Origin of the sequence: Paenibacillus stellifer, from assembly GCF_000758685.1 — a bacterium.
Lineage (GTDB): Bacteria > Bacillota > Bacilli > Paenibacillales > Paenibacillaceae > Paenibacillus_AQ > Paenibacillus_AQ stellifer.
In genome coordinates this window covers 2,561,156-2,618,826 of record NZ_CP009286.1, presented here as the reverse complement: position 1 = coordinate 2,618,826, position 57,671 = coordinate 2,561,156, and the positions used below count along the sequence as shown (strand labels likewise).

52 protein-coding genes and 1 other annotated feature (2 of these 53 running past the window's edge) are annotated in these 57,671 nt (G+C 55.7%); of the genes, 8 read left to right on the top strand and 44 right to left on the bottom strand.

Annotation, left to right across the window (positions count from 1 at the left end; genetic code table 11):
• From PSTEL_RS11875 to PSTEL_RS11820, 12 genes are all read right to left on the bottom strand, one after another.
• Window positions 1-230: the 5' end (the start) of a Stp1/IreP family PP2C-type Ser/Thr phosphatase gene (locus tag PSTEL_RS11875; RefSeq protein ID WP_038695549.1), read on the bottom strand. Its footprint begins 547 nt before the window's first position; 230 of the gene's 777 nt are visible here — the first part of the coding sequence; it begins with the start codon at window positions 228-230; the stop codon falls past the left edge of the window.
• A gap of 6 nt (window positions 231-236) precedes the next feature.
• Complete coding sequence (gene rlmN, locus PSTEL_RS11870; protein WP_038695547.1) at window positions 237-1,277, bottom strand: dual-specificity RNA methyltransferase RlmN; 1,041 nt, start codon at window positions 1,275-1,277, stop codon at window positions 237-239.
• A gap of 224 nt (window positions 1,278-1,501) precedes the next feature.
• A complete protein-coding gene (gene rsmB, locus PSTEL_RS11865; RefSeq protein ID WP_245625190.1) occupies window positions 1,502-2,878 on the bottom strand; it encodes a 16S rRNA (cytosine(967)-C(5))-methyltransferase RsmB in 1,377 nt (458 codons plus the stop codon).
• Window positions 2,879-3,381: 503 nt separating this feature from the next.
• Window positions 3,382-4,353, bottom strand: coding sequence for a methionyl-tRNA formyltransferase (gene fmt / locus PSTEL_RS11860; protein WP_038695545.1), 972 nt, complete (start codon window positions 4,351-4,353; stop codon window positions 3,382-3,384).
• Window positions 4,354-4,360: 7 nt separating this feature from the next.
• Window positions 4,361-4,846 carry a peptide deformylase gene (def, locus tag PSTEL_RS11855; protein WP_038695543.1) on the bottom strand — a complete coding sequence of 162 codons (486 nt, stop codon included), beginning with the start codon at window positions 4,844-4,846 and terminating at the stop codon, window positions 4,361-4,363.
• A 110-nt stretch (window positions 4,847-4,956) separates the two neighbouring features.
• Complete coding sequence (gene priA, locus PSTEL_RS11850; protein WP_038695541.1) at window positions 4,957-7,503, bottom strand: primosomal protein N'; 2,547 nt, start codon at window positions 7,501-7,503, stop codon at window positions 4,957-4,959.
• Entirely contained in the window at window positions 7,503-8,720 is a 1,218-nt protein-coding gene (coaBC, locus tag PSTEL_RS11845; RefSeq protein WP_038695539.1) for a bifunctional phosphopantothenoylcysteine decarboxylase/phosphopantothenate--cysteine ligase CoaBC, read from the bottom strand. The genes priA and coaBC overlap by 1 nt, the downstream gene beginning before the upstream one ends.
• 322 nt (window positions 8,721-9,042) lie before the next feature.
• Window positions 9,043-9,255, bottom strand: a complete 213-nt coding sequence (rpoZ, locus tag PSTEL_RS11840; RefSeq protein WP_038695537.1) for a DNA-directed RNA polymerase subunit omega — start codon at window positions 9,253-9,255, stop codon at window positions 9,043-9,045.
• A gap of 50 nt (window positions 9,256-9,305) precedes the next feature.
• Window positions 9,306-9,875: a guanylate kinase gene (gene gmk / locus PSTEL_RS11835; RefSeq protein WP_038695535.1), complete on the bottom strand. Its 570-nt coding sequence runs from the start codon at window positions 9,873-9,875 to the stop codon at window positions 9,306-9,308.
• Between the two features lie 18 nt (window positions 9,876-9,893).
• A complete protein-coding gene (remA, locus tag PSTEL_RS11830) occupies window positions 9,894-10,154 on the bottom strand; it encodes an extracellular matrix/biofilm regulator RemA (RefSeq protein ID WP_006209218.1) in 261 nt (86 codons plus the stop codon).
• A 45-nt stretch (window positions 10,155-10,199) separates the two neighbouring features.
• A complete protein-coding gene (locus PSTEL_RS11825) occupies window positions 10,200-11,090 on the bottom strand; it encodes a YicC/YloC family endoribonuclease (protein WP_038695532.1) in 891 nt (296 codons plus the stop codon).
• Between the two features lie 38 nt (window positions 11,091-11,128).
• Entirely contained in the window at window positions 11,129-13,003 is a 1,875-nt protein-coding gene (locus PSTEL_RS11820) for a bifunctional homocysteine S-methyltransferase/methylenetetrahydrofolate reductase (RefSeq protein WP_038695530.1), read from the bottom strand.
• Window positions 13,004-13,185: 182 nt separating this feature from the next.
• Here PSTEL_RS11820 and PSTEL_RS11815 point away from each other — a divergent pair, with 182 nt between their 5' ends.
• Window positions 13,186-13,449: a hypothetical protein gene (locus PSTEL_RS11815; protein WP_038695527.1), complete on the top strand. Its 264-nt coding sequence runs from the start codon at window positions 13,186-13,188 to the stop codon at window positions 13,447-13,449.
• A gap of 358 nt (window positions 13,450-13,807) precedes the next feature.
• Here PSTEL_RS11815 and PSTEL_RS11810 read toward each other — a convergent pair whose 3' ends face one another.
• From PSTEL_RS11810 to PSTEL_RS11800, 3 genes are all read right to left on the bottom strand, one after another.
• Entirely contained in the window at window positions 13,808-14,173 is a 366-nt protein-coding gene (locus PSTEL_RS11810) for a hypothetical protein (RefSeq protein WP_038695525.1), read from the bottom strand.
• A 165-nt stretch (window positions 14,174-14,338) separates the two neighbouring features.
• Entirely contained in the window at window positions 14,339-15,175 is an 837-nt protein-coding gene (gene dapF, locus PSTEL_RS11805; RefSeq protein ID WP_038695523.1) for a diaminopimelate epimerase, read from the bottom strand.
• A gap of 68 nt (window positions 15,176-15,243) precedes the next feature.
• Entirely contained in the window at window positions 15,244-18,087 is a 2,844-nt protein-coding gene (locus PSTEL_RS11800; protein ID WP_038695521.1) for a calcium-translocating P-type ATPase, SERCA-type, read from the bottom strand.
• 187 nt (window positions 18,088-18,274) lie between these two features.
• On the opposite strand from PSTEL_RS11800, the gene PSTEL_RS11795 reads away from it, so the two are divergent.
• Window positions 18,275-20,137, top strand: a complete 1,863-nt coding sequence (locus PSTEL_RS11795; RefSeq protein ID WP_038695519.1) for an Rqc2 family fibronectin-binding protein — start codon at window positions 18,275-18,277, stop codon at window positions 20,135-20,137.
• 240 nt (window positions 20,138-20,377) lie between these two features.
• Here the strand turns inward: PSTEL_RS11795 and PSTEL_RS11790 are convergent, their stop codons facing one another.
• The 10 genes from PSTEL_RS11790 to PSTEL_RS11745 form a co-directional block, all read right to left on the bottom strand.
• Entirely contained in the window at window positions 20,378-21,250 is an 873-nt protein-coding gene (locus PSTEL_RS11790) for a PHP domain-containing protein (RefSeq protein ID WP_052098391.1), read from the bottom strand.
• Complete coding sequence (locus tag PSTEL_RS11785; RefSeq protein ID WP_038695518.1) at window positions 21,247-21,837, bottom strand: GNAT family N-acetyltransferase; 591 nt, start codon at window positions 21,835-21,837, stop codon at window positions 21,247-21,249. Before PSTEL_RS11785 ends, PSTEL_RS11790 begins: the two co-directional genes overlap by 4 nt.
• 24 nt (window positions 21,838-21,861) lie before the next feature.
• The gene (locus PSTEL_RS11780; protein ID WP_038695516.1) at window positions 21,862-22,758 is read right to left on the bottom strand and encodes a selenium metabolism-associated LysR family transcriptional regulator; all 897 of its coding nucleotides are present in this window, start codon (window positions 22,756-22,758) and stop codon (window positions 21,862-21,864) included.
• A gap of 89 nt (window positions 22,759-22,847) precedes the next feature.
• Entirely contained in the window at window positions 22,848-23,285 is a 438-nt protein-coding gene (locus tag PSTEL_RS11775; protein ID WP_038695515.1) for a hypothetical protein, read from the bottom strand.
• Window positions 23,286-23,536: 251 nt separating this feature from the next.
• Window positions 23,537-23,800: a YlbG family protein gene (locus PSTEL_RS11770; protein WP_038695514.1), complete on the bottom strand. Its 264-nt coding sequence runs from the start codon at window positions 23,798-23,800 to the stop codon at window positions 23,537-23,539.
• 44 nt (window positions 23,801-23,844) lie between these two features.
• Window positions 23,845-24,282 (bottom strand): YlbF/YmcA family competence regulator, encoded by a 438-nt coding sequence (locus PSTEL_RS11765; protein ID WP_038700734.1) that lies wholly within the window; start codon window positions 24,280-24,282, stop codon window positions 23,845-23,847.
• A 48-nt stretch (window positions 24,283-24,330) separates the two neighbouring features.
• Window positions 24,331-26,430: a helicase-associated domain-containing protein gene (locus PSTEL_RS11760; RefSeq protein ID WP_038695512.1), complete on the bottom strand. Its 2,100-nt coding sequence runs from the start codon at window positions 26,428-26,430 to the stop codon at window positions 24,331-24,333.
• Window positions 26,431-26,507: 77 nt separating this feature from the next.
• Window positions 26,508-28,232 (bottom strand): DNA repair helicase XPB, encoded by a 1,725-nt coding sequence (locus tag PSTEL_RS11755; RefSeq protein ID WP_084064988.1) that lies wholly within the window; start codon window positions 28,230-28,232, stop codon window positions 26,508-26,510.
• A 94-nt stretch (window positions 28,233-28,326) separates the two neighbouring features.
• Window positions 28,327-28,740 carry a CBS domain-containing protein gene (locus tag PSTEL_RS11750; protein ID WP_084065422.1) on the bottom strand — a complete coding sequence of 138 codons (414 nt, stop codon included), beginning with the start codon at window positions 28,738-28,740 and terminating at the stop codon, window positions 28,327-28,329.
• A 121-nt stretch (window positions 28,741-28,861) separates the two neighbouring features.
• The gene (locus PSTEL_RS11745; RefSeq protein WP_038695509.1) at window positions 28,862-30,043 is read right to left on the bottom strand and encodes an amidohydrolase; all 1,182 of its coding nucleotides are present in this window, start codon (window positions 30,041-30,043) and stop codon (window positions 28,862-28,864) included.
• A 337-nt stretch (window positions 30,044-30,380) separates the two neighbouring features.
• Between PSTEL_RS11745 and ftsW the strand changes: the two genes are divergently transcribed.
• On the top strand, window positions 30,381-31,610 hold the full coding sequence (ftsW, locus tag PSTEL_RS11740; RefSeq protein ID WP_052099214.1) for a putative lipid II flippase FtsW: 1,230 nt from the start codon (window positions 30,381-30,383) through the stop codon (window positions 31,608-31,610).
• 117 nt (window positions 31,611-31,727) lie between these two features.
• On the opposite strand, the gene PSTEL_RS11735 is transcribed toward ftsW, so the two are convergent.
• A complete protein-coding gene (locus PSTEL_RS11735) occupies window positions 31,728-32,093 on the bottom strand; it encodes an Asp23/Gls24 family envelope stress response protein (protein ID WP_038695507.1) in 366 nt (121 codons plus the stop codon).
• 152 nt (window positions 32,094-32,245) lie between these two features.
• Between PSTEL_RS11735 and cax the strand changes: the two genes are divergently transcribed.
• Window positions 32,246-33,316 (top strand): calcium/proton exchanger, encoded by a 1,071-nt coding sequence (cax, locus tag PSTEL_RS11730; RefSeq protein WP_038695505.1) that lies wholly within the window; start codon window positions 32,246-32,248, stop codon window positions 33,314-33,316.
• Window positions 33,317-33,477: 161 nt separating this feature from the next.
• Here the strand turns inward: cax and PSTEL_RS11725 are convergent, their stop codons facing one another.
• The 5 genes from PSTEL_RS11725 to PSTEL_RS11705 form a co-directional block, all read right to left on the bottom strand.
• Complete coding sequence (locus tag PSTEL_RS11725) at window positions 33,478-33,771, bottom strand: Fpa/YlaN family protein (RefSeq protein ID WP_038695503.1); 294 nt, start codon at window positions 33,769-33,771, stop codon at window positions 33,478-33,480.
• A gap of 176 nt (window positions 33,772-33,947) precedes the next feature.
• Window positions 33,948-34,199 (bottom strand): HPr family phosphocarrier protein, encoded by a 252-nt coding sequence (locus tag PSTEL_RS11720; RefSeq protein ID WP_038695501.1) that lies wholly within the window; start codon window positions 34,197-34,199, stop codon window positions 33,948-33,950.
• Window positions 34,200-34,306: 107 nt separating this feature from the next.
• Complete coding sequence (locus tag PSTEL_RS11715; protein ID WP_038695499.1) at window positions 34,307-35,422, bottom strand: aminopeptidase; 1,116 nt, start codon at window positions 35,420-35,422, stop codon at window positions 34,307-34,309.
• 111 nt (window positions 35,423-35,533) lie between these two features.
• Window positions 35,534-36,376: a hypothetical protein gene (locus tag PSTEL_RS11710; RefSeq protein WP_038695497.1), complete on the bottom strand. Its 843-nt coding sequence runs from the start codon at window positions 36,374-36,376 to the stop codon at window positions 35,534-35,536.
• A 214-nt stretch (window positions 36,377-36,590) separates the two neighbouring features.
• Window positions 36,591-38,588 (bottom strand): sensor domain-containing diguanylate cyclase, encoded by a 1,998-nt coding sequence (locus tag PSTEL_RS11705; RefSeq protein WP_038695495.1) that lies wholly within the window; start codon window positions 38,586-38,588, stop codon window positions 36,591-36,593.
• A 388-nt stretch (window positions 38,589-38,976) separates the two neighbouring features.
• On the opposite strand from PSTEL_RS11705, the gene rpsD reads away from it, so the two are divergent.
• Window positions 38,977-39,576 carry a 30S ribosomal protein S4 gene (rpsD, locus tag PSTEL_RS11700; RefSeq protein ID WP_038695493.1) on the top strand — a complete coding sequence of 200 codons (600 nt, stop codon included), beginning with the start codon at window positions 38,977-38,979 and terminating at the stop codon, window positions 39,574-39,576.
• A 186-nt stretch (window positions 39,577-39,762) separates the two neighbouring features.
• Here rpsD and tyrS read toward each other — a convergent pair whose 3' ends face one another.
• Window positions 39,763-41,016, bottom strand: a complete 1,254-nt coding sequence (gene tyrS, locus PSTEL_RS11695; RefSeq protein ID WP_038695491.1) for a tyrosine--tRNA ligase — start codon at window positions 41,014-41,016, stop codon at window positions 39,763-39,765.
• 86 nt (window positions 41,017-41,102) lie between these two features.
• Window positions 41,103-41,372: a binding site (T-box leader), on the bottom strand.
• Window positions 41,373-41,508: 136 nt separating this feature from the next.
• On the opposite strand from tyrS, the gene PSTEL_RS11690 reads away from it, so the two are divergent.
• Window positions 41,509-44,469: a transglycosylase domain-containing protein gene (locus PSTEL_RS11690; RefSeq protein ID WP_084064985.1), complete on the top strand. Its 2,961-nt coding sequence runs from the start codon at window positions 41,509-41,511 to the stop codon at window positions 44,467-44,469.
• Window positions 44,470-44,605: 136 nt separating this feature from the next.
• Here PSTEL_RS11690 and PSTEL_RS11685 read toward each other — a convergent pair whose 3' ends face one another.
• The 4 genes from PSTEL_RS11685 to PSTEL_RS11670 all read right to left on the bottom strand — a co-directional run bounded on the left by PSTEL_RS11685 (window position 44,606) and on the right by PSTEL_RS11670 (window position 47,430).
• Window positions 44,606-45,307 (bottom strand): 5'-methylthioadenosine/adenosylhomocysteine nucleosidase, encoded by a 702-nt coding sequence (locus PSTEL_RS11685; RefSeq protein WP_038695489.1) that lies wholly within the window; start codon window positions 45,305-45,307, stop codon window positions 44,606-44,608.
• 165 nt (window positions 45,308-45,472) lie between these two features.
• Window positions 45,473-46,483: a catabolite control protein A gene (gene ccpA, locus PSTEL_RS11680; protein ID WP_038695487.1), complete on the bottom strand. Its 1,011-nt coding sequence runs from the start codon at window positions 46,481-46,483 to the stop codon at window positions 45,473-45,475.
• Between the two features lie 89 nt (window positions 46,484-46,572).
• Window positions 46,573-46,920: a bacillithiol system redox-active protein YtxJ gene (ytxJ, locus tag PSTEL_RS11675; RefSeq protein ID WP_038695485.1), complete on the bottom strand. Its 348-nt coding sequence runs from the start codon at window positions 46,918-46,920 to the stop codon at window positions 46,573-46,575.
• Between the two features lie 111 nt (window positions 46,921-47,031).
• Entirely contained in the window at window positions 47,032-47,430 is a 399-nt protein-coding gene (locus PSTEL_RS11670) for a hypothetical protein (protein WP_156995857.1), read from the bottom strand.
• A 238-nt stretch (window positions 47,431-47,668) separates the two neighbouring features.
• Between PSTEL_RS11670 and PSTEL_RS11665 the strand changes: the two genes are divergently transcribed.
• Window positions 47,669-48,196 carry a type 1 glutamine amidotransferase domain-containing protein gene (locus PSTEL_RS11665; RefSeq protein ID WP_038695481.1) on the top strand — a complete coding sequence of 176 codons (528 nt, stop codon included), beginning with the start codon at window positions 47,669-47,671 and terminating at the stop codon, window positions 48,194-48,196.
• A gap of 98 nt (window positions 48,197-48,294) precedes the next feature.
• On the opposite strand, the gene PSTEL_RS11660 is transcribed toward PSTEL_RS11665, so the two are convergent.
• The 6 genes from PSTEL_RS11660 to aroA form a co-directional block, all read right to left on the bottom strand.
• Window positions 48,295-49,716: a DUF4179 domain-containing protein gene (locus tag PSTEL_RS11660; protein WP_038695480.1), complete on the bottom strand. Its 1,422-nt coding sequence runs from the start codon at window positions 49,714-49,716 to the stop codon at window positions 48,295-48,297.
• Complete coding sequence (locus PSTEL_RS11655) at window positions 49,713-50,240, bottom strand: sigma-70 family RNA polymerase sigma factor (protein WP_038700724.1); 528 nt, start codon at window positions 50,238-50,240, stop codon at window positions 49,713-49,715. Before PSTEL_RS11655 ends, PSTEL_RS11660 begins: the two co-directional genes overlap by 4 nt.
• 243 nt (window positions 50,241-50,483) lie before the next feature.
• Window positions 50,484-52,247 (bottom strand): phosphoenolpyruvate--protein phosphotransferase, encoded by a 1,764-nt coding sequence (ptsP, locus tag PSTEL_RS11650; protein WP_038695479.1) that lies wholly within the window; start codon window positions 52,245-52,247, stop codon window positions 50,484-50,486.
• Window positions 52,244-54,127, bottom strand: a complete 1,884-nt coding sequence (locus PSTEL_RS11645) for a glucose PTS transporter subunit IIA (RefSeq protein WP_038695477.1) — start codon at window positions 54,125-54,127, stop codon at window positions 52,244-52,246. Before PSTEL_RS11645 ends, ptsP begins: the two co-directional genes overlap by 4 nt.
• A gap of 266 nt (window positions 54,128-54,393) precedes the next feature.
• Window positions 54,394-54,834 (bottom strand): CoA-binding protein, encoded by a 441-nt coding sequence (locus tag PSTEL_RS11640; protein ID WP_038695475.1) that lies wholly within the window; start codon window positions 54,832-54,834, stop codon window positions 54,394-54,396.
• A gap of 51 nt (window positions 54,835-54,885) precedes the next feature.
• Window positions 54,886-56,178: a 3-phosphoshikimate 1-carboxyvinyltransferase gene (aroA, locus tag PSTEL_RS11635; protein WP_038695473.1), complete on the bottom strand. Its 1,293-nt coding sequence runs from the start codon at window positions 56,176-56,178 to the stop codon at window positions 54,886-54,888.
• Between the two features lie 121 nt (window positions 56,179-56,299).
• Between aroA and PSTEL_RS11630 the strand changes: the two genes are divergently transcribed.
• Entirely contained in the window at window positions 56,300-56,611 is a 312-nt protein-coding gene (locus PSTEL_RS11630) for a rhodanese-like domain-containing protein (RefSeq protein WP_038695471.1), read from the top strand.
• Window positions 56,612-56,622: 11 nt separating this feature from the next.
• Here the strand turns inward: PSTEL_RS11630 and PSTEL_RS11625 are convergent, their stop codons facing one another.
• Together PSTEL_RS11625 and gndA are read right to left on the bottom strand one after the other, a co-directional pair.
• Window positions 56,623-57,183 (bottom strand): shikimate kinase, encoded by a 561-nt coding sequence (locus tag PSTEL_RS11625; RefSeq protein WP_052098389.1) that lies wholly within the window; start codon window positions 57,181-57,183, stop codon window positions 56,623-56,625.
• A 190-nt stretch (window positions 57,184-57,373) separates the two neighbouring features.
• Window positions 57,374-57,671 carry the end of an NADP-dependent phosphogluconate dehydrogenase gene (gene gndA, locus PSTEL_RS11620; protein WP_038695469.1) on the bottom strand. Its footprint extends 1,127 nt past the window's final position, so 298 of the gene's 1,425 nt are visible here — the last part of the coding sequence; its start codon lies beyond the right edge, outside the window — the gene reads right to left on this strand; it ends in the stop codon at window positions 57,374-57,376.

Sequence of the window (57,671 nt, the reverse complement as noted above, 5' to 3'; positions counted from 1 at the left end):
AGGAGCGCATCTTTGAGCTCGTCGCCAGTGAGACCCGGCGCCAATTCCTCCAGTTCCCCGCGTATCGTCTCCAGCGCAAGCCGGCTGGCGGTATCACCCGCCAGATGGCCTCCCATGCCGTCGGCGATGATGGCCAGCGTATACCCGTGTCGGGTTAAGCCGGTCCACACCGAATCTTCATTGACGGAGCGCACCCGTCCGATATCGCTGACATGAACCGTATTGATCAAAAGACCTCACCTCAACTCCATATGTTTGGCGCGCAGCTGGCCGCATGCGGCGGCGATATCATGCCCCTGCTCCCGTCTGATAGTCACATTCACGCCATTATCCGCCAAAATCCGCTGAAATTGAAAAATATCATTTCGGGATGTGCGGACATACTTGCGCTCCGGCACATGATTGACAGGAATCAGATTGACGTGGCACAGCATGCTCTTCAGAACGTCGGCCAGCTCCTGGGCGTGCTCGGGCTGATCGTTGACGCCCCCGATGAGGGCGTACTCGAAGCTGATGCGGCGTCCGGTCTTCGCCTGATAATAGCGGAGAGCCTCCATCACATCATTAAACGGATAGCGCCGGTTAACCGGCATAAGCTTGGAGCGAAGGGTGTCATTGGGAGCATGGATGGATATCGCCAGATTGATCTGGGTATCTTCTTCCGCGAATTTATAAATGCTCGGCACGATACCGCTAGTGGATACCGTAATATGCCGCTGCCCGATGTTCAGGCCTTTTTCGTGAATCATTAGACGAAGGAATTTCATGGTCGCATCATAGTTCTCGAACGGTTCGCCCGTTCCCATGATAACGATGCTGCTTACCCGTTCGCCGCGGGCGTCCAGAATTTGCTGGGAGCGCACAACCTGGGCCACAATTTCACCCGGAGTAAGATCGCGTTTCAGACCGCCCAGTGTGGATGCGCAGAACGTGCAGCCGATTCGGCAGCCAACCTGTGTAGTGACACAGACGCTGTTGCCGTAGTTGTGCTTCATAATAACAGTCTCGATCGCGTGATCGTCGTGAAGACCGAACAGGAACTTGACCGTACCGTCCTTCGACTCCAGCTTGGTGATTTCCTTCAGCCCGTCGATAGTGAACTGCTCGTCCAGCTTGGACCGCAGGCCCTTCGGGAGATTGCTCATTTCTTCAAAAGTGCTCACCCGCTTGACATACAGCCAGTCGAAAATCTGCCCGCCCCGGAAGGCCGGCTCGCTATTCTCTTTAGCCCACTGGGACAGCTCTTCCAATGTTAAATCATATATTAAAGGTTTCATTAATATGCTCGCACCTGATCTTTCTATTGTTGTCTGAACTTATCATCCTGCCTATTTTAACATAAATCAAAGGACCGGTAAAAGAAAGACCATAATCCCTATAAGGAGCGGGCGTTGGCGCCCGGCTTGCCGCCTCGGGCTGAGTCTGTAAACCGCAAGATGACCTCCCTCATGGCGCACACAAAAACCCGCTCGGCGGTTTCCCACCTCGCGGGAACATTCAGCTAGCTTAAACGCCTGAGTACGGCGATATAGAAGCCGTCGCTTCCGAATTGCTGGGGCAGAATTTGCATGCCCGGCTGATCGGCTGACAAGAGTGAGCCAAGCCGCTCAGCCAGCGGGGAATCTTGATCCGAACTTACGAATTCGGGATGGCTGGACAGAAAGTCCTTCACGTTCTCCTCGTTCTCGGCGCTCCCGATTGTACAGGTGCTGTATACGAGAATTCCGCCCGGCTTCAGTAGTTCCGCAGCGCCGTTCAGCAGTCTCCGCTGGAGACGGCTGATTTCGATTCTGTCTCCCGGTGTCTTGCTCCATTTCAGATCGGGTTTTCGCCGAATCACACCAAGCCCCGTGCATGGAGCGTCCAGCAGAATCCGGTCAAAGCTCATGGCCGGATACCGCTGTGGAAGCTCCAAGGCATCTATAGCAATGGTCTCGATCGACCCGAGTCCAAGCCGCTCTGCCTGCTGCGCCACAAGCTCCGCCTTGTGCGGATACAGGTCGCAGGCAACTATGCTGCCCTGGTCTTCCATCAGCTCCGCAATATGAGATGTCTTGCCGCCCGGCGCCGAGCAGCAGTCCAGCACCTTCATGCCCGGCTCCGGCGACAGCGCCTCCGCCACCAGCATAGAGCTTTCGTCCTGAATCGAGAGGACGCCGTCCCGGTACCAGTCGCTAAGCGCCAGATTGCCGCCACCCCGGACGACAATACCGAAGGGGCTCAGCTGCGAAGGAAATGCGTCAAGCCCCTGCTCCCGCATCTCCAGGAGCAGCTTGTCCCGTGCCGTCATCGTCGTGTTGACGCGCACGCTGACCGCCGGCGGCTCGTTGTCCGCCCTGCAGATTGCTTCGGCGGTCTCCGCGCCGAAGCGCCCGATCCATTCCTTCACCAGCCACAAGGGGTGGGAATGCTCAAGTGAAATCCGTTCCGCTTCGTCCAGCCCGGATGGAAGCGCCGGCAGCTCGCCGGTGCGCAGTGCGCTGCGGAGCACACCGTTCACCATGCCGGAGATGCCCTGGTGACCGCGCTTCTTCGCCAAGTTAACAGCCTCGTTGACGGCGGCATGAGAAGGAATCCGGTCCAGATAGACGATCTGGTACAGACTCATGCGAAGCAGACAGCGTACCCAGGGCTGAAGCTTGGCGACGCCTTTGCTGACGAACTGGTCCAGCATGAAATCCAGTGTATTCAGCCGGGACAGGGTGCCGTAGACAAGCTCTGTCGCAAGCCCCGCATCCTCGCGGCTTAATCCCGCCTTCTGCAGGCTGCTGTTCAGCTGCAAATTGCTGTACGCGCCTTCCTGCTCCACCCGGAGCAGCACGTCCAGCGCTGTCTCCCTGGCCGTTGCGCGGGGTCTGCCCGCTCCGGCCGGCTTGATGCCTGCGGACGGATTGCCTCCACTGCGGGCTGCAGTCCGAGCGCCGGCGCTGGCTCCGCCGCCGGATCTCGCGGACGCTGCGCCGGATGCCGCAGCCGGCCGTACCTGACCGCCCTTGCGGCTGCCACTCCGGCCCCCGCCTTGACCGCCGCCTGCCTTGCCCTGGCTGCTCGCCTGGCTCTGGCTGATTGCCTGACTCTTGCCGCTTGCCTGGCTCTTGCCGCCAGCCTGGCTTTTACCGCTTGCATGGTTCTTGCCGCTTGCCTGGCTCTTGCCGCTTGCCTGACTCTTGCCGCCAGCCTGGCTTTTACCGCTTGCATGGGTCTTGCCGCTTGCATGGGTCTTGCCGTTTGCCTGACTCTTGCCGCTAGCCTGGCTCCGGCCGCCATGCGGGTGACCAGCCTTTCGGCCGGACCGGTCCTGAGAACGGTCTCCGCCGGAATCGTGTGCTAGCCTCCGCACTGTGACGCGGCACGCACCCGGCCGGTCTTCCCTGAGCCCGGTCATTCCAGCACCGTGCCGGACTTCATCAGACCGCCGCGGGCGAAGTCGCCGGCGCTCATCGCTTTCTTGCCCGCAGGCTGAACCTGAAGCAGCAGCAGACTTCCGTCGCCGGTCTTCACTTCAATGCCCTTCGGTCCAGCCGACAGTACCGTGCCCGGCACCGTCTCCGCTTCGCCCGAACCTTCTTCGACGAGAATGCTGCCAGACAACGCCTGATCATCGGGATTAGCGGCCTGCCACACTTTGAAGGTCTCTCCGTTCCACAGGGTGAAGCCGCCGGAGTAGGGAACCAGCCCGCGAATGCGGTTATAGATTTCCCGCGATCCCGCGTTCCAGTCGATCTTCTCATCGTCGCGGGACAAATTCGGCGCATAGATGGCAAGGCTGTCATCCTGCTTCTCGGCCGCTACCGGACCTTTCACGAGACGCGGCATCCATTCCTTCAGCAGATCCCTTCCCGCGAGGCTCAGCTTCTCGAACATCGTTCCAGATGTATCATCGTCTTCGATAGGCACCTCAATCTTGGCGATCATGTCGCCGGTATCGATTCCTTCCGCCATGTACATCAGCGTTATGCCCGTTACCTTCTCGCCATCGATAATGCTACGCTGGATCGGGGCACCGCCCCGGTATTTCGGCAGCAGCGAGCCATGAACGTTCACACAGCCCCTGGCCGGCAGGTCCAGCACGGCCTTCGGCAGTATTTGGCCGTAGGCAGCGGTAACGATCAGCTCCGGCTCATAGGCCGCCAGTTCCGCCACCGCCTCCGGTCTGCGCATGCGTTCAGGCTGAAGTACAGGCAGTCCCAGCTCCAGAGCCGCCGCCTTGACCGGCGAAGGCGTCAAAACTTTCTTTCTCCCCTGCGGCCGGTCCGGCTGGGTGACGACCGCCGCCACCTCGAAGCCTTCCTCCACCAGCATGCGCAGGCAGGGCACCGCGAACTGCGGCGTGCCCATGAATACGATTTTCATGACTAGCTCACTCCTCGGTTCCGCTCCGTTCAGCGGTGATATCGTAGACCTTCTCCGCGACATCCGTGAACAGCACGCCGTTCAGATGATCGATCTCATGCTGGAACGCCCGCGCCAGCAAGCCGCTGCCCGTGATCTCAACCTCGTTGCCTTCGCGGTCAAGTCCGCGCACGGTAACTGTCTCCGCGCGGCGCACGTCGCCGTTAAGGCCGGGAATGCTGAGGCAGCCTTCCGGTCCGAGCTGTTCACCTTCGGAGTGGATGATCTCGGGATTGATTAACTTGATCAGTCCATGCTCCTCGTCGGCGTCCACCACGATCAGCCGTTTCAGGATTCCGACCTGCGGAGCGGCCAGTCCGACGCCCTCTGCGTCATACATCGTATCCGCCATATCATCCAGCAGCTTCTGGACGTTGGGGGTAATTTTCGTCACCGGCTTCGCCGTTTTATGAAGGACTTCATCAGGCTCTTTAACGATTAATCGAATTGCCATGGTCCACACCTTCCTGTTCTCTGTTATCTGACCGCATTTTGCGCCATCTCTTGCCATACCCGTTCTGTCGTTCGCAAAATGCCGCAATATGCGTGCGGGCCATCTTTGCGTTACATCAGCATTTGGGGGTCTACATCTATACTAATCTGAAGCACGGGATCACGCAGCGAATCCTCCAGCTCCTCCGCCACTTCCCGGACTAGGCCGATCGCATCGATTTCGCCGCGCCATTTGACCATGCACTGGAACCGATACCTTCCCTTGAGCCGAGGAAGCGGAGAAGCGACCGGCCCGAGCAGATCCAGTCCGTCGGCCGTCAGCTTGTCCATGCTGCCGAACCATCTCCGCTGGCGCGCCTTTCCCTCGATCGTCTTGGCGAAGTTCTCCGCCATGCGCAGCGCGATCGGCATTTGCTCATGAGAGAGCGTCACCAGAATCAAACGGCAGTACGGCGGATAATGAAGTGCTTTACGGTGCTTCAGTTCTTCCCTGACAAATGAATGATAATCATGCTTGCCGGCATGAATGATGGAATAATGATCCGGCGTATACGACTGGATCAGCACCTCGCCTGGCAGCGTATGTCTTCCTGCGCGTCCGGCAACCTGCGTCAGCAGCTGGAATGTCTTCTCCGCCGCCCGGAAATCGGGCAGGTTGAGCGCCGAATCAGCGGTGATAACGCCAACCAGCGTCACATCGGGGAAATCCAGTCCCTTCGCGACCATCTGCGTGCCGAGCAGCACATCGGCTTTTTTATCCCGGAACTGGCCCAGCAGCTTCTCGTGAGAGCCCTTCTCCGTCGTCGTATCGACGTCCATCCGGATCACCCGCATACCGGGAAACAGCTTGCCGAGTTCTTCCTCCACCCGCTGTGTCCCGGTTCCGAAGAACCGGATATGCTCGCTTCCGCACTCCGGACAAGTATCCGGCGAAGGCTCCGCATGCCCGCAGTAATGGCAGCGCAGGTTGCTGCTGCGCGCATGATAGGTCAGTGAAATATCGCATTCGGGACACCCGGCGACATAACCGCAGCTGCGGCACATGACAAAGGTCGAGAAGCCCCGGCGGTTCAGCAGAAGCACCGTCTGTTCTCCGCGGTCCAGCCGTTCCTGAAGCGCGGCATGCAGCTTCCGGCTGAACATGGAACGATTGCCCTCCTTCAGCTCTTCGCGCATGTCCACGATTTCAACAGCCGGCAGCTCATTGCCCAATGCGCGGCTCGGCATTTCCAGCAGGCCCGGCGCGAAGCTCTCATCGCTCTGCGAACGCGCCGCATAGTAGCTCTCAAGCGACGGTGTAGCGGAGCCAAGGATGACAACGGCGTCACACCGGGAAGCCCTCCGTACCGCTACGTCCCGTGCATGATATCGCGGATTCTCTTCCTGCTTGTACGACGTCTCATGTTCCTCGTCCATTATAATCAGGCCGAGGTTGGTGAACGGCGCGAATATCGCCGAACGCGCGCCGACTGCGACCATTGCCTTGCCTTCCCGGATTTTGCGCCACTCGTCATAACGCTCGCCGGATGACAGACGGCTGTGCATCACCGCCACTCCGCTGCCGAAGCGGCCTTTGAACCGCTCCACCATCTGAGGGGTCAGTGAAATTTCCGGGACCAGCACAACAGCTTGCCTGCCCTGGTCGATGCAGCGGCGGATCGTCTGCAGATAAATCTCCGTCTTTCCGCTGCCAGTAACTCCATGCAGCAGAAAAACCTCATGCCGCTGTTCATCTACAGCCCGCGAGACGGCGCCGTAGACCGCCGACTGCTCAGCGGTCAGCGGAAGCGGCTCGCTTGGCTTGAAATCGCGGCCCCGGTAAGGGTCCCGGTATACCTCGACCTCCGTAATCTCGATAAGCCCTTTGTCCTCCAGCCCCTTGACGGTGCCGGCCGCAACCTGCAAGGCAGCCAGCACATCCTTCAGCGGCATGGGAAGCACAGCTTCCATATCGATCAGGAAAGAGAGCACTTCCTTCTGCCTTGCCGACCGGGCAGACATGCTGTTCAAGGCTTCGCGAGCGGTCTCCGGCTCCATGGCGAGGTCCACCGCCTTCAGCTTCTTTTTGCCCATCTTATCCTTGATGAACTGGACCTCCTGCAGATTGCCGCGACGAAGCATGAACTTGATCGTCTCCGCTTCATCCGGGAACGCCCGGGTCAGCTGTTTCATCGTCACCTCGCCGCCTCGCCGGACGAACTCGATAATTGCCCGTTCCACCCGGTCCATTCCCGGGAACACCGGAAAGAACTCCTCATCGGGGAACAGCGTGTCCCCTTGAGGCGCTGAGTCCGGCTCCTCGCCAAGCGAAATAAGCCGTTCGGCTTTGCCCTTCAGCGCCGTCGGCAGCATCGCCTGCAGCGCTGAAATCCGCCTGCAGGCATATCGCTCGCTCATCCAGTCCGCCAGCTCCACAAGCTCCGGAGACAGCGGCGGGACGAGATCCAGTACTTCCTGAATGGGCTTAATCCCTTTAACCGCCTGGACATCGCCATATTCAAGGGAGACAACGAAGCCTTGAACTGTGCGATGTCCGAAAGGAACCGCTACCCTGCTGCCGACCTCGGTCCAGACTCTGAGGTCCTCGGGGATGGAATAATCAAAAGGCCGGTCGGTGCTGCGGACAGGAACATCAACAATCACCTTGGCGATATCCATTACCGTCCTTCTTCTTTCAGACGATCTCCGGCTGCGCTCAGAATTCGCCGCGCAACTTCATCCTTGGAGAGCAGCGGAAGCTCTTCCACCAGTCCGCTCCGGTCATAAATCGAAACGATGTTGGTATCGACGCCAAAGCCTGCTCCGGGCTGACCGACGTCGTTCGCAACGATCAAATCGAGATTTTTGCGTACCAGCTTGTCTCTGGCATACATCTCGGCGTTGCCTGTCTCCGCAGCGAAGCCAACAAGCAGCTGGGACGTTTTGCGCTGTCCGAACGATTCCAGAATATCCACCGTCTTGACCAGCTCCAGCGTCATCGTATCGCCCGCTTTCTTGATCTTGGTCTCGGCTCTTTCTCTCGGACGGTAGTCGGCGACGGCCGCCGCTTTGATCAGTATGTCACAGTCATCCCATTCGGCGGATACGGCTTGATACATGTCGTCGGCCGATTGAACGCGGACCACTCGAATGTCCCCTGGAGGCGCTTCGTCGGTCCGGGCTGCGATCAGCGTAACCTCCGCTCCCATTTCTTTGGCCGCACGCGCCAGGGCGAAGCCCATTTTGCCCGAAGAATCGTTGGAGATATAGCGTACCGGATCGATCCGTTCCACCGTGCCTCCGGCGGTAATTACGACTTTTTTGCCTCCAAGCTTGCGGTTCGCTTCCGATTTCCGCTCGAAAAATGCTTCGACGACGCTAACGATCGTCTCCGGCTCTTCCATCCGGCCCTTTCCGACATAGCCGCAGGCCAGCAGCCCTTCTCCCGGCTCGATGAATTGTACGCCCCGTTCCGCCAGGATGTTCAAATTGTGAAGCACGGCGGGATGCTGGTACATATGCACGTTCATCGCCGGAGCGACCATAATGGGCGCAGTAGCCGCCAGCAGAACAGTTGAGAGCATGTCATCGGCGATTCCGTGTGCCATTTTGGCGATGATATTAGCGGTTGCGGGTGCAATCAGCACCAGATCCGCTGCGTCAGCGAGGTCAATATGCGATATGGAGGACGGATCGCGTTCCTGAAACGTATCGCTGTATACCCGCTGCTTCGACAGCGATTGTAATGTCAGCTCGGTAATAAACTGCTTCGCCGACGCCGTCATGATTACATGAACCTCGGCGCCTTTCTGGGTAAGCTTGCTGCACAGGGCAGCCGCCTTATACGCCGCAATTCCTCCGGTAATGCCTAGAATAATAGTTTTTCCCTTTAACATATGCTTCCCTCCGTTCCCGGTATCCCCTTCATAGGAGCGCCGTAAAGCGCAAATGCGAGGACAAGGTTTGTTCTTTCTATATTTATAGAGAGAGCCATTCCAGGAGTCTTCGATTAAGCTAAACGGGCCTCTATAAAATCGGAACTCAAGGATTAACGTCTGACGGTGATCTTGTCACGCCCGGCGTTGACCGAGTGATATATGAACAAATCATACGCAAAGAACTTATATTTTGAAAAAAATGACAACCTTCCGGTTGTCACATGCAGCCCTTCCGGGCCAGACATAATAGAATGTAGCTTGAAAAATGTAAGGTAACCCGTTATTCCGCTGGTTTGTCTTCTACCGGAGATACGCTGATATAATCCTTGTACACTTCTTCAAGAGCGACGCCCACATACTTGTGGGAATGCGGCGATTTGAGCTCGGACTTGCTGCCCTCGCGAAGCTGTCTCGCCCGGCGTGCAGCCGCGACGACCAGGGAGTATTTGCTGTCAACCTTGTTCATCATTTCGTCAATGGATGGATATAGCACAGGTACACCTCTTCAATATTTAATGACGCCGCAAATCGCGGCATGGTAATCTATCTGATTTTACAATGTTCGGCAATAATAATGCTTTCTATTCGCTTGCAGGCCAGATCGATTTCATCGTTGACCACGCCATAATCATAATGGCGCATCAGGTTGATTTCATCCTCCGCGACCGTCATCCGGTGGTTGATGATATCGTCATGCTCAGTTCCGCGCCCGCGGATCCGGTCCTTCAGCTCATCCATCGAAGGAGGCAGAAGGAACACAAAAATGCCTTCCGGGAACTTCTCCTTCACCTTCAGCGCGCCCTGAACCTCGATCTCAAGGATGATATCCCTGCCGCTGGCCAAGGTCTTCTCCACAAAATCACGCGGCGTTCCGTAGTAGTTGCCTACGTACTCCGCATACTCCAGCAGCTCGTCGCGTTCAATCATATCGCGGAACTGCTCCTGACTCTTGAAAAAATAGTTGACTCCATCCTGTTCGCCCGCGCGGGGACTCCGCGTCGTCGCCGAAACGGAGTAGATCAGCTCGGGTATTCTGGGCCGCAGTGCGGTGCATACCGTTCCTTTACCGACTCCGGAAGGGCCGGACAATACGATCAGCAATCCTTTTGACATAGTACACTCCATTACTTGTTATTCGTCATTATCGTCGTCTTTGCTGGAAAGTCTGTGTGCTACGGTCTCCGGCTGGACAGCCGATAGAATGACATGGTCACTGTCCGTGATAATGACGGCGCGGGTTCTTCTCCCGTAAGTCGCATCGATCAGCATATGCCGGTCTCTCGCTTCCTGGATAATCCGCTTGATCGGTGCCGACTCCGGGCTGACAATGGAAATAATCCGATTGGCCGAGACGATATTTCCAAAGCCTATATTGATGAGTTTAATTGCCATGATCCGGTTGTTCCCCCCATAAGTTACATCTTCGGTTGCCCCGTCCTATTCAAGATTCGCAGCCTGCTCGCGAATTTTCTCGAGCAGCGCCTTCATCTCCAGCACACGGGTCCCAATTGCCAAATGACTGCATTTGGAGCCGATTGTGTTCGTCTCCCGGTTCATCTCCTGAATGAGAAAATCCAGTTTCCGTCCCATCGGCTCGTCGCTCAGCAAAAGGGCCCGGCACTGCTCAAAATGGCTCTGCAGACGGGTCAATTCTTCATCAATATTGGAGCGTTCCGCAAAAATGGCCACTTCCATTCCGAATTTGTAATCGTCGAAAGGGAACGAGCCGTCACGAAGATGTTCCAGACGCTGACGGAGCTTGTCCAGGTACTCGGTCACCAAGGCAGGAGCGAGGCCTTTCATCTCCTGCTGCAGCTTCTCGAGCGCCTCCACTTTGCCGGTAATATCACCAGCGAGGTAGATTCCCTCCCGGGCGCGCATTTCGCTAAGAGCCCGCAGACTCTCTTCAAGCCCTCCTGTCAGCAGCTTCTCCAGCTCTTCGCTGCTCATCGGCTCAACCGGCGGCTCACCCTGATGATCCATCACGCCGGGAAGAGACAGGATGCCGTGCAAATCCAGCTCGCCGCTGATGTCAAATTCCTTCGCGAGGATCTCCGCCGCATCCAGATACGCCCTGACGGTGCGCCGGTTGAGCACCGGTCCCCCCGATTCTTCGGGCAGCTCCCTGATAATGGCGACGTCCACCCGTCCGCGTCTTACATATTCCTGAACTTTCTTGCGCAGCGAGTCTTCGAAATACGTCCATTCCCGCGGCACCCGGAGGGAGATTTCAGTATACCGGTGATTCACTGTCTTCACCTCAAACCTGATCTCGCCGCCGCCGTATGGCCTGGACGATTGGCCGTATCCGGTCATGCTAAATGACATCGGCATCACATCCGTTACACTATTGTAAATGATTCTCTCTAGCGAAACAAGGGGGATAATTGGCGTCCGGTCTTGGCCCACACATGTTCAAGCAGCTGCACGCTCATTCCGTAGAACATGAACGGCGTCATCAGATAAATCCCGTTGAATCGTTCCATCGCCGCATCAAGCAGCTCTTTGGCAATCGCTACACCCTCGGCTCTGCCGGCTTCGCCTTCAAGCCCGCTCATCCGCAGACGCACCTCGTCGGACAATTGAATACCCGGCACTTCGTTATGCAGGTATTCGGCGTTCCGGCCGCTTGCAAGCGGCATGATTCCGAGGAAGATCGGAACGTTAAGATGCGCTGTCGCGTCGGCTATCGTATGGATAAGCGCCTTGTCGTAGACCGGCTGGGTCATAATATAATCGGCGCCGAAGGCCAGCTTCTTCTCGAGACGCTCCACCGCCTTGCCCAAATGCTTCACGTTGGGGTTGAACGCAGTGCCGATTACGAATTTGGCCTTATGCTTCAACGGCTTGCCTGAAAAAGCGACCCCGTCGTTCAACTGCTTGATCATCCGGATGATTTCAAAGGAGGTCAGATCGTACACGGAGCTTGAGCCCGGCAAATCCCCGAACCTCGCCGGGTCACCTGTCACCGCCAGGACATGGTCGATGCCCAGCGCATCAAAGCCCATCAGATGGGACTGGGTGCCGATCAGATTGCGGTCGCGGCAGGCGATGTGGACCAGCGGCCGAAGGCCCGTCTTCTGCTGCACGAGCGAACCGAGCGCCATATTGCTCATGCGCGTTACGGCCAGCGAGTTGTCCGCCAGCGTCAGCGCATCGGCACCAGCGCGGCGCAGCGCATCGGCGCCCGCCATAAACTTCGTGATATCGAGATCCCGCGGCGGATCAAGCTCGACAATGACCGTATGGCGTTCCTTGACGAGATCGACAAGCGTTGGCTCCTGTCCTCCGTCCCCGTCATGCTCGGCCAGGCTCTCCTGAATACGGACATTGACCGTGCTCCGCTCTTTGCGCTCCGGCAGCGGCTTCGGTGAATATTCCTTCAGCGCTTCCGATATTTCGGCGATATGCTGGGGAGTCGTACCGCAGCAGCCTCCGATGATCCGGCAGCCCATATCGGCGAAGCTCTCGGCCATCTGACCGAAATATTCGGGAGACGCTCCATATTTATAATGGCCGTCCACATAGTCCGCCAAACCTGCATTTGGAAATACGGAGACCGGAAGCGACAGACTGTCCTGCAGCGTGCGAAGCGCCCGCTTGATGCCGAATGGGCCTGTCCGGCAGTTGAAGCCGATAACGTCAGCGCCGTCCTCCTCCAGAATCCGGAACGCTTCAGGCAGCGTCAAGCCGTCCATCGTCATTGCCGTTTCGTCAACAGCGAACTGGCAGATTACCGGGATATCCGTGCTCAGCTTGCGTACGGTCCGCAGCGCCAGATGCATTTCCTCCAGATCGTAGAAAGTCTCCAGCATGATGCCGTCTGCCTGCTCTTCAAGCAAAGCGCCGATCTGCTGGCTAAAATAGCGTTTTAGTTCCGAGGCGGACAGACTGGCCCGCTTGCCAGCCCGGATCGAGCCGACGGCACCGACGACATAGCCGTTCGCCCCCGCCGCCTGACGGGCAATCCGGATTCCTGCCCGGTTAATCTCTTCTACCTTAGATTCCAGACCGAACTTGGACAGTTTATCGTAGTTCGCCGAGTAAGTGTTGCTCTCCAGCAGCTGCGCACCCGCTTCGATATAGCTGCGGTGCACCTCTTCAATAACCTCCGGCGAGGTTAAATTCAACTCTTCATATGATATTCCGACCGGAAATCCCTTCTGATATAAAAAGGTCCCCATCGCTCCATCGCCGACCAGCACTTTGGCGCCCCAGGCGGTCCGTAAATCCGGCTTCACGAAAGCAGCTCCTCCCATGACGTTAGTTTCATACTAATGTAACATAAATCGGCAGGAAAGATAAGCGATGATCCAAGGGGATTTGAAGCAAATCGGCAGCTCCGCGAATGCTCCGGCGTCAGGAGCGTCATACTAGATGAATTACCGGTCTTTGATTTCGTTTGCGAAAAGGGGCAGCGTGGATGAACAGCAATCATAAAGTACGGAAACAACTGCTGCGTAAATACGTGACGATTGTGGTCCTGGGATGCCTCAGCCTTGCGTATCTCTATTTTGAGGATTGGCTGTTCGGTTACGGCCTTGGCAACATTTCATATATCCTGAACTATTTATTGTCTACCTTAGAAGAAAAATTGGCCACATTGCTTTTGCTGCTGTTCCTGTTAATTCCGGATCTGTATGCCTGGATTGGAGGCAATCAGCCCTCGCGCGACGCGGAACGATGATTTCTGATGAGGCTTGACGCGATCAAAAGCATGGGTATTCCAATTGTGAAGACTGGATACACCGTATACAGAAGCCTTTCCCCCTGATCCAAGTGCTCGATGAAGCTGCGTGCGTCAAGCATTGAGCTGAATAAAATAATCAGAGCGGACGGATATACCATTTTACGGTACGGCAGGCCGAACAGCTCGGAAATGCCTACAAGCGCAGCCGCGTAAAATACGGATATTTTGAAGAAAATCCTTCAATCGCCCGGCCTTCCGAGGACCGGGTATCGCATATGATCGACGAGGCGCATCCGTTCAGCAACACAGCCGTATCCCCCGACAGCAAACCAAGGATCATATCGTTCCAATCGTCCTAGACTGTGGCTTCACCCGACTTAAGCATCCGTTCGAGCATCATGTTCTGAAGCCCTTCGGGCTTCTCCCCATATTCTTCCGGGATTATACGGTCGAATTTCAGAAGAGAGCCAATCACGAAATCATTGATAGTCACGCTGTCCGCAAGAGTGCTCAGACGAACGACCGCCACGGCAACAGCGGGACGGATACCGACCGATAACCGCCGGATTTTCACATCTTCGCTGTTTCCCAATTCACTCATTATGGCGATGAGCGTCTGTTCCAAATCCGCAGAGATCATGCGAACCGGATGCGATCTTTCCAGCGAACCGCCGGCTCCGCTGCTTGTCCTTCCGAACCCGGAATAACCCCATTTCTTCATATTCATGCTCCTTCAAACAATGGCTCTTTCCATTATTTGCGGATCTTCCTTCCATTATGCGGACAGACAACAAGAAACGGGTGCCCTTCCTCGTTCCGAGGGGACACCCGTTTCCTTGGTTAATAACAGTCCAATCATGCTGTTATTTCCATCGCAGCTGTTCTATTAAACTTCGACCGTTCCGGTGTATACCGCCTCTGCCGGTCCGGTCATATACACATGATTGTCATCCTCATTCCATTCAATGAAGAGGTCGCCGCCTTTCAGACTCACCCATGCGGCCCGGTCGGTCGCTCCGTTCAGCACGGAGGAGACGAGCGTTGCGCAGGCGCCGGTTCCGCAGGCCAGCGTCGGTCCCGCTCCCCGCTCCCATACCCGCATATCGATCCGGCCGCGATCCTTGACCGTGGCGAATTCTACGTTCACCTTGCGGGGAAACAGCGAATGAACTTCAAGCTTCGGCCCCCATGTCAACAGGTCGAAGGACACGGCGTCATCCACATAAATGACGCAGTGCGGATTGCCCATCGACACGGCCGTATAAGTGAATTCGCGGCCGTCAGTTTCGATCTGCTGGCCTACGACAGGCTCGGCATCGACATTAACGGGAATTTGAGGTCCGTTCAGCACGGGCTCGCCCATGTCCACGGTGACCGTCTCAACGGCTCCGTCCTTGACCTTCAGCTTCACTTTCTGCTCTCCGGCTCCGATCGTGACAATGACGATCTCCTCCGAATTTACATGTCCGTGATCATAGACGTATTTAGCTACGCAGCGGATGGCGTTGCCGCACTGCTCTGCTTCGGAGCCATCCGAGTTGATGATCCGCATCATGAAATCGCCGCGGTCCGACGGGAGAATATAGACAAGTCCGTCGGCTCCAATGCCGAAGAACCGGTTGCAGAGTTTAATGGCAAGCTCGGCCGCATTGTCCGGCAGCTTCTGCTCGCCGAAGACGACGATAAAATCGTTGCCGAGTCCGTGCATCTTGGTAAATTCCATTGCTGAGTCCACTCCTCAAAATAATATGCCACAAGCATAACCCAAGGAGCGGGACAAAGCTATTGATTCTATGCCGAAATTTTTGTACTTTTCAGCATGGACGATCCGCCGCCGCTTCCTCCGCTTCGGGTGCGCTTGCGGCTCCGCTTGCCTCCCCAGACGCTGCCGGCCCCCATTACGAAGGTCGGGATGCCGGCCGCGACAATTGTCAGCGCCCAGTCCCGGAACCCAAGCGGTACTGTTTTGAAGACAGGCTGCAAGGCCGGAATATACATGACGGCTAGCATCAGGAGGACCGATGACAGGACGGCAAGCACCAGGGCGCGGTTCTGGAACGGATTCCGGTGGAAGACGGAGCGGGAGCTCCGGCAGTCGAACACATGGATCAGCTGGGCCATAACCAGCGTGGCGAAGGCAACCGACTGCGCCTGGACGAGTTGGGCCGGATCGTTCGGCGCGCTGCGCAGCGTCAGCCAGAAGGCTGCCAATGTGCACAGGCCGATCAATAGACCGCGGCTGACGATCTTCCAGCCGAGCCGGCGGGCGAAGATGTTCTCTTTCGCGCCGCGGGGTTTGTGCTCCATAAGATCCTTCTCGGGCTGATCCACCCCGAGCGCCATGGCGGGAAGGCCGTCTGTTACAAGGTTGACCCATAGAATCTGGATCGGCACCAGCGGCAGCGGAAGGCCGATCAACATGGCGAAGAACATGGTCAGGATCTCCCCGACATTCGAAGCGAGCAGGTACCGGATGAATTTGCGGATATTCTCGTAAATACTCCGCCCTTCCTCGATCGCCGCGACGATCGTGGAGAAATTGTCATCGCCCAGAATGAGCGCCGACGCCTCCTTGGTCACGTCAGTGCCCGTGATGCCCATTGCGATTCCTATGTCGGCTGCCTTGATGGCCGGCGCGTCGTTGACTCCGTCGCCGGTCATCGCGACGACATGGCCCTTGCGCTGCAGCGACTTCACGATGCGCAGCTTGTGCTCGGGCGAGACGCGGGCATAGACGGAGACGTCATCCGAGACCTTGTCGAGCGCGTCGTCGTCCATCCGCGTCAGCTGGCTGCCCGTCAGCACCTTGCCTCCGCGCTGAAGAATGCCCAGCTGATGGGCGATGGCTTCGGCGGTGGTGCCGTGGTCGCCGGTAATCATCACCGTCTTGATCCCCGCCCGGCGGGTAACGCTGATGGCATCCCGGACTTCCCGCCGCGGCGGGTCGATCATCCCGGCCAGACCCGCGAAGATCAGCTGGCTCTCGGCCTCCTTGTCCGAATCCGGCTGTTCTCCCGTTCTCAGTTCCCGGTATGCCAGGCCGAGCACGCGCAGCGCATCCGAAGCCATCGCTTCGTTGGCGTCGAGCGCCTTCTGCCGCAGCGTAGGCGTGCAGGGGACGACCTGTCCCTCCCACAGCATATAGGAGCAGCGGCTCAGCAGCACATCCGGCGCTCCCTTCGTGCAGATGGTGCGCCCGCCCGCGTGGCTGACGATGACGGACATCAGCTTGCGCTCGGAATCGAACGGAAATTCCTTATCCCGGGTGTAGGAGGCGGCCAAAGTTGAAGTTGTCAGTCCCATTTTAGCAGCCAAGGTGACAAGCGCGCCTTCTGTCGGATCGCCCTTCAGCTCCCAGACCCGGATTCCGGATGAACCCGTCTCCGGATGCTCCTCCTTGCCCTTGGCTTTCCCTTTCTTCTTGGCCGGCCCCTGTGTTGCAGCCGTCTCGTAGATCTCGGCGTTATTGCATAAGGCGCCGATCTGCAGCAGCCGGCGGAGACTGGGGTCATGCTTCATATCCGCAGGCTTGCCCCTGTCCAGCACCGCTCCGGTCGGAGCGTATCCCTCGCCTGTAACCTCAAGCGCGCGTCCGCCGTTCCAGACGCGGGTTACGGTCATCTTGTTCTGGGTCAGCGTGCCCGTCTTGTCGGAACAGATAACTGATGCGCAGCCCAGTGTCTCGACCGAAGGCAGCTTCCGGACGATCGCGTTCCGCTTGATCATCCGCTGGACGCCTAAGGCTAAAGCGATCGTGACGATGGCGGGCAGCCCTTCCGGGATCGCTGCCACAGCCAGGCTGACGCCCGCCAGGAACATGGAGACCGCTGGCTGGCCGTGCAGAATGCCCGCAAGCACAACGACGACGGTGAGTGCCAGCGATAAATAAATCAGGATTTTACCGAGTTGTTCCAGGCGGCGCTGAAGCGGTGTCTCCTGGCTGTCGGTGCTCTGGATGAGATCGGCGATTGTGCCCATCTCCGTGTTCATGCCGGTGCGGACGACAATGGCCCGCCCGGTCCCGCGCGTTACCATCGTGCCCATGAAGCCGATATTCTTCTGATCGCCGACCGGCACCTCTTCGGCAGGAATCGGGTCAGCGTGCTTCGAGACCGGCAGCGACTCTCCGGTCAGCGCCGATTCCTCGCATGTCAGCGCGCTGCATTCCAGCCAGCGGATGTCGGCAGGCACCCGGTCTCCGCTCTCAAGCAGGACGATGTCGCCCGGCACAAGCTGGCTGGCCGGGATGTGCTCCACACTTCCGCTACGCAACGCTTTGGCCGAGGGCGCCGACAATTGCTTGAGCGCCCTCAGCGACCGCTCCGCCCGAAATTCCTGAACGAAGCCCAGTATGCCGTTCAGCACGATGATGGCGACGATCGTAATGGCATCCAGGTATTCACCGAGAAGCCCGGACACCAGCGTCGCCCCCATGAGCACAAGGACCATGAAATCCTTGAACTGATTGAGCAGAATCGTAAGCGGAGAAATTCGTTCACCTTCCGACAATTCATTGGGACCGTGCTCCTTAAGTCTGGCTTCAGCCTCCTCCGGCCCAAGCCCCTGCTGCGGCGACACCGCGAATGTTTTCAGCAGCTCCTCGCTGCTGAGCCTGTGCCAACTTTTTTGTTCCATGACTCTCCATTCCCCTCCCGGTCGTTTATGGCTTCCGGCGGCAACTAGTGCTTTTCCAACCGTTCATGACCAAGTGTATTCGGGGTCGTCCCGAATTATCACCGCTGATGGTTTTGGACGGAAAGCCGAAAGTATGGCATCATAGAGGGGATAGAACTAAACCTTATCTGACAGGAGAATCGCAATCATGGCACTTGACGGCATCGTGACCCGGGCGATCGTATCCGAGCTTCAGGCCACCGTTGGCCAGCGGATCAGCAAAATATATCAGCCCGGCGATCATGATCTTGTTTTTACACTTAGAGGCGCGGGCGGAGGCGGCAAGCTGATTTTGTCGGCGAATCCGACCTATCCCCGCGTTCATTTCACGGACCGGAGCACGCCGAATCCGCCGGAAGCTCCGATGTTCTGCATGCTGATGCGCAAGCACTGCGAAGGGGGCGTCATTGAAGCCGTAACTCAGGTCGGGATGGAACGTATCATTTATATCGACATCCGGCAGCGCGACGAGCTTGGAGATCTTTCGTCCAAAAAAATCATCATCGAACTCATGGGCCGCCACAGCAACATTATCTTGACGGACAGCGCAGCAGGCACGATCATCGACGGCATTCATCATGTGACCCCGGCCATCAGCAGCTACCGGATCGTCATGCCCGGCTTCGCCTATACACAGCCGCCTGAGCAGCACAAGCGCAGTCCGCTTGAGATAACAACCAGTGAATTCATAGAGCTCGTACTTGATGCGGAAAATAAGCCGGCCGAACCGGTCGATTTAATTTTAAATGAAACGGAATCCCCAAAACCGGCGCCCAAGCTCCCATCAAAGGACCCGGTCGGCTGGATCGTCGAAACCTTCAGCGGCGTCAGCCCGCTAATCGCCCAGGAAATCGTCCATCGCGCGCGAACGGACCGGAAAGGCGAAGCTGCAGAAGGCGGGCTGAGCGGCACTCCGGCTGAATCCGGGTTTGGCAGTACCCGCGCCCAGGAGCTCGCCGATGCCTTCGAATCGGTCATGGAGCCGGTCCGTTCCGGCCGCTTCGCTCCGGTGACCGGTACGAACGCGAAGGGGAAGTTAATCTTCTCCGCGATTCCGCTGACGCTGCTGGAGGGCACAGTGAAGCAGTACGAGTCGATCAGCGCCTGCATGGAGGATTATTTCGGCGACAAAGCAGAAAGGGATACCGTCAAGCAGAAGGTGAGCGATCTCATCCGCTTCCTGACCAATGAGCGGAGCAAAAACATCAAGAAGCTGGACAATCTGCAGAGCGATCTGGACGAAGCGGCGGACGCCGAGGATTACCGGATCAAGGGCGAGCTGTTGTTCGCTTCGCTGCACATGCTGTCCAAGGGAGACAAGGAAGCAAGATTGACCAACTACTATGACGAGAACCAGGGCGAAATTGCCATATCGCTTGATCCGCTCCTGTCTCCATCCGATAACGCACAGCGCTATTTCAAGAAATACAACAAATACAAGAACAGCCTGTCGGTGATCGAGGAGCAGCTTGAGAAGACCCAGGAGGAAATCGCGTACATGGAAGGCCTCCTTCAGCAGCTGGATCACGCTTCCCTGAATGATATTGAGGAAATCCGGGAAGAACTCGTTGCCGGAGGCTACCTGCGCGAGCGTGGCAAGAAGGGCAAGAAAAAAAAGAAGCCGACCCGTCCAACGCTCCAGGTCTTCACTTCTTCCGAAGGCGTAGAGATCTATGTCGGCAAGAACAACCTGCAGAACGAATATTTGACGAACCGGCTGTCCGGGCCCAATGACACCTGGCTGCATACGAAGGATATTCCCGGCTCTCACGTTGTAATCCGCAGCGAGAAGTTCAGCGAAGCGACGCTGAGCGAAGCCGCTCAACTGGCCGCCTATTTCAGCCAGGCCAAGCATTCCAGCAGAGTTCCGGTCGATACGACTCTAATCCGGCATGTCCGCAAGCCGAGCGGTTCGAAACCCGGCTTCGTCATTTACGACCATCAGCGGACGTTGTTCATCACCCCTGACGAGTCGGTGGTCAAGGGTCTGTCCAGTACGCTCAAGAACTGAGCATTATTGACGGCTGACCTGCGAGGCTGTCCATCAGCTATCGGCTATCGGCGGCTGCTTAACCGTATAATCATGCAATCGGCAGGCTTCACCGTAATTTTGCCTTTCGGCGTAGCAAAAGAACCTCCGGCTCCCATTCCGAGCCGGAGGTTCTTGATTAATCTACTGATTTCTGTCCAATACGCTAGGCGATAGGCCGCTTGCTGCTGCCAGACAAACTGGCCCAAGTAAGGCTTCGCTTCAAGGCTTCAGCTTGTCCAGCACCCCGGCGTCCACTGTCACGCTGCCGAGATCGCCATGAAAGATGACGCCACTGCGCGCACCGTGAAAATCCGAACCGCCTGTAACCAGCAGGCCAAACTCTTCAGCCAGCTTCAGATACCGCTCTACATCGGCTGGGCCGTGATCCGAATGATAGGCTTCAATGCCGGCGAATCCGCCGGACGACAGAATTTCCCGGACAAGCTCATCGTCTCCGTAGAGTCCCGGATGCGCCAGCACCGCCCGTCCTTTCGCTTCGCCGATCCATCGGCACGCCTCCTCTGGAGTAATGCGAGGCGGCGACACGAAGGCAGGCGCCCCCTCGGCCAAATACTTGTCGAACGCGTCCCGCATGTCAGATGCCGCGCCGAGGCGGACAAGCTCGTCGGCGATATGCGGTCTGCCGACGCTCTCGCCCTGCTTCATCTCCCGGCCGATTCCTTTCACGACCGATTCCACGGTGATGTCGATGCCGAAGCTTCGCAATTTGGCGATGATGGCTTCATTGCGCGCTGTGCGGGTATCGCGGAGCGAAGCAAGCCGTTCCAGCAGCACTCCGTTCTCATAGTCGATGTAATAGCCGAGCACATGAATATCTTTTCCGCCAGCACGGGTGCTGATTTCGACGCCAGGGACGACCGTAATTCCGTACTGCTTACCGGCTTCTAGCGCTTCGTTCAGCCCGGAGACCGTATCATGGTCCGTGATGGCAACTGCGCTCAAGTTACGCTCCGCAGCGATCCGCACATTTTCCGCCGACGGCTGCATGCCGTCTGAAGCGAATGTATGACTGTGCAGATCGCAGCGTCCCGGAGCTTGCGGCTGTAAGCTGTTCCCCGCTTGTTCCGTCATGCTTGTCCAACTCCATTTCTCGCAAATGGCATGGATTCCCATTCCTCACGGAGAATACCCATCTTGATTGCATCGTAATATTCTCCCCGTACGATCCGCGCCTTGCGCACGCGGGCCTCTTCCTTCATGCCGCATTTGGCGGCCAGGCGCATCATGCGCTCGTTGCCCGACCAGGTTCCGATGCCGAGCCGCACGGTGTCCAATTCCGTGAACAAATAATTCATCCACATCCGGAACGCTTCCGTTCCGTAACCTCCAGACCAATAGTTCGAGTCATAAATCACGATGCCGATCTCGAACCAGTTCGTAACCTCTGACACCCAGTATCGGCCGACCGTCCCTCTGACCTTGCCGTCGATTTCAATAATCAGCCTGCTTCGGGGTTGATGCGTACGGGCAGTAAGCAGCAGATCTTCATAATCCTTGGCAAAATCCATTAGGCTGACCCAGTCCAGCTCCTGATAAGGGCCGTTCCATTTGAGGTGTTCCCTGTCCGGAGATTCATGGTAGTGGTAATACAGATCCGGAATATCACCTGCCGTTATATCCCGCAGAATGACCCTCTCTCCCTGCAAACGAACTGCCATTTCCCGATCATCTCGCTTTCTACATTATTCTCCGGCATGCTGCCGAAGAAAGTTCAGAAACGTGACCGCATGGATCGGCAGCAGGGTGGATTTCAGCCGGATAGCATAGAACTGTCTTTTGAATGACGCGTCGGAGATATTGATAATTTTCAGCAGACCGAGCGCCGCCTCATGCCGCACTGTGGACGGAGACAGCATCGTAATGCCGAGACCCGCCTCCACAGCGGATTTAACCGCGCCCGTGCTGCCCAGCTCCATCTCGACCTGAAGACCTCCGAGATCAATCCCCCGGTCAAGCACCTGTTCCTCCATCACACGCCGCGTCCCCGAGCCCTGCTCTCTGAGTACAAAGGGATATTCAAGCGCCTCCGAGAGCGTGACCTCGCTTCTGTCTGCAAGCTGGTGATCATGCGGCACGATCAGCTTCAGCTCATCCTCCATAACGGGCTCGATTTCCATATCGGGATGGCGGACCTCCGCCTCAATCAAGCCGAAATTGAGCTGATGCTTCGTAATTTCTTCCATAATCTGCGTCGTGTTCATGATCTTCAGCATAACCGAAATATTCGGATAAGCTTTACCGAATGGGGCAAGCAGCCTTGGCAGCACATATTCGCCGATCGTAAGGCTTGAACCGAGCAGCAGGCGGCCCTCCAGCATATGGGTGTAGGCTGCCATCGCCTGGTCGGTCTGACGCATCAACTCAATGCTCCGCACCGCAAAAGGCAGCAAGGTGCGGCCCGCGTCGGACAATATGATTTTCTTGGTGGACCGGTTAAACAGCTTGGCGCCGAAGTAGTCCTCCAGCGCCTGCACCTGCATGGTCACGGCGGGCTGGGTCATATGCAGCGCCTGCGCCGCGGCGGAGAAGCTGCCCTTCTCGGATACCTTATAGAAAATATGCAGTTGATGAAAATTCAATGTGTACACTCCCGTTATACTTGACGGATTTGGTAAAGACATGCAGCCAGGGCCGCATGTCTTCTTCGTTCGTCCAAACCGGACACAAGCTATCTCCGCTTCCTGCCGGTCTGCATGAGGGTAACCCGTCTAGTGCTGCGCTGCCTTGCATAGTAGCTCTTCAAGTCGCGCAGCTCGATATTTTCCGACATTCTGCCCAGAAACGAGACAACAATAAGCCGGTACAGCGGATTTCCGTACAGATCGGCCTCCCCATGCAGCGCCGTGATCCGGGCCGCCATGACGAGGTCGTTATCCACCAGATACAGATCCGGCTCTTCCGGCGAATAGAGGCGGACCCGTTTCTGCTTAAGACACTGCCACAGCCAGAACGCGATGTCCTTGCCGGACTGTCCTGTTCCTGCACCGCGGTCTTCGTACCTTCCACTTGCGTGGGACGTAATCACCACATCGGCGATGCGGTACCCGTCCAGCATCACATAGAAGGGCTCTTGCAGATCCCACTTATGGGTCTCCTTATCGCGCATAGTCATCACACTCCACCGTAAAAGGGTCTTGGCGCGCATGTATTGATGCAATTTTACCACCAGCCGCGTCCTATATACAAGCCTCCAGGCCCGGCGCCCATGGCTTTCCGGTCCTTCGGCTCCCTTGGTCGTTCAAGCCATCCCCCTTGCAGAACCTGCGTTTCCTGGAGGACACCAGGCACAAAAAAAGGAAGGGATTCCTCAAACGAATCCCTTCCCGCCATGTCTAGACAGCCGCGCTCCGAACGGAGCTATAATCCGTAATACCGGGTCTTGTCCGGTCCATTGCTTGAATATTCCGTTTTGAGCTCGTTCCGGAAGGAACGCTCGATCTTGCGGACGTAAGACAGTCTGCGAACATTCTTCATAACTTCCTCGGCGCGGTCTGCGTTGACGTACATCACCGCATAATGCATTTTACGTGAGATGTAATGCAGCGTGCCGTACTTCTCCAAATTGCGCGCAGCTTTTACATCGCTGACCCAGATGATATATCCGGTGCGTTCAGCAAACATGTCCTTTTCCGCCTTTCTCTCTCGTGAACTTCCTTATTGGCGCATCAGCCGCAGGAGCATTTCCCTCCGCCGCCGCAGCCGCTCTTCGGCAGGGGATCATTGCCTGGAACCTTGATGGTGTCGGATACCGCATATGCGATCGTCTCCGACATGGAATGAAGCATATCGTCCAGCGCCTTCTCCGCCTGTTTGAATCTCTTAACCTCATCATAGGCGTCGATTTCCGCCTCAACTGACTTGACCTCATCCTTGGCTGCATGATAATTCGGGTGGAAATGCCCGAAACGCTGCGTCTCCTCGAACAGTTCCTTCTTCAGCTGAAGCTTGGCGACGAGTCTTTGAATCTCGGAATGAGCTGCGACCCGCTCCTTCCAGTATAGATAATCCGCGACTTCGGCGGACTGGTTAATCATATCGCCCAATTCATAGGCGTATGTCAGCACTTCGGCCATATCGACCGTATTATATTCCGCTACGCTCATGAATGTCATCTCAACTTTCGTCCGAAATTTCCGCTTTTTTGAAGTGGACTATTCTATCATACCACAAGCCCCGCCCGGAGAAGAAGAGGGCATTCCGGGAAAAGGCGGAACAATCAGCGCAATCTCTTCCCATTCCTCGCCTGTCAGTACCCTTTCACTTGGCGGGCCGCCGGGAACATCGAGCCAATAACCGGCTACACCCCACGCGCCCTTCTGCAGGCGCTCGGGGATAAATTCCCCTTGATGCCCCTTAACGGTCAGACTGACTTTGGTTCCCCATTTCAGCGCCTGCTCCATTACTTTGCGGGAAGTGGATATATGGTATTTATGTCCCTTGTGGAACCACGAGGACGGTACATGCTCATAATCGGGCCACAGCTCCGTAGGCGCCGCCGGAGCAGGCGGCGGAACAGGCTGGAGCCGGAACAGATCATCCTCGCTGTACCACAGGCCTGCACCGGACGGAGATCGAAACGTCTCTCCTCCAGATGTCAGTTCCTCTCCATAGACTGGGGCCGGTTCCGGCAGATTTAATGTAATGGCGCAATCTGCGCCATCTTCCGGCAGCACGGCAGCCGCTTCCCCGAACTCATGCAGCCCGAACTCGTACAAATTATGCAAACTTCCCTCCGTACCGGAGGAATCGCCGGTCTCTCCACCATCCAGGCCCTCAATCGGCGTCGGCGTCATTCCCGCCGCGGACAGCTCCTTGCGGACCTTCGCCGCCCAGTCGGTCCGCACCGCGAAATGGCGCGGGCCCAGCCGCTCGAGGCCCTCCTTCAGCCGGGGATGCCCGGCAACCGTCTCGGCATCCTGCTCGGTCCGGCAGGTGAGAAGAAGCACCTCGCCCAAAGAGGTCCGTCCGATGCCGAGACTCCACTGCTTAAGCGAAGCGCTCACCGATGAAGGCAATCTGCCTCCGGACAGGCGCTCCAGCCACTCGGCTATTGCCCCGGGCTTCATTCCTCTCTTCACCGCCTGTTCCAGCCGTTCCCGGGTGAGCCGGAAGCTCCACATGCCTTCCGGCAGAACGAGCTCGGCGAAGCAGGCGAGGCTCCACCGGATGCGGAAGGACGCTTCCTCCCGAACAAGAACTTCAAGATCCGGCTGGACAATCAGACAGGGACTGTGAAGAAGCCCTACTGCCTCCCCGATCTCGTTCTCGCTGGAGAGGATATCATGGGATGCCGCAGGCCCAGGCTCCGTGCTCTCCGAACTGAGTATTGGCGGCTTCGCGCTTGTCCAGCGAAAGACTGCCTCCCCTGCCTCATCTCCGAACTCGCACCAGCCAAACGCGGCAAGAGTGTCCAGCCATGCCAGGGCGGACATTTCAAGAGAGATTAGATCATCCGGCTTTGCAAGGCCAGCCTCCGTCATTCCGGCGATTATTCCCTGCACACTGTACCAGATCCCGGGAAGGAGGTCAGGCGACGGAATCCGGCGCCGAAAATGCCGGCTGACAGGCGACAAATCGCCGTATCTCCGGGATATCGCGCGGTAGAGCACGGCGGACATGGCCACCTCATCCAGTCCGAGCCATTCATCCACCCTTGATGGATTAAGGATCAGGGCATCTTCACCGCGAACCAGAAGCTCAAGATGAAGCAGAAGATCCACCATAAAGACGGCCTTTAAAGGATAATCAGCCGGGTATGGAGAGACGATCCCGAGCTTACGCAGCGGCTCACCGCTCCATTTCATCCCATCCGCAAGGCGGAGCGCCGCTCTTCTATGTATCAGCCCTTTGGCAGTAAGCGGCAGCGTCTCATCTGCCGCGAACCGCAGAGCGCGGAAGACTTCTGCCACAGCTCCCGCGCCGCCTGCCTGAACCTCAATCTTCGGTTCCATTAGCTCAATAAGCTCAACAGGCTCAATAGACGCCGCTGCGCCGCTGTCTGTTCCTCCCGGGAACAAGTGCGCCAGCAGGCTCTCATAGATTTCAGGCGGCAGCCGGAATTTCCGCGCACCGCCGATTTGGCTCGACGCGGTCACATACCCGGCTCGCCACAGTTCCTCAAATGCCAGCCGGAACTCGGCTGCGGTCATCGTTCCAGGGCGCAGCTTGTCCAGGGCGCCTTCCTGAAACGGTCTGTCCGCATATAGTAGGCAAATATGCCGCAGTACATTGCAGGCCGGACTGGATACCATTAGCAGTCCACCTGGTGACGCCTCGCACCCTGCCGTCCCCTTTTCGCCAGACGAGGAAGTTGAAAGGTTAAAGTGACTCATTTGGCTTCACAAGCCTCCTCTTGATCGAAATTGCCATCTTCAGCCGGCAACAGATTCAACAGCCCAGCCGATCCGTACCGAATCTCCGAATACGTATAGCCTTGTTCCAGCAGAAATAGTCTGCGGCGAAGCGCAAATTCCTTCTCCCGGCTGTCATCCGTCACAACCGTGTAGAAGAAAGCCTTGTTGTCTCCTGCTTTGGGACGCAGAATGCGGCCCAGACGCTGCGCTTCCTCCTGCCTGGAGCCGAAAGCGCCTGACACCTCGATCAGCACAGACGCATCGGGAAGATTGACCGCGAAATTGGCGACCTTCGAAAGAACGAGCACCCGCACCCTTCCGTCGTTAAATTCCCGGTACAGATTCATGCGCTCCTTCTGCGGCGTCCGGCCGGTAAGAAGCGGCGCCGAGACGGCATTCGCCAGCGCCTCCAATTGATCCAGATATTGGCCAATAATCAGTATCGGCGCATCAGAATGGCGTTTCAGAATAGCGGCTACGGCTTCCGTCTTGACGGAATTAATTGAAGCAAGCCTGAACTTCTCCTTGGCTCCCGCGTACAGGTAAGTCTCCCTTAGTTCCCGCCGCATGGGTACGGCAACCTCATGGCACTGCACCTTGGCAATCCAGCCTTCCTCCTCCAGCACCCGCCAGGCACAGTCGTACCGCTTCGGTCCGATCAGCGAGAACACATCCTCTTCCCGCCCATCCTCCCTGACCAGCGTCGCGGTCAGCCCCACCCTCCGGGTAGCCTGAATCCCGGCGGTCGCCCGGAAGACCGGCGCCGGAAGCAAATGCACCTCATCATACAGTATCAGCCCCCAATTCCGCTCCTTGAACAGCTTCATATGCTGAAAGCCGCCCGCTTTATTGGAGCGGTGAGTAAGCATTTGATAGGTGGCCACGGTTACCGGTCTTACACTCCGCAGCTCCCCCGTATATTCTCCGATCTCTTCAGGCTGCAGGGTCGTTCGATTGCGCAGCTCCTCCTTCCACTGCATAACCGAAGTGGTATTGGAGGTCAGGATCAGCGTCTCGCATTTCAGTCCCTCCATTACCGCAAGGCCGACAATTGTCTTTCCTGAGCCGCAGGGAAGCACGACGACACCGCTCTCGCCGGAAGCGCTGAGCGCTTCCGCGGCTTCCCGCTGATAATCGCGCAGACGGAAGGACGAATCCTCGCCTCTCCAGCGGACATCGAGCGGTTGTCCCTCCTGGCAGCCGGCCTGATCACGAACAGGATAGCCTGCGGCCGCGAGTGCCTGCTTCAGGTGTCCCCGCTCTTCTGCCGGTCCCGTCAACTCCAAGGGGCCAGAACGCGTAAAACCGCAGTTGACGGCGGTTCCTTCATCTTCCAGCTCTTCCAGTAGCGCGGCGGTTCCCGCTGTGAGCACCAGCTTCCCGGAATCCCCGGAAGGCCGCAGGGTCAGTCTGCCGAATTTTGACATCGTTTCCTTCATCCACTGGGACATTCCGGCCGGCATCGTACCGCACAATTGTTCCAGCCGGAACCCGGCTGTCCCGGCATCCATCCCGAGTGAAGCCGCGTTCCACAATGTCAGCGGCGTGATCCGATATGTATGATACATCGGCGGGGTTTTGATCAGCTCCGCAATCTGGTGCAGCAGTTCCCGGGCCGCCCCGGCATTTGGGTGACCGCATTCCAGCAGAACTGTCCGATCGGAGCGGACAAGGCAGGGCCCTTGCGGCATTTCTCTCATTCCTCCCGGCTATCGAATTTTGTGAACATGGACATGCACATATGGAAAAAGCCCACCCCGCAAGCGGGAATGAGCTAATGGGGATGATGGCAGCTTAATGCACCCGGTGCTGCTCGGAAATATCGCTCAGCGCGTCTCCGGCATTATCGGCAAAAATATTGCGTACTGCCAGGTCGCCCAGCGAAACAACGCCGATGAGCTTGTCTCCGTCCGTTACAGGCAGGCGGCGGATTTGCTGTTCGGCCATGAGCTCAGCCGCTTCATCGACCTCCATGTACTGGGTAGCGCAGCGGATGCCGGTCGTCATCACATTCTCGATCGAAGTCGAGCCCGAATGCTTCTCGGCATACCCCCGGACCACCAAGTCGCGGTCAGTTACAACGCCGATCAGCGTATGTCCGTCGGAGAAGTCTACAACCGGAATAAAGCCGGTATCATGATCCCGCATTTTCACGGCTGCTTCATAAATATTATCCTGCAGCGTTACGGTTGCCGGCTGGGTAGTCATCACTTCCTGAACTGTCTTCTTCACGAGAAAAAAACCCTCCTTTTCGCATTAAGGAACGGCCTGCGCAGAGGCAGACGACGCTCGTTCGTACGATAAGTAGGGTTCTCCTGTTGAAGCTTAATTATTCGCCCAGCTCTTCCTTTAACCGCGAATCCGTCATCGTAATCAACAGCTTAAGACCATGCAGCATGGCGTCCTCGTCAAAATCAAATTTGGCGTGATGATGCGGATAGACCGCATTCTTCTCCGGATTGCCCGCTCCCACGAACATGAAGCAGCCGGGAATTTCCCGGACATAATAAGCGAAATCCTCGGCCGGCATCAGCTTCTCCATCACTTCGACCTTGACCGTGCCGCCAAGTGCAGCCGGAGCTTCCCGGAAAAATCGGGCGGTCTCGCCCTCATGGTTCTCCAGCGGAGGGTATCCCATCATATATTCGATTTTGTGCTCCGCCCCGTATGCCGCCGTAACCGAGGCCGTCATCTCCTCGATCCGGCTTCTGAGCATCTGGCGCGTACCATCTTCAAAAGCGCGCACCGTGCCGGTAATCCGGCACTTCTCGGCGACGACATTCTGGGCATATCCGCCCTGTATGGTGCCAACGTTAAGGACTGCAGGCTGCAGCGGGTCCACCGACCGGCTGACGATGCTGTGAAGCTGCGTCACGAGAGCCGCTCCGGCCGCGATGCTGTCGACTGTCCGGTGAGGCGTTCCGGCATGCCCGCCGCGCCCGATAATATCGATGAAGAATTCATCAGCCGAAGCCATCAGCGGCCCCGGAGCGCTCGCCACCGTTCCAAATGGGAGAGGCGTCCACAGATGCAATCCGTACACCGCATCCGCTCCGTCCAGAACCCCTTCACCAATCAGGCCGAGCGCTCCGCCCGGGCAGACCTCCTCAGCCGGCTGGAACAAAAAGCGGATCTCGCCCGCCAGCTCTTCCCTTCGGCTGCTGTAGTACTTCGCGGCTGCAAGCAGGATCGACGTGTGCCCGTCATGACCGCAGGCATGCATCACGCCGCTCCGCGTAGAGCGGTATTCACAGTCCTTCTCGTCCTGGATCGGCAGCGCGTCCATATCGGCGCGAAGAACGACTGTGGCGCCTGGCCGGTTCCCTTTCAAAATTCCGGTTAGTCCAAAGCCCCCTTCGCTTCGCTTGATTTCGATCCCGAAGCTCTCCAGCTTGCCGGCCACAAAATCAGCCGTCTCCCGTTCCTGAAAGGACAGCTCCGGATTCCGGTGCAGATAGCGGCGCCACTCCACCATGTCGGTCTGCAGCGTTTCGATCGATTTCCCTTCCATACATATCCATTCCCTTCGCTGTTGTAGCCGCTGCTTGCCTCTTCACCTTTAGCGGCAGTTAATTCTTTTTATTGTAGCAGAAATGAGGAAAAAGAGGTATGATGGCCTTCCCTAAGCCTTGCACAGCCTTTCCAAACATACTATCATGAGGAAGAAAAGGTATGAGGAAGAAAGAGAGGCCAGGCACCGTGCTTGCGGCTTAAACTGTGTATCTGGCAGACTATCTCCGTCATGACCCGAACTATGAATCTTCCGTGCCGGCCAACGTACATAGTGAGCCAGTGTGAACGGATTTTTAAGCTGAATTGCTTACTGGAGGCGTGAGAACCTGCAAATGATGAAGACCAATAATGAAAGCCCGCCTTCCAAAGGCGCGCCCGATTTTCAACTGTTAATTCTGACCCTGCTGCTCGTCGGTTTTGGACTGATTATGGTGTTCAGCTCCAGTTCGAGTCTGTTCTTCAAGAACGATGCCTTATATTTTCTAAAAAGACAGATCATATGGGTAGGCCTCGGCTGCTTCGTTATGTTCACGGTGATGAACATCCCATACAGCAGGTTCAAGAAGTGGTACGGCCCGCTGTTTCTGATCACGCTCGTTCTGCTGCTGTTTGTCGCTTCGGCCGACCGTATTAACGGTGCGAGCAGCTGGCTGAACATCGGCGGTCTTGGCATACAGCCCACGGAGCTTGCGAAACTGTCGATCATCCTGTACTTGTCGGCCCTGATCAGCAAGAAGGGCGAACGTCTTCGCGATCTGCGGTCCGGTTATATTCCCGTCATGGTGATCGTTGGCGTCGTCGCCGGTCTGATCATGCTGCAGCCTGACCTGGGCTCCTGCCTCATTCTGGTCGCGACAAGCGGACTGGTCATTTTCGCCGGAGGAGCCAGCCTCAAGCATATTCTGGCATCAATCGGCCTGGTGATTCTCGGGTTCGGACTTGTATACGGCGGCAAAATGGCGATTGATTCCATTTCCTCTCATCCGCAGCAGGTTCAGGCGGAACAGGACTATCGGAAGGGACGCATCCAGGCATTTATTGATCCCTTTACAGTTGCGGATGGAGCGGGTTACAACATCATTCAATCCCTGACTGCGCTTGGCGAAGGCGGGGTAGGCGGAGCCGGCATCGGCAAAGGGGTGCAGAAGCTCTATTACCTGCCCTACCCGTATACGGACTTTATTTTCGCTGTCATCGGCGAGGAGCTTGGTTTTGTCGGAACGCTGTTATTCCTTCTGGTGTATTTATACTTTATATGGCGGGGAGTTCTTGTGGCCCTTAGGTGCAAGGACTCGTTCGGAACGCTCGTCGGCATCGGCATTATGGGTATGATCGCCATCCAGGCGTTCGTCAACATCGGCGGTGTGACCAACACAATCCCGCTGACAGGTGTTACCCTGCCATTCATCAGCTACGGCGGCTCATCCCTGCTTGTGACCATGCTGTCGATGGGCATCCTGCTGAATATCTCCCGTGGAAGCTCGCGGCCCGTCAAGGAAGAGCATGTGAAGTCGGTACGGATCACGGGCCCGGAAGAACGAAGAACGGGTTTCCTGAGAGGATAGCCTGAATCGATCGTCCAGCTTAAACATTACAAGATGTCGTAAAAAAGGATGCCCTTCCGTCGGAAGGACATCCTTTTTTTGGGTAACCAGCGTCACGCCGTTCCCGGCGGTAATAGCTTATGAAATTTCGTCGTTCTTGAAGGCCACGCCTTCGACCTTGACGTTCACTTCAACGACACGAAGCCCCGTCATGCTCTCAACCGCTTCGCGTACATTCTGCTGCAGCATCCGGCATACCTCGTGTATCGGAGTCTCGTACAGGACGATAATCCGCAGGTCGATAGCCGCTTCAAGCTGTCCGACTTCGACGGTGACGCCTTTTTGCACGTTTTTGCCGCTGAGACGCTTCGCCCAGCCTTCCGACAGGCCTCCCGACATGGCTGCGATTCCAGGAGTCTCCAAGGTAGCCATTCCGGCAATTTTCGAGACTACATCGTTTGAGATTCGTATATTGCCCATTTCCAGTTGAAGTTGTTCCGCCATGCCCTTTCCCCCTTACACTCATTATCAATTATTGTAATTCCTAAACAGGCCAAAAAGCAAATGAGTTCCGCACTTTCGTTTACACTCAGGAACAATTTGGGTATATTGAGAAAGGAGTTACTATACATATACAAGATTGGGGTGTGTTTGATTTGAAGAAGTGGATTTCTCCTTCGCTGCTCATTATTTTCTTCGCACTTAGCGCTATCGGACATTACGCCAACTGGGACCACACCCTCCAATTTGTGATCTCGGCAATTGCGGTAGTCTTTGTCGCCGGCTTCCTAGGCAGAGCGACCGAGAGCGTGGCGCATTACGCCGGCCAGCGGCTCGGCGGCTTCCTGAATGCGACATTCGGCAATGCAGCGGAGCTTATCATCGCCTTCTTCCTGGTGAAGGAAGGACTCTATGATATGGTCAAAGCGAGCTTGACCGGTTCCATCATCGGCAACCTGCTGCTCGTACTCGGCCTAAGTATTTTTGCCGGAGGCATGAAGTTCAAGGTGCAGAATTTCAACATCACGCTTGCGGGCCTGAACGGCTCTCTAATGATTGTTGGCGTCATCGCCCTGTTCGTGCCAGCCATGTTCCTGAATACCCACTCCATCACGAAGGGCGAGACCGCGACGCTCAGTCTCGTCGTGGCAGGCGTCCTGATCGTATCGTACATAGCGTGGCTGGCCTTCTCCATGATCACGCATAAAAAATATCTGGACGACGTCACTGCAGACGGTGAGGAGGAGCTTCCGAACGAGCATGCGCCTTCCTGGACCAAAGGCCAGTCGATCCTGTATCTGGTGCTCGCCACCGTAATGGTGGCGTTCGTCAGTGAATGGCTGGTAGGAACGCTCGAAAGCCTGACCGAACGCTTCGGTCTCAGCGAGCTGTTTGTCGGTGCCTTCCTTGTCGCCATTATCGGCAATGCCGCAGAGCACAGCGCCGCCATTATGCTGGCGATGAAGAACAAAATCGGCGCAGCCGTGGAAATCGCAATCGGCAGCAGTCTGCAGATCGCTCTCTTTGTAGCTCCCGTGCTGATCTTCGCCAGCTATTTTATGGGGAACACGATGGATATCGTCTTCACCACGATCGAGCTTGTGGCAATCGGTGTCGCCGTCTTTATCGCCAAATCGATCACCCAGGACGGTGCTACCAACTGGTACGAGGGGCTGCTGCTGCTCGCCGTCTATATTATTCTGGGCGTCTCGTTCTTCCTGGTGTGACCCATTACTGCCCAGACACAAATTACAGTAACACACAAAACCCCGCGCAGCCGGTCTGCGCGGGGTTATTGTTTCGGTATGAAGTATGGTCTCTATAGTCATCAAGTCGTGCAGGACACGATCCGGGCGATTGGCTTAGTCTGACTTCATACAGGCATACTCTATTGCTTCGCCTTCTCGTTCAGTGCTTCATATAGAATAGCCAGCTCGCGCTCAAGCTTGCTTACAATCTCCTTGCCTGTTAACTCGGACAACAGCCCTGCCCGGACGGCAAAATCGACCTCTCTGGAGAAGCCGTACATTTGTGTATCCAGCACTTCCTCATAGAGAGGACAGTAGCGTGTCGCCAGATTCTCCATCTGCACTTCGATGAGCTTCTGAATTTTATCTGCATCTTCCTGCAGAAGATTGACGGCCAAGGTATTCATCCGGTCCTGCAATTCAGACGAAGTCATGCATCTTCCCCCCCATGTCCAAAATATCATTCCAAAAACGCTGTTAGTTTTATATTAGTCGAAATTTCCCGCCAATACAAGAATACAGTTCACGGAAGGCATATTGGCGTGCAGCTTGATCTCACCCCATGAAGAAACGCTCTGCCTACAGGCAGAGCGTCCGGTGTGTAAGTAGGTTACTTAGGAACCACGGTGAACTTAAGGTTGTGCTTGGCAAATACTTCGCTCATCGCTTTCTTGGCTTCTTCAGCGTCGCTGCCATGAACATGCAATTCATAGGTTTGGCTCGATACGAGCGTTGTGAACAGGCCGAGGATGCTCTTGACATCAATGTACTTATTGTCTGCCTGAAGAACGATCGAAGAAGCGAATTTGCTGGCTGTTTGAGCGATTTCCACAATTGCTGCATTGTTACTGTTGGTGGACATAGGGATCCCTCCGCAACTGATTTTAGGTTCAAGTATATGTTGTATGATCATTTCCATGATAATTGAATCCGCTTACCGGTGCAAGGATTTATCTGACAACATTCCAACTATTTCAAGTTCTCGGGATTGAGAGCTTCCAGCTCCGGAATGACAAAAATCCCGTCCTTGCGGATCAGTCTGTCGTCGAAATAAATTTCGCCGCCGCCATACTCCGGCCGCTGGATCAGCACAAGGTCCCAATGGATGGAGGAACGGTTGCCGTTATCCGTAACATCATACGCCTGACCCGGCGTGAAATGAAGGCTTCCCGCGATCTTCTCGTCGAACAGAATATCCTTCATCGGATGCAGAATATAAGGATTGAAGCCGATGGCGAATTCTCCGATATAGCGTGCGCCTTCGTCGGAGTCGAGAATTTCATTGAGGCGGGCGGTGTCATTGCTCGTCGCTTCAACAATTTTGCCGTTCTCGAAGCGGAATTTGATATTCTCAAATGTAATCCCATTATATAGGGTAGCCGCGTTGTAGCTGATCGTGCCGTTAACGGAATCGCGAACAGGCGCGCTGTATACCTCGCCGTCCGGAATATTCGCCTGACCGGAGCATTTCTCGGCGCCGATTCCCTTGATCGAGAATTCAAGCTCCGTACCCGGTCCCGTGATCCGCACTTTGTCGGTCTTCTTCATGAGCTCCGCAAGCGGGTCCTGGGCTTTATCCATTTTCGCATAATCCAGATTGCAGACCTCGAAGTAGAAATCCTCAAAGGCCTCCGTGCTGGTATTGGCCAACTGGGCCATGCTGGGGTTCGGGTAGCGCAGAACGACCCATTTCGTATGCTTGACGCGCTGTTCGCTATGTACGGGATGGGAATACAGCGAGTTGTACAGCCGCATTTTCTCTTCCGGCACGTCAGACAAATCGTTAACATTATCGCTAGAGCGAATGCCGATATAGCCCTGCATCTGCTTCATCCGGTTCAAATCGATCTCGGCCCAGGTTCTCAGGCTCTCCTCCGTAGCGCTCAGCAGCATGCTTCGCAGCACTGTACGATCAGTCAGCTGAACGAAGGCATTTCCTCCTGCCTTGCCGATTTCCTCCACAACAGCCTTCAGCAAATCCCGCTCGCTGCCGATCATTTCAACCAGCACATTCTCGCCGGGCTGAACATCGACGGAGTAGCCCACAAGATTTTGAGCCAGTTTTTGAATTCGGGGATCTCTCATACCAATAACTTCCTTCCTTCTGTGCCTAAGCATTATACTGCACGTAAAAATTTCCACATGCCTATATATTGTAGCATTCCGGCGGGGAAGCGCAAGGCGCATTCCCATTCTCTACCGATATCCGTAAAAATCGACACGCAAGACCGTCATCTCCTGCCGTGACTTCCCCTCCGGCGTCAAATACCGGATCGTCCGCTGACGGGTAAGCGTTTTGGGGAGATTGCGTCTCGTATCCACCTTCACATGATAGACGGTCTTCACCTCCGCTTGTTTCAGCCTGCGCTGAAGCTCGCCGTTCTCGTGGCTCCATAGCTCCGCCAGACGGGCGTATGCGGACTCGGCATGGTAAGCCGGTCTGTCAGCAGCCCCAACTGAGGCCGCCCGAAGCGGCGTCATATTCTCATCCAGCTCCCGGGTGAGCTGGCGAAGCCCCGCGTCACGGGATAGCTCTACCCGCAGCAGGAGCATCCCCCGCCCCGCGCCTTGCTCCCGGGTCACAGTCTTGTCCAGACTGCTGAGATCATCCAGCTGGGAGAGGGGATTCATGCCGGGGAGCGGGAGCGGCTCCTGAGCCCCCGTGCTCTCCGCTGCCACCCAGTTACCCTTCTCTTTAACCATCCTGCTGTAAAAGGTCGATGCAGCTTCGCCGGTACTTAAGGACTCCGGTTTTGGCGTTTGGGCCGCGTCGGAAGACAGCTTATACAGCGAGAGCGAATTATGGTCTTTCAGCGCTCCGCCATAATAAAGCGTCGCGTCCTTCTTCTGAGCTCCGTTTACGAATAAGGCGGCTTCGCCTTCAAACGTAACTCCGTCGGTCCCGGTTATTCCGGACAGAGCCAGTCCTAACTGCTCTGCGGCCGGTCTGTCACTAGCTGCAGAGCAGCCCGCTGTTATGACGCAGACCAGGGCTATCAGTCCTGTCAGCCCTTTTGTTGCGAGTGAATATCCCATCATCACCAGCGCCTCTTTCCCGCATATCATAGTTGATATCGTGTCCCTGTTCCGCAGGCTTATACCATAAGCGCTTTGGAAGCCTTATACGGCGTAATAATTCCTGCTCAAAAAAGCCCTTCGCCGCAATCCCGGCGAAGGGCTTGATCATCGTTATATCCCGAATTTCGGGCTAGTCGATCGTGTCCAGTATAAATCTGAAGAAGCATTAACGGATTTATCCCTGCTGCCCGGCTTTCTCCTCGGTTCCCTTGTCGACAACGACCTGGTTGCGGCCGTTGTTCTTGGCTTCATACAGCGCCATATCCGCTCTGTAGAACAGGGAATCCACGCTAGTGAGGTGCTGATCGGTCCAGTTCCATTCCGCGATTCCGCAGGAGACGGTTACTACGGGATCCGTTTCCTTCTGTACCCGTATGCGTATCCGTTCCGCCACATGAAAGGCCTGTTCCGCCGAAAGCTGCGGCAGATAGATCGCCAGCTCTTCTCCGCCCCATCTCGCCGCCAGATCGCCCTGCCGGATGGAGAGCCGGACGATGTCGCTGACCTGCCGCAGAATGAGATCACCCTTCTGATGCCCGTATGTATCGTTGACCTGTTTGAAGTAATCGATGTCCACAACGACAAGCGTCCCGCAGTAATCGCCGCTCTGCTTCTCCTTGATCGACTGATCCAGGAAATGTCTGGCGTACAGCCCCGTAAGGGAGTCCCGGTTGGCCAGTCTGTGCACTTCGGCGTGAAGAAGAGCATTGCCAACGGCAAGACCGATATGCCCGGCCAATGACTGCAGCAGCTTGAAATGATCATACGAGAAAAAGCGCGGCTCCCGATGGGTAAGCATAATAACGCCTCTCGCCTCACCGCCCACGCTAATCGGCGTTGCGATAAGGGATTGGGACTCGGTGAAATCCATCAGCTTCGACCGGGTTCCGCTCTGATCCGGATATCCGGATACAATGACGGGCTCACCGGTGGAGTAGACTCTTCCACCTACTCCGCGTCCCACATCGATAATCTCGCCGATCAGTGCCGGATGGTTGCAAGCCACTGCTTCAAGTCCCTGCTTCTCCTCGTTGTAGTGGAGAATACAGCAGTAATCCGCTTCGAACATTTCCAGAAGCTCTTCAAAGGCGACCTCGAACGTTTCGCCGAGTTGCAGGCTCTGATTAAGACGCTGGGTCAGCTCATTGCTCATTCTCAGCTCCCGGATCAGCTGGTTCGATCTTTCGTACAGCTTCGCGTTCTCGAACGCCGTGCCCGCCGTCCCGGCCACCATGGACAGAAAGGACAGGTCCGTGTCCGGATCTTCCGGGTTATGCATCACAAGATGAAACACTCCGTATACACCCTGCTTGCCGCCGAGCGGCAAGCCGATCTCGACGATAGGCTGGCCATCATCATGAGCCTTCATCGCTACACGACCGTCCTTGAACGCCTTCTCGCGGACATCTTCCGTATCCCACTTCAGCGGCACAGGCATCACCTGGGGAAGGGGAGTATGGTAATCCTGCGACATATACAGTGTAAGCTTGGCGCCGGGATACATGGCCGCGATGCTCTCGATGACCTCCGTAAGAACAGCGTCCACATCGATATTGTCATGCATCCGCTGCACAATCTGGAAGAGCAGCGAGCGCCTTCCGCTCTCCCGCTCGGCATGATTATGGACCGCGGTCAAATCCTCAACGAAGAGGTGTTCGAGCTGCCTGTAGAAGCAGGTAATGTAATGGAGGGACATGGCTTCGGCCGCGTAGCGCCCTCCCTTGAGCATATCTCCCGCCGGCATTTTGCAGCCTAACAGCGCGTAAATCTCTCCACTTGAACGGGTCTTCAGCGGCATAGCCAAATAAGCCGTCTCACTGCCGTTCTCTTCGATTTGCAGCATGCAATCCCTCGCCGAAGTAAGACTGACGTTGACGACCTGCTCCCACAGCGGATGATTCGGACCGTCAGCTTCTTCCTCTCCAGCGAGCCACTTGCCTTCGAAGCTAAACACACACCAGTCCCAAGCTCCTGCAAAAGCAAGACCCGCGCCTTTCTCCGTCCATTCGTAAAAGCTGTCCGTAATCATGACGGAGATATAAGGAAAGTCATGACTGTTGATATCCAGTTGTTTGAGCCATGCCGCAGGATCCTTGGAGTTCCTGCCCGGCATCTTGATATTGCGTATCAGCGCATGGCTATCTTTAGTGCCGTAAGCTTTCTGCTCTGACATAAAGACGGGTCTCCTTTTCATCCTGAATGAAATCCGCTGCTCTAGCAATTAACACTATTTTACTCTCTTTCCGTTTCTATTGCATCATTTTTTCGGCTGTAAAAGAAGATTTTTTAGGCCAAAAGAACTAAAAGTTATATAAATCATAAAGTTCTGAAAGCAGGCTTGACTTGGATAGGCTTTTTCATATAATATTTATTGTTGAACAAGACTGTAACAAGTCTTCCAATTGGGCGTAACGTTGTGTCACCCTCACGCTTTTCGTCTGCATGGGGCAGCGGCTGAACTTTCCCTTGCAGTGCGGAGCCATTCGGCGAACCGCTTCTAACGAACAGCGGCGCAAATAGAGCCCTGCTGAAATTACAATTAAAAAGGAGTCTACTATAACATGGCACGTTACACCGGACCTAAATTCAAACTCAGCCGCCGTCTGGGCATTTCCCTGAGCGGAACTGGCAAAGACCTGAAGCGCCCTTTCCCTCCTGGACAACACGGCGCTAACCAACGCAGAAAGGTCAGCAACTATGGCATGCAGCTGCTCGAGAAGCAGAAGCTTCGTCATATGTACGGCTTGGGCGAGAAACAGTTCCGCACTCTGTTCCACAAAGCGCACAGCATGCAAGGTATCGCGGGCGAGAACTTCATGTTCCTGCTCGAAAGCCGTCTGGACAACCTCGTATACCGTCTGGGATTCGCTAATTCCCGCGCCGGCGCACGTCAGCTGGTTTCCCACGGACACGTTACGGTTAACGGCAAGAAAGTCGACATCGCTTCTTACCGTGTAAGCACGGGCGACGTGATCGGCCTTCGTGAAAGAAGCCGTGCCCTGACTTCCATCAAGGAAGCTCTGGCTAACCGCACGCATCTGCCGGCATACCTGGAATACTCCGATTCCGCAGTGGAAGGCAAGTTCATCCGTCTGCCGGAACGCGCCGAGCTCTCCCAGGATATCGACGAGAAGCAGATCGTCGAATTCTACAACCGTTAATCTTTAACTTACCGAGTGTATACAGAAGCCTCCGGATTATTCCGGAGGCTTCTTGTTGATTAGATGAGTAAATAGGCGTCGTCCCTCTCGCCTTCTTCGGCTCTATGGGATAAATAAACGGCAGGCCCTTCATCAGAGGGCCCGCCGTATTTTTATATATCTCTTCCGCTTACCGGGCCGACGTTCTTAGCTCAGCGTCAGCTTCGCGAATTTCCGCTTGCCGACCTGGATAATATCCCCGTCCTGCAGTTTAACATCCGCGTTAGGATCGGCCAGCTTCTCTTCGTTCAGCTTAACCGCTCCCTGCTGAACACTGCGCTTGGCTTCGCCGCCTGAAGCAGCGAACCCGATAACCTGCAGCAGCTTCGTCAGACGGATGGCTCCGTCCGTCAGTTCCTCTGCCGGAATCGCAATTGTTTCGATATCCTCCGGCAGCGCCCGCTGCTGGAATACCGTAATGAAATGCTGCTGAGCGGCATCCGCAGCCTCCTGGCCATGATACATTCTGACGAATGTATGCGCCAGCCGCATTTTGGCGTCACGCGGGTGAACCGCGCCGGAAGCCAGTCCTTCTTCAAGCTCCTTCAAGCCATCGTTGGTAATATCGGTAGCCAGCGAGTAGTATTTCAGCATCAGCTCGTCGGGAACCGACATCGCCTTGCCGTAGATTTCATTAGGCTCCTCATCGATTCCGATGTAGTTGCCAAGGCTCTTGCTCATCTTCTGAACGCCGTCCAGACCTTCAAGCAGCGGGGTCATGATGGCTGCCTGTGTATCAACACCGTATTCCTTCTGAAGCGTCCGTCCCATCAGCAAATTGAACTTCTGGTCCGTGCCGCCGAGCTCCACGTCAGTCTTCAGCGCCACGGAGTCCATGCCCTGCATCAGCGGATAGAAGAATTCATGAATGCTGATCGGCAGGCCGTTCTGGTAGCGCTTGGTGAAGTCGTCCCGCTCCAGCATGCGGGCAACCGTCACCTTGGCCGACAGACCCACTACATCGGCGAAGGTCATCGGACCGAGCCATTCGGAATTGTAGAAGACTTTCGTCTTCTCCGGGTCCAGAATTTTATGAAGCTGCTTCTTGTATGTCTCGGCATTGCGCATCACGTCTTCCTCGGTCAGCTGCTTGCGCGTCTCCGATTTGCCCGTCGGGTCGCCGATCCGGCCTGTGAAGTCTCCGATAATAAGCTGAACCTGATGGCCCAGCTCCTGGAATTGCCGCAGCTTATGCATGACAACCGTATGTCCCACATGAATGTCGGGAGCGGACGGATCGAGGCCAAGCTTCACGTTAAGCGGCGTTCCCGTCACAACCGATTTCATAATTTTACTTTTCAATTCCTCTTCCGGCACAATCTCCACGACACCGCGCGCGATAATCTCCAGTTGGCGCTCGACTTCACACTGCTGCTCCGGCGACAATTCTTCCCATTTCATCTTCGGCAACCCCTTCTCGTCTGTTTCTTGAATCTCTGGATTTACACCATTCATGCAAATTCACGCAAAAAAGCCTCTTTCGCATCCCAAGGGACGAGAAAGAGACTCGCGGTACCACCCTAATTAAAACCGTCGACCCTACTACGCTTAGCCGGCCTGCACAGCTTTCACTTCATTGCCATAACGGGAATGTTAATCCCGGTGCCGAACTACTAATTGAAGAAGCCACGCTCCCCAATGTTCCCCCGGACGGCTCCGGACCGTAATTCGCTAGAGCTCCGCCGCCGGTTCGCACCTACCACCAGCTCTCTGAGGTAACGGGATTCTCTGCTACTTCTGTCCTTCTACGCCTTTGTGAAATATCCAATTGACTTCATTTATAGCATAAGCTCCTTCAATATGTCAAATTTCGTTCCCCTCCCCCTTCATCCTACATGCGCATTCAAAATCGCCATTTTGTGCTATAATAATTCCGGTAAAAGGAGGATGTCGATGGCTCAAGATAATATGAAGAAAGTGGCGGAGGACATTCGGCCGCGCAGATCCTGGCTTCGCCGAATCGGCTCCGTCATCAAATGGATGTTCATCCTGGGCGTTATGGCCGCGCTCTTCGCCGGCGGCGCCGTGGGCGGCTTTATTGCGTCCATCGTGAAGGATGAGCCCGTCCGGTCCGAGCTGACGATTCAGGAAGAAATCAGCCAGAATGATGTAACCGGCTTCGCCTACTTCCGGGACGGCACGCCGATCGGCCAGCTCCGAACTGATGAGGACCGAAGGCTCGTCGCCTTCAAGGATATCCCCCAATCGATCATAGACGCCGTTCTCGCCATTGAAGATAACCGGTTCTATGAACATCATGGTGTAGACGTCAGCGGCACGTTGCGCGCCGTTAAGCAGAAACTGCTGAACGAATCCGTTCAGACCGGCGGCAGCACCCTGACCCAGCAGCTTGCCAGACGCGTCTTCCTGAGTCTGGACAAGACGGACGACCGCAAGGTGAAAGAAATTTTGCTGTCGCTGCGACTGGAACGATTTTTAAGCAAGAACGAAATATTAACAGCCTATCTCAACAAGGTTCCTTTCGGCAACGGTTCGAACGGATACAATGTATATGGGATCAAGGCCGCCGCCAAAGGCATCTTTGGTGTCAGCGACCTCAACAAGCTGAATATTGCGCAGGCGGCTTATCTGGCGGGTCTCCCCCAGCTTCCGTCCAGCTACTCCGCATTCAACGGATACGGGGAATTTAATGAGGCCGCATTCGGCCGCGCGATCGACCGGCAGCATCTCGTACTACGCCGCATGCTGGAGGAGAGCAAAATCAGCGCGTCCGAGTATCAGCAGGCATTGGCCTTTGACATCAAGAAATCGCTTGCCCCGCATACGAAGAAAGCCTATGTCACTTATCCTTATCTTATGATGGAGACGGAGCGGCAAGCGGCTGGAATCCTGCTTAAGCTGAACAAGGGACAGGAGGGCGAAACCAGCTCAGCCCAGCTTGAAAATGCGCGTCAGCAGCTGCTGACAGGCGGGTACCGCGTGTATACCACGATTGACAAAAAAGTATACAGCGCCATGCACAGCATCTCTGACGACAGCAGCAATTTCACGAAGGAGAGCAAGAAGAAAGGTCTGGAGCAGACCGCCGGCATCATGATCGAGAACAAGACCGGCGCAATTCTGGGGATGATTGAAGGCCGTGACTACAACATCGAGAGCATGAACTATGCCACCCAGATGGTGCGCCAGCCTGGCTCCACGATGAAGCCCATTGCTGCATATTTGCCGGCTCTGGAGTCTGGAATTATCCAGCCCGCCAGCATACTGGACGACGCTCCGATTATTTTGAAGGACGGCTCCAAAGGCTTCCATATTCCGAAGAACTCGAATAACCGGTATCAGGGACTGGTAACGGCAAGATATGCGCTCAACAATTCGCTGAATCTTCCCGCGCTCAAGCTGTTCGACGAGAAGGTAGGAATCAAGGATGCGTGGGCCTTTGCCAAGAAACTTGGCATCTCGACGATCCAGGACGAGGACTACAGCGCGCAGACAGGCGTTCTCGGCGGCCTGAAATACGGCGTAACCGTTGAGGATCTTACCAATGCGTACTCAGCCATCGGAAACAAGGGCGAATTCAATGATGCGTATATGATCGAGAAGATTGTGGACGCCCAGGGCAAAATCGTCTATCAGCACAAGGCCAGCCCGCAGCGGGTGTTCTCCGTGCAGACCGCTTATTTGATGACCGACATGCTGCGAACTGTCATATCCGATGGAACGGGAAGCACGGTCAAGAGCAACTATAAGCACTTTAAAGATGCTCCCATCGTTGGCAAGACCGGAACGACCCAGAACTACGCCGATGTGTGGTTTATGGGCTATTCTCCGGATGTCACGCTTGGCATGTGGGTCGGATATAAGGAGCAGATCAACACGCTCGAGGGCAAGACTCAGCGCAAGCAGGCCCAGACGTTATGGGCAAAGGTAATGAACGCTGTGGTTGATAAGAATCCCGAGTTGTTCACAACCAAGAAATTCGATCAGCCGGAGGGCATTGTCAAGGATACGGTATCGGCGTACAGCGGCAAGCAGCCGACCTCGCTGACCGACAAGTTCACGACCGATATTTTCAATGCCAAGTATGTGCCGAAAGACAGTGACGACGGAATCACACGGGCCAAATACATCACGTACGGAGGGGTTAACTACATCCCTCGCGAGGGAACGCCCGAAGATTTCCTCAGCTCCAAAATCGTCGTCGCCAGAGAGAAGCCGATTGATCAGCTGATCAAAGAGCTGCAAGCGGCCTTCCCGTCAATGAAGGATCATGAGTCACTGGAATACTATTTGCCTGAGGACGCCAAATCCGATGTTCCGACCGAAGTTGATCCGCGCCAGGACGACGGCGCCGCCCCTGCTTCGCCGCAAAATGTAGCATTGATCTACAAGAACGGCAAAGCGGTAATCTCCTTCGGCAAAAGCCCGTCAGCCGACGTCGTGGGCTACCGGTTATACCGGTCGCTTCGCGGCGGAGCATTCCAAAAGGTTGGTGTACTGACATCCGGTGAAGGCACATCATTCACACCCGGAACGCCGGAGAGTGAATCGCCAGTGTTCTACGTTACAGCGGTCGATGTTGCCGGGAAAGAGACGCCTTCCGCCTCTGTGGGCGGCGGCTATTCGACTCCCGAGCCTTCCCCTTCTGCGGAGCCTATGCAGACCCCGTCTCCCGGCGAGACCGGCGAGCAGCCTGGTGTCTTTCCTGGTCTTCCGGTCGATCCGCAGAGCACGGAGAGCCCAGGAACGATCATTGTGACGCCTAGCCCTGCGCCCCCCGGAACAGGCGGTACCGACGGGACCGGAACCAACGCTGGAGCCGGAACTGATGCCGGGACGGGAACCGGAAGCCCCGCCACCCAGGAGGGTACGCAGACAGGGACCGGCAATTAAAACGTGAACCGGCTGCACCAACTGTAGAACGGAGATGATGAAGTCTAGAACTCACATCATCCATAAGCAAAGACGGCTGACCGTCGCCCAACCGGGCGATGAGTCAGCCGTCTTTTTTTGAAGATGCCCCGAATCTCTACTTCTCCAGTTCCCCCAGTATGCCGATGACAATCTCGTGGGACAGCCTTGAAGCCGTTTCGGTGAATTCAGTATAACTAACATCCGCCGATCCGTCCGCTTTGTCGGACATTGCCCGGATAACCACGTACGGAACACCGTTCATATAACAGGCCTGGGCCAGAGCCGCTCCCTCCATCTCCGCACAAGCTCCGTTCATCTCTTCTCTGAGCCAAGCGACAAGCTCGTGATTCGCAACAAACCGGTCGCCCGACAGGACTCGGCCTGTCACATACCGGACCTCCCGTTCCAAGCATACCTTGCCGGCGATTCGGACAAGCTCCGGATCGGCTGGAAACACGGAAGTGTCCTGATAGGGAATGACGCCCGGAGCGTAGCCCAGCGCTGTCACATCCATATCATGCTGCATGCATTCCGACGATATGACAATATCGCCTACGTCAAGCTCCGGGTGCAGCGCGCCTGCCACGCCGGTAAATACGACCTTCGCGGCTCCGCATTGCTGAATCAAAATCTGCGTGGCGACCGCTGCATTGACTTTGCCGACGCCGCATTTGGTAACGACGACTGAATGTCCTCCAATCGTCCCTTTATAGAACGTGATCCCCGCGTGAATCTCCGCTTCGCTATGCTCCATATCTTTCAGCAGCCGCTTGATTTCTTCATCCATCGCTCCGATAATGCCGATAACCGGTTTCATAAGCCGCCTCCTTCTCCTAGAGTTTCATATGTATAGCAGACATAGTTAGATGTACAAACGCAAAAAGCCCCAAGACGGGGCTCTTTACGTCGGCTTCAAACATTCCGTCCGGCAGATCGCCGGCCGTTCCCATAGGGATGAGGTCCGAATTATACAATCGTCCAATTATTCGTTCACATGACTGACAGAGAGACGCAGAATCGTCTCATGCGGAAGAATGACACGCGGATTCTCTACGGTCTCCTTCTTCATCAGCTTCGTCAAAAGCCGCATGGCGACAGCGCCAAGGTCATACATCGGCTGGGCAACCGTGGTCAGCAGCGGCCGTACCATGGAAGCCATACGGATATTGTCGACACTGATGATCGAGAAATCGTCCGGAACCTTCAGGCCTTCGTCCTGAATGCTGTGGATCGCGCCGATCGCCATTTCATCGGTCGCTGCGAAGATAGCCGTCGGCTTCTTCTTAAGACCGAGGAAGTACTTCATGGCTTCCACGCCGGATTCATAACGGTAATTGCCGATACGGACCAGATCCTCCTGATACTCGATGCCAGCGGTCTCCAGCGCCCGCTTGTAGCCCTGGAACCGGGAGAAGCCATTAGCCGGGTCCTGCAGCGTGCCGCTGATCATAGCGATGTCGCGGTGGCCGTGACGGATCAGCGTGTTGACGGCATCAAACGCCGCAGCTTCGTGATCGATGTCAACCGAAGGATAGGTTCCCTTCTCATCGCTCGTCGCGCAGAGCACGATCGGAACGGCCGACGTCTGGAAGGCCAGAATATGCTCTTCCGTAACGGTTCCGCCCATGAAGAGGAGCCCGTCCACCTGCTTCTCGAGCAGAGTGTTGATAACGCGGATTTCCTTCTCCTTGCGCTTGTCGGCGTTACACAAAATAATATTATAATGATACATATTCGCGATATCTTCGATACCGCGGGCGATTTCGGCGAAGATCGAATTCGATATGTCGGGAATAACCACGCCGACAGTCGTCGTCTTCTTGCTGGCAAGACCTCTTGCCACCGCGTTGGGACGATAGCCCAAACGCTCAATCGCCTCATAAACCTTCTTTCGAGTCTGCGGCTTCACGTTGGGGTTATTGTTAACCACCCGTGATACCGTTGCCATGGATACGCCTGCTTCACGCGCTACATCGTAAATGGTTACAGTCAAATTACTCTCTCCATTGCGATAAATTTTATCGTTTCGATCGAATTAAAATCATGATACGATAATTTGTACTTTTGTGCAATGATAACGCTTCAATTTCCATTCAGAACTTCTTTCAAAGCCGTTTCCGTTATCCGGGAATGGGACGTGTTCCATACCGCTTTACCGTTTTTGACAAGGATCGCTTGGGGCGACTGGTGCTCAATCCCCAATTTCGCCGCTACTTCGCCTGATACGTCCCGAGACTCAATGACGTCGATTAAAGCATACGTTACGGGTTCTTCAGGTTCGCCGCGAAGGTAAGACTGCATCTGTTCATAAGCTCCGGCGCTGATCGGACAGCGTGTACTGTGCTTGAAGATCAGCAGGGGCTGATCTTCCGAAAGGGCAAGAGCCTCCGCCAGTTCCGGGGTGGAGCCGAGTTTGATCAGTTGTGCCATAAGTTTCCATCCCCTTGTGCGAGAAATGTAACCTCTTTCTTTATGGTATCAAAAAACGACGAAAAAATCCAACATTTCTGAAAGTTTTTCATTGAGTTACAGAAAAAAATTTCAATACACTCCGGTTTTATAGTGTGGAACAAGCCCGAGCAGCCTGCTCTCGATCTCCTCCATCCATTTCTTATCCGATAATTCCGATGCAACGCGGAGTAAATCAAGAAGAAGATCAATCCGCTCCGCAACCGCCTGGCGTACCGCAGGCTCCAAATCACGCTCCTCACCGGTATAGCCTTGGAAGGTAGAGTTCAGCACGTACGCCCACTCATTTCTTTCCGCAAAGGAAATACGTCTTCTTCCGGGAAATTCGCCCAGCTCTGCCAGAAGTGCGGCAAGATCGGCTTTGACCGCCGGATGCGGTTCGTAGGAGAAGCAGGATTGACACATAAAGACTGGGACTTTCTCGATTTTGACACGGGCTTTGTAGATCAGGGTATGCATATGTATAATCATCTCACCGCCGCAGCGGCAGGTTTGTTGTAGTGGAACAATTCGAGTCATGGCAAGCACCTCAATACGGATTTTTCGCAATCATTCTTTTATATTCGCCGCGGCCTGGATAAATCCTTTCGATTTGCATCTTGTGTTTTAATTACCAAATATGTATTTCTTTTTCACACGTTAAGTGACAATAAATTTTAAATTTGATAAAATAGCCGGGATAACGCCTACGAAGGGAGCTGCTAGTGATTTGAGACTCGCGGGTAAAAAAGTAATTGCATTGGTAGACGATGAATTTGAGGATCTGGAGCTCTGGTATCCTGTCTACCGGGTGAGAGAAGAAGGGGCCGAGGTCCACTTGGCCGGACTTGAGAAGAATAAAACCTATGTCGGTAAATACGGCGTACCCGCCGTTTCGGAATACTCCTGGAATGAACTGAATGCGTCCGATTATGACGGCATCCTTGTTCCGGGAGGCTGGGCTCCGGACAAGATCCGCCGATACCCCAAGGTGCTGGAGCTGATCCGGGAATTTAACGAGGCCAAGAAGCCGATCGGGCAAATCTGCCACGCCGGCTGGGTTCTGATTTCCGCCAAAATTCTGGATGGCGTCACTGTGACCTCCACGCCGGGTATACGCGACGATATGGAGAATGCGGGAGCGATCTGGAAGGACGAGCCGGTCGTCACGGACGGCCATATCATCTCGGCCCGGCGTCCGCCCGACCTTCCTCCTTACGGCAAAGCGTTCTGTGACACACTCGCCGGAGAATCTTAAATGACGAAACCTCCGCTATGAAGCGTCATATCGACGCGGACATGCGGAGGTTTTCTTTTTGCAGCTATAGAGACAGAAATATTTAGTGGGAAAGAAATCTAGCGGATGCGCAGCGACTTATGCTCCAGAACCGGACTCGGATAACTGTCAAGCGTAAAGGTCAGAGGCTGTGGAAGATCTTCGGACGGCGCTCCCAAATTGATATAGTAATCGGCTGTTCGGCCATCTGCATCTTCCCGGTGCGTCACTTCCGAATGCGAGCTATCCAGTTTGTGCTTCTCTCCTTTACCGTCCATATAGTCACCGTCGAGACTTAAGCTGTACCAGGGGTTATTACCGCCGGAAGTGCCCGGCTCCGAATAGCTCAGAACCATTTGTCCCTTCGCGGCAGGGACCTCCGAGAACTTGAGTTTGCTATCGGGCGCCTTCAGGATTTCCTTCTTCTCCGTATCAACCACGAGCGACAGACGTCCTTTGTCCAGTGCTTGAATGCCATCTACGGTCAGCGTAAGCGGGCCGCGCTCATTTCCGTTGTCGTTGCTGAACACCATCGTTCCGGTTACGATATCCCCACCGTAAGACAACCAGGAGGCAAGCTCGGTAGCCTCCCCATCCTTCTCAGAAAGAATGACAGGCGAGATCAGCCCGAAGATCTTCATGGAGTTGCTATCCTTGTAATCATAATCGACGTAAATTCCGGTCGGGCCGATATACGCCTTGGACAGAAAAATTTCCTGACCGCCAATTACCATCGAGCTGTTAATTGGAATGTCCTCGCCTTCCTGGACAGCACCTGAACCGTCAAGCCGGAAGCTCGTCACAAGCTCGGTCCGGTATTTCATACTGCTTGAAGTCAGAGCCTCCGGGCTGTTCTCCGTCATCGTCAGCGTCGCAGTCACACTTGCCGGAATCTTCTGCACCGCCCGGTCCCAAGTGACCTGGATGATGTGTCGAGCCGTTCCCTTGCCGCTCTCCATATCTCCCCAACTCGAATAACTCGCATAGATGCTCTTGCCTGTACCCTGATCCTTGAGCACAAAACCGGCGATTTGCGCTTTCTGGTCATTATGATTCTCTGTGGTATACAGAACGAACATGCCCCGCTGGTCTGCAATGACGGCATCCACCTTGAACCGGTATCCATTCTTCTCCCCGCTCTCAGCGCCAATCCGGTACACCTCCCCGTAATCCAGCGCCGTTTTGGGTGAAATCTGATTCTTGAGAATCTCCCGGAAGGGCTCAAGGTCTCCCCAGTTCATCAGCGGCTTTCTTGCAGGTACCTTCTGGTCCACGAGACCGGTCAGCCATGGGAGCAGTACAAGCACAAGCAGAGCAGCAGCTGCTATGGCAATCCCCGCGCGCCATCGTAGAGACGGTAGCCTGCTTTGTCTTCCCCGCTCAATCCCTGCACGAACGGCTTCATCCAGCTTCCAGTCCGGAACCGCCTGTTCCTCAGACCCGATCTCCACCTCGGTAAAATAGGCCCGAAGCGCCCTCTCTTCCTCGCGTTCCGGCGTCATCTGTACTCCCCCTTTCTTCTCATATGCTCCCTTAACTGCTTCAACCCTTTGTTCATCCAGGTTTTGACCGTTCCCTCCGGTCTGTCCAGAATTTCCGCGATTTCCGGAATCGTTAAGTCCCGATAATATTTCAGGACAAGCACCTGACGGTATTTGGGCTTGACGGCGTCCAGTGCCCGCTCCATATCCAGCTTCCGGTCACTGGTCATGACGGTGGAGCCCGAATCTTCAACCTCTTGCCCGGACGGCACTATGCGGCTTCGGCGCTTCAGTTCATCGTTGCAGCAGTTAATGAGAATGCGGATGATCCAAGGAGCGAACCGGCCGCTATCCTTCAGGCTGCCGCGTTTAATCCATGCTCTGCAGGTAGCCTCCTGCAGCATTTCGAGCGCATCGGCCTCGTTACGGAGATAGCTGTAAGCAATTCCGTACAATATCCGTTTCTGCTCTGCAACCTGCCGAAAGAATCGCTCTTCCTCTGTATCGTCATCGGCTGTGGCGAGGTCCCTCTGTTCAAAGTTCATATCCAGTCCCATCCTCCTCCCCCCTCTATATCCGGATGGCAGGCTCTACCGAGCCTTACATCCGTTATGACTTCCTGGAGCTCCAAACGGTTTTACTTTTTTGGATCAATGCTGAAATTTCCGCTCTATACCAGAAAAGACCGCTCCAGCATGAGCGGCCTTCTCTTCGGATGAGATATGATTGATGATGTCATAAAAACGATACAGCCTGTCCAAGCCTGCTCAGCGAGGCAGGAACCCAGCTTAAGCCGGTTCTACTCCATCCTGCTTGAATACTTTCTCCATAACAGCTTGCTCGAGGAAGTGAGTAAGCCGCTGCTCGTTCTCCCCGCTTTCACGGCTAGTGAAGCAGAGCCGCGCGACCTCTCTTGCCTTGGCAGCCTCGGTATTAAGCGTCCGGTGCTTCATGCGCAGCAGCGCCTGAGGCGACATGCTGAGGTCGCTGACGCCGAGCTCCAGCCAAATCGGAAGCGACCGCTCATCGCCGGCCAGCTCCCCGCAGACGCTGACGCCAATGCCCGCCGCATGTGCGGCTTCGACCGTCATCCGTATCATCCGCAACACAGCCGGATGATACGGATGATACATATGGGCGATCTGCTCGTTCATCCGGTCGACCGCCAGCACGTACTGCACGAGATCATTCGTGCCGATGCTGAAGAAGTCGACCTCCTCCGCCAGCAGATCGGCGATCATAACCGCTGCGGGAACCTCGATCATGATGCCAACTTGCATGTCCCGGTTATAAGGAATGCCGCGTTGGTCAAGATCTTTTTTCACTTCCTGAAGCACCGCTTTGGCCTCTCTGACCTCCTCGACCGAGGAGATCATGGGCAGCATCATTTTGATGCTGCCGTGCGCGCTGGCCCGCAGGATAGCCGCAAGCTGCGTCTGGAACATGTCCTTGCGGTCCAGGCAGATCCGAATGGCCCGGTAACCGAGGAACGGATTTTGCTCCTCCGGCAGCTGGAAGTAATCCAGGTGCTTGTCACCGCCGATATCCAGCGTCCGGATGACGACAGGATGCTCTCCTACCTTTTCCGCAACAAGCCTGTAGACCTCATACTGTTCATCCTCCGTAGGGAAGCTCTGCCGGTCCATGTACAGAAATTCCGTCCGGAAGAGACCGACGCCTTCGGCTCCGTACTTGAGCGCCATATCCAGCTCCTTCACGGAGCTGATATTGCCCGCCAGCCTCATTCTCACACCGTCCCGGGTCATGGCGTCCACCGAAGCCAGCAGTTCAAGCTGTTCCCGCTTCTCCCGCTGTCTGTCGCGGACAACCCGGTAATGCTCGGCGGTTGCTTCATCCGGACTGATGATGAGATAGCCGTTGTCTCCGTCGATAATCAGGAAATCACCCGTCTGAACCGGAGTCTGAAGCTTGTTCTCAAGTCCCGCTATGAGCGGAATCCCGAGAGCGCGGGCCATGATGGAGGAATGCGATGTTTTGCCGCCCATCATGGTGACAATCCCGAGCACGTAGGCCGGATTCAGATGGGCAAGCTGGGAAGGCGACAGCTCCTTGGCGACCAAAATATACGGCTGCGTGTCGGAGGGCAGCGTAACCTCGGGCGCTCCGAGCAGATGCTTCAGCAGACGGTTGCCGACATCCTTGATATCGACCGCCCGTTCCTTCATGTATTCGTCGTCAAGGAGGTCGAACATCGCGACAAAGTGATCGATAGCTTCCTTGACGGCCACCTCCGCCGCCTTGTACTGCCGCTCAATAATGCCGCGGATCTCGCTCATGAACACCGGATCGTCCAGTATCGCCAGATGGGCGTCAAAAATACTCGACTCCTCGGGGCCAACCACCTCACGGAATTCGCGCTTAATGTACTCGATCTCATCTTTGGAGGTCTTGATGCCTTCATATAAACGCTCGAATTCTTTTGCCAGATCTACCGGATTGACCTGCGTCTCCGGCATGCTCCATTCCCAGTTCGGCAGAACGAAGGCCTTTCCGATGGCCACACCCGCTGAGGCGCCTATACCTTGTATCATGATTCCACTCCCCCAACATTGCTTTCATGCAGCACGACGGACATGACCGACGACTGTCCTTTTTTGACCGACTTGAACGGAGCGTAGCTCCAGGATTTGACCCGCTCGGGATTCGTTATGACCATCGGAGTTGCCAGCGAGGCCGCATGCTCTTTCAGATACTCCAGGTCGAACCGGATCAGAAGCTGACCAGGCTCAACGCCGTCCCCCTCCTTGACCTCCGCTTCGAAGGGGCCTTTCAATTGCGAGGTATCGATACCGATGTGCATCAGAACCTCAAGACCTTCGGGCGTGGAGATGCCGATGGCATGCATCGTCGGATAAATATGCATGACCTTGCCGAATACAGGGGAGACAAGCTCGCCTTTCTCCGGAATGAACGCAACGCCGTCACCAACCAGCTTCTGGGCAAAAATATGATCCGGCACTTCTTCGATGGGCAGCATCCGCCCCTGCATGGGCGCACTGAACAGCACCTGCGGCAGATCGCGCAGCATGAGCTTGTCGATCTCTTCCCGGATCAGCTCGGAATAGGTGCCGAAGACTACCTGCACATTGCCGCCGCCAAGCTTGATAATGCCGGCCGAGCCCAGGCTTTTGAGCGCGCCGGTGTCCACTTCGCGGTCGTTTCTGACGGTTAGTCTCAGGCGAGTGATGCACGCCTGCACCTGCACGATGTTCTCCTTGCCTCCGAGGGCCTGGAGGATCAGAGGGGCCTGGTAAGGAATGTTCCCCGCCCAGTCTCCAAGCTCTGATCCTTCCTCGCGCCCCGGCGTCGGAATTTGGAACCGGCGGATAGCCCACCGGAAGAGATTGTAGTAGACTATGCCGTAAACGATGCCGATCGGTATCAGCAGCCAGGCGCGCCGGGCCAGATGAAGGTTCAGAATGAAGTCGATAAAGCCGGCCGAATAGGAGAAGCCGTGGTAAATGCCGAGCTCGTAAGTCAGCGTCATAGCCAGACCCGCCATCACGGTATGCACGGCGAACAAGTAGGGCGAAGCGAACAGAAAAGCGAACTCGATCTGCTCCGACACGCCGGTCAGGAAGCAGACTAGAGCCGCCCTCATGAACGTTTTTTTGACCTGTGGCTTCAGATCCTCACGCGCCTCATGAATAATGGCGAAAGCGATCGCGGGAAGAGCGAACATCATGATCGGGAACAGCCCGGCCATGAAGCTCCCAGCCGTCGGATCTCCGGCAAAGAACCGGGGCAAATCGCCCTGAATGATGGAGCCGTCTGGTGTCTTATAGCTTCCCAATTGAAACCAGAACACATTGTTCAAAATATGATGCAGCCCGAAGGCGGTCAGCACCCGGTTCAGCACCCCATACAGAAAGAGGCCGAAGCCCCCAGTCGTATCCACGAGGCTCAGCAGGCTGTCGAGTCCGCTCTGGATATGCGGCGAGATGCCGAGCATGACGCTCGCGAAGACCGCGGAGAAGAGGCCCATGAACAGCAGCACAAAACGCGATCCTCCAAAAAACTGGATCGCCTCGGGAAGCTTGATATGCTTAAACCGGTTATGCGCTATACCCGCGACTATCCCGAGCAGAACGCCGATTAATGTGGCTGGCTGGAGAGATCCGTCGCCCAGCTTCATCACAATCCGGTCATAGGTGAACATTCCGGCCAGCGCCGCAAGACCTGCGGGCCCGGCCTGATTGGACAGGCCCCATGCCACACCTACCGCGAACAGATAGGGCATGTAAAAAAAGATTCCCTGTCCCGCATAAGTCGCCACTTCCGCAACCGGCGCCATACCCCAAGAGGACCAGGGGAGGCTTCCCAGGCTTAGCAGGATGGCGGCCGCCGGGAGCACCATGGTAGGGAGCATTATGGCTCTGCCCAGCTGCTGCAGTGATCCAAGCCAGTTCAAGACTTATCTCTCCTTTCATACTATATTGAATGGTACGGCCTGCTGTCCGTTTTGTCAAAGCAATTGGAAGGAGTCTTGTCACAGAGGCACTAAGGCAGGGCATACAGGCTCCCGGGTTGCTCCCGCCATGTCCCGCAGCTGTCAGTCTTATGTAACGCCCCTTGCATCCATCCTTGCAGCGTCGCCCGGCGGACAAGAAGAAACGTCCTGCCATCCCGGCAGGACGTTTCTAGCCATTGCCTTATCTCTTCTCAAGAAATCGGCTATTATTTCGGGCTCCGGGTACGGTCCCGCATCGTAATGGCTTCCTCGACCTTGATGCAGCGGTCCATAATAACCGTCATTCCGGCCTCCTGGGCGATTTCGGCCGCCTCCTGACTGATAACACCCTGCTGCAGCCACAGCACCTTAGCGCCGATGGCAGCCGCCTCACGCGCCACCTCGGGGCAGAATTCGCTCCGGCGGAATACATCCACGATGTCGACCGGCTCTGGTATCTCGGCCAGCGAGTGGTAGCACTTCTCGCCAAGAATATCGTCGTCCACAAGCGGGTTAACCGGGATAATCCGGTACCCCTTCAGCTGCATGGCATAAGCGACCATGTAAGAGGTGCGGTCGGATTTGTCTGACAGGCCCACAACGGCGATGTTGCCTGCTGAAGCCAGGATATCGCCGATTTCTTCACGGGTCGGATTCTCGAATGCCATTTTCAAATCACTCCTTAATATTTCTGTCGCCGTTTATCGGCTGGTGCGTCACTATTTTACCCATTCTACATCGGCACCGAGCGCACGTAAATGGTCGAAATACTGCGGATATGATTTGGCGACATGATGCGCATCCTTGATCAGCAGCGGCTCTGCGGCGCGGAGACCGACTACAGTAAGCGCCATGATTACACGGTGGTCATAATGGGCGTTGATCGTCACGCCTCCCCGTACGCCTTCCGGAAGGCCGTGCACGATGATCTCGTCGCGCTTCTCTTCCACTCTCGCGCCCGCTTTGGCAAGCTCGGCCAGATAATCCGTAATGCGGTCGCATTCCTTATAGCGCAAATTCTCGACATTGTAGAAGCGCGATGTGCCTTCTGCAAAGACAGCCGCCGCAACCATGGCCAGCACCGCATCGGTTGCCGCGTCTCCGTCGAAACTGACAGCTTTCAGCTTCTTGTTGCCTTTGACGTGAACCGTGCCGTTCTCGTGCGTAAGCGGCACTTCCATCATCCGCAGCACATCGATTATGGCGCGTTCCCCCTGGCGGCTCTTCTCGGCAAGCCGGTGAATCTTGACGTCGGATTCGGTCACCGCCGCAGCGGCGAGAACGGCCGCCGAGCCCGGGTAATCGCCTTGTACCGTATAGGTCTTCGCTTCATAGGACTGTCTTCCCGGCACCTTGAACGACATGTAATCGTCCGCAGCATGAATCGTAATTCCCGCCTGCTCCAGCACCTCCAGCGTCTGGCCTACGACCACCTTCGATTTAAGATCGTTCAACACGATGATCTCGCTGTCTTCTTCAAGCAGCGGCGTCAGGAACAGCAGCGCACTCAAATACTGGGAGCTGACCGAACCCGAGACGGTAATGCGTCCGCCCTTCGGATGTCCACCCCGGATCGTAATCGGCAGACGGCCCTCGTTATGCTGAACCTCCACGCCGAGCTGACCGAGCGCGTCAATGAGATCGTCATGGGGACGCTTGCCTAGAGAATCGGGATATGTATTGACGAATGTTACCTCCGGACAGAAAGTCGCGATCGCCATCAGAAAGCGCAGAACCGCTCCCGCGTTGCCTACATTCAGTTCCTTGATATCCTTCGGCCGTCTGCCAAAACCCTTGATGACAATCTTCTCATCGTCCTCGGTAAGCTCCGCACCAAGATCCGCGATGCAGCGGCGAATCGCATCACTGTCCTCGCTGTGGGCGGGATGGTAGATCGTGCTGGTGCCTTCGGACAGGGCGGCTACCAGCAGGTAGCGGGTCGTATAGTTCTTGGAGGACAAGGCGCCGATTTCCCCGTTCAACACCGGTGTTGGCCTAACGATAACGTCCATGATTATTGTCTCCTCTATCATTTACTTAAGCGGATGTTCATCCTGCTCTGTTTGACAGGCTGTTCCGCTTGTATGGTATTATTAACTCATTTCCAATCTGTCAAGGAAAGAGGTCATAACAATGAGTGAAATTCCGCAAATTTCGGCGGAGGAGCTGCAGCAGCGCATCCAGGCCGGTGAAGATTTGATTCTGATCGATGTCAGAGAGGATGAAGAAGTCGCTCTCGGCATGATTCCCGGAGCCCTTCACATTCCCATGGGTGAAATTCCATACCGCATGTCCGATATTCCGGAGGAGGACGAAGTGATCTTCATCTGCCGCTCGGGTTCCCGCAGCCAGCGGGTCTGCCAGTACCTTGAAGCGCAAGGGCACAAGGGCGTCGTCAACCTCAGCGGCGGTATGATTGACTGGAACGAGCTTGGCGAAGCTTGAGCAGCACAGATTCACACATGCTTAAAAGCTAAAACGCGGTAGTGCGTTAAAATCCGTTGACATACTTCATCCTCTGTTAGTCCCGTCGTATCCACCGTGCAGTGCGCGAAGCTGTAGGCATCCTTGCGTTCCTCCAGGATTCGTCTCACATTCTCTTCCGCATTGCCGGCCAGGAGGGGTCTGTTCCGGTCTCCTGCTACTCTGGCGATAATCTCCTCCGCCGTCGCGCTGAGCGCCACCACAATGCCCTTCTCTTTCATCAGATTGGCATTGGCCGCAGCCAGCACCGCACCGCCGCCTGTAGCGACGATCACACGATCCCGCTCCAGAACCTCGCGAAGCCTGTCGCTCTCGGACGTCCGGAAGTACACTTCTCCGTTCTCTGCAAAAATCTCGGGTATGCTCCGTCCCTCATGACGGACTATCTCGGCATCAAGATCGACCATCTCGTACCCCAGCTCTTCCGCCAGCAGCGTACCTATCGCCGACTTGCCCGTTGCCATCATCCCGATCAGAATCAGATTTCCCGAAAGGCCGCGATTATCCGAAAGCCGCTCTTCCTCTGAAGTCATATTTATCACCACCAAGCTTCTTTCGATCTATCATAACACATGGGTAAAACCCGGCACAATGCTTGCTTTTTCCCGTTCGCGCTCAGTTCTGTGTGAAGCTTTTGCTTGCTATTCATTTTGAAAAAGCCCGGAAGCCCGCTTGACTGCGGGACATTCCGGGCCTTGTAAGAACGTGCAGGGATGAAGCGTATTATTCGCCCTGTGCCTCGGCGATCCAGTCGTGGTGGAAGACGCCTTCCTTGTCCACGCGTTTGAAGGTATGGGCGCCGAAGTAGTCGCGCTGCGCCTGAAGCAGGTTGGCAGGCAGACGCTCCGTGCGGTAGCTGTCATAGTATGCCAGTGCGCTTGCGAAGCCCGGAACCGGGATACCGCGTGTAATGGCTTCAGCGACAACCTTGCGCCATGCGTCCTGATAGTTCGTCATAATGTCCTTGAAATACGGATCAAGCATCAGGTTCTTGAGATCCGGATTGTTCTCGTAAGCGTCC

Excerpts from the sequence above, each read along its gene's own strand:
- PSTEL_RS11625 (WP_052098389.1), bottom strand. The coding sequence starts at position 57,183 with ATGACTTCAGAGGAAGAGCGGCTTTCGGATAATCGCGGCCTTTCGGGA.
- PSTEL_RS11760 (WP_038695512.1), bottom strand. The coding sequence starts at position 26,430 with ATGGTATCCAGTCCGGCCTGCAATGTACTGCGGCATATTTGCCTACTA.
- rlmN (WP_038695547.1), bottom strand. The coding sequence starts at position 1,277 with ATGAAACCTTTAATATATGATTTAACATTGGAAGAGCTGTCCCAGTGG.
- aroA (WP_038695473.1), bottom strand. The coding sequence starts at position 56,178 with ATGGACGTTATCGTTAGGCCAACACCGGTGTTGAACGGGGAAATCGGC.
- PSTEL_RS11785 (WP_038695518.1), bottom strand. The coding sequence starts at position 21,837 with ATGGCAGTTCGTTTGCAGGGAGAGAGGGTCATTCTGCGGGATATAACG.
- PSTEL_RS11795 (WP_038695519.1), top strand. The coding sequence starts at position 18,275 with ATGGCACTTGACGGCATCGTGACCCGGGCGATCGTATCCGAGCTTCAG.
- PSTEL_RS11640 (WP_038695475.1), bottom strand. The coding sequence starts at position 54,834 with ATGGCATTCGAGAATCCGACCCGTGAAGAAATCGGCGATATCCTGGCT.
- PSTEL_RS11745 (WP_038695509.1), bottom strand. The coding sequence starts at position 30,043 with ATGGAAGGGAAATCGATCGAAACGCTGCAGACCGACATGGTGGAGTGG.
- PSTEL_RS11685 (WP_038695489.1), bottom strand. The coding sequence starts at position 45,307 with ATGAAACCGGTTATCGGCATTATCGGAGCGATGGATGAAGAAATCAAG.
- dapF (WP_038695523.1), bottom strand. The coding sequence starts at position 15,175 with ATGGAATTTACCAAGATGCACGGACTCGGCAACGATTTTATCGTCGTC.
- PSTEL_RS11690 (WP_084064985.1), top strand. The coding sequence starts at position 41,509 with ATGGCTCAAGATAATATGAAGAAAGTGGCGGAGGACATTCGGCCGCGC.
- PSTEL_RS11670 (WP_156995857.1), bottom strand. The coding sequence starts at position 47,430 with ATGATTATACATATGCATACCCTGATCTACAAAGCCCGTGTCAAAATC.
- PSTEL_RS11705 (WP_038695495.1), bottom strand. The coding sequence starts at position 38,588 with ATGTCAGAGCAGAAAGCTTACGGCACTAAAGATAGCCATGCGCTGATA.
- tyrS (WP_038695491.1), bottom strand. The coding sequence starts at position 41,016 with ATGAAATGGGAAGAATTGTCGCCGGAGCAGCAGTGTGAAGTCGAGCGC.
- PSTEL_RS11770 (WP_038695514.1), bottom strand. The coding sequence starts at position 23,800 with ATGTTTGCTGAACGCACCGGATATATCATCTGGGTCAGCGATGTAAAA.
- PSTEL_RS11815 (WP_038695527.1), top strand. The coding sequence starts at position 13,186 with ATGAACAGCAATCATAAAGTACGGAAACAACTGCTGCGTAAATACGTG.
- ptsP (WP_038695479.1), bottom strand. The coding sequence starts at position 52,247 with ATGATACAAGGTATAGGCGCCTCAGCGGGTGTGGCCATCGGAAAGGCC.
- PSTEL_RS11710 (WP_038695497.1), bottom strand. The coding sequence starts at position 36,376 with ATGATGGGATATTCACTCGCAACAAAAGGGCTGACAGGACTGATAGCC.
- coaBC (WP_038695539.1), bottom strand. The coding sequence starts at position 8,720 with ATGTTAAAGGGAAAAACTATTATTCTAGGCATTACCGGAGGAATTGCG.
- PSTEL_RS11735 (WP_038695507.1), bottom strand. The coding sequence starts at position 32,093 with ATGGCGGAACAACTTCAACTGGAAATGGGCAATATACGAATCTCAAAC.
- gmk (WP_038695535.1), bottom strand. The coding sequence starts at position 9,875 with ATGTCAAAAGGATTGCTGATCGTATTGTCCGGCCCTTCCGGAGTCGGT.
- PSTEL_RS11660 (WP_038695480.1), bottom strand. The coding sequence starts at position 49,716 with ATGACGCCGGAACGCGAGGAAGAGAGGGCGCTTCGGGCCTATTTTACC.
- PSTEL_RS11755 (WP_084064988.1), bottom strand. The coding sequence starts at position 28,232 with ATGAGAGAAATGCCGCAAGGGCCCTGCCTTGTCCGCTCCGATCGGACA.
- remA (WP_006209218.1), bottom strand. The coding sequence starts at position 10,154 with ATGGCAATTAAACTCATCAATATAGGCTTTGGAAATATCGTCTCGGCC.
- PSTEL_RS11655 (WP_038700724.1), bottom strand. The coding sequence starts at position 50,240 with ATGAACTTTGAACAGAGGGACCTCGCCACAGCCGATGACGATACAGAG.
- PSTEL_RS11715 (WP_038695499.1), bottom strand. The coding sequence starts at position 35,422 with ATGAGAGATCCCCGAATTCAAAAACTGGCTCAAAATCTTGTGGGCTAC.
- rpsD (WP_038695493.1), top strand. The coding sequence starts at position 38,977 with ATGGCACGTTACACCGGACCTAAATTCAAACTCAGCCGCCGTCTGGGC.
- ftsW (WP_052099214.1), top strand. The coding sequence starts at position 30,381 with ATGAAGACCAATAATGAAAGCCCGCCTTCCAAAGGCGCGCCCGATTTT.
- PSTEL_RS11790 (WP_052098391.1), bottom strand. The coding sequence starts at position 21,250 with ATGACGGAACAAGCGGGGAACAGCTTACAGCCGCAAGCTCCGGGACGC.
- def (WP_038695543.1), bottom strand. The coding sequence starts at position 4,846 with ATGGCAATTCGATTAATCGTTAAAGAGCCTGATGAAGTCCTTCATAAA.
- PSTEL_RS11630 (WP_038695471.1), top strand. The coding sequence starts at position 56,300 with ATGAGTGAAATTCCGCAAATTTCGGCGGAGGAGCTGCAGCAGCGCATC.
- PSTEL_RS11825 (WP_038695532.1), bottom strand. The coding sequence starts at position 11,090 with ATGTCATTTAGCATGACCGGATACGGCCAATCGTCCAGGCCATACGGC.
- PSTEL_RS11725 (WP_038695503.1), bottom strand. The coding sequence starts at position 33,771 with ATGACTTCGTCTGAATTGCAGGACCGGATGAATACCTTGGCCGTCAAT.
- PSTEL_RS11810 (WP_038695525.1), bottom strand. The coding sequence starts at position 14,173 with ATGAAGAAATGGGGTTATTCCGGGTTCGGAAGGACAAGCAGCGGAGCC.
- ytxJ (WP_038695485.1), bottom strand. The coding sequence starts at position 46,920 with ATGGCACAACTGATCAAACTCGGCTCCACCCCGGAACTGGCGGAGGCT.
- PSTEL_RS11775 (WP_038695515.1), bottom strand. The coding sequence starts at position 23,285 with ATGCGCGATAAGGAGACCCATAAGTGGGATCTGCAAGAGCCCTTCTAT.
- fmt (WP_038695545.1), bottom strand. The coding sequence starts at position 4,353 with ATGAAAATCGTATTCATGGGCACGCCGCAGTTCGCGGTGCCCTGCCTG.
- PSTEL_RS11720 (WP_038695501.1), bottom strand. The coding sequence starts at position 34,199 with ATGTCCACCAACAGTAACAATGCAGCAATTGTGGAAATCGCTCAAACA.
- PSTEL_RS11800 (WP_038695521.1), bottom strand. The coding sequence starts at position 18,087 with ATGGAACAAAAAAGTTGGCACAGGCTCAGCAGCGAGGAGCTGCTGAAA.
- PSTEL_RS11750 (WP_084065422.1), bottom strand. The coding sequence starts at position 28,740 with ATGACTACCCAGCCGGCAACCGTAACGCTGCAGGATAATATTTATGAA.
- PSTEL_RS11765 (WP_038700734.1), bottom strand. The coding sequence starts at position 24,282 with ATGAGCGTAGCGGAATATAATACGGTCGATATGGCCGAAGTGCTGACA.
- priA (WP_038695541.1), bottom strand. The coding sequence starts at position 7,503 with ATGGATATCGCCAAGGTGATTGTTGATGTTCCTGTCCGCAGCACCGAC.